Annotated in this window: 48 protein-coding genes and 2 tRNA genes (2 of these 50 only partly in view); 31 read left to right on the top strand and 19 right to left on the bottom strand. The window is 70.0% G+C overall.

The genetic code is table 11. The features are described 5' to 3' along the window. The 4 genes in view from QRX50_RS08275 to QRX50_RS08260 are tightly spaced (at most 41 nt apart) and all read left to right on the top strand, a layout consistent with a single transcriptional unit that may run on beyond the window. A protein-coding gene (locus tag QRX50_RS08275) for a TNT domain-containing protein (protein WP_434533248.1) crosses the window boundary here: on the top strand, nucleotides 1-222 show its 3' end. 864 nt of this gene lie to the left of the window's left edge; the window shows 222 of its 1,086 coding nt (coding positions 865-1,086); its start codon lies beyond the left edge, outside the window; it ends in the stop codon at nucleotides 220-222. Then, the gene (locus QRX50_RS08270; RefSeq protein WP_285971367.1) at nucleotides 223-2,469 is read left to right on the top strand and encodes an ADP-ribosylglycohydrolase family protein; all 2,247 of its coding nucleotides are present in this window, start codon (nucleotides 223-225) and stop codon (nucleotides 2,467-2,469) included. 28 nt (nucleotides 2,470-2,497) lie between these two features. Beyond that, complete coding sequence (locus tag QRX50_RS08265; protein WP_285971366.1) at nucleotides 2,498-3,571, top strand: ADP-ribosylglycohydrolase family protein; 1,074 nt, start codon at nucleotides 2,498-2,500, stop codon at nucleotides 3,569-3,571. A gap of 41 nt (nucleotides 3,572-3,612) precedes the next feature. After that, on the top strand, nucleotides 3,613-5,505 hold the full coding sequence (locus QRX50_RS08260) for a glycohydrolase toxin TNT-related protein (protein WP_285971365.1): 1,893 nt from the start codon (nucleotides 3,613-3,615) through the stop codon (nucleotides 5,503-5,505). A 73-nt stretch (nucleotides 5,506-5,578) separates the two neighbouring features. Here the strand turns inward: QRX50_RS08260 and QRX50_RS08255 are convergent, their stop codons facing one another. The 4 genes from QRX50_RS08255 to QRX50_RS08240 form a co-directional block, all read right to left on the bottom strand. Continuing rightward, on the bottom strand, nucleotides 5,579-6,109 hold the full coding sequence (locus QRX50_RS08255; protein WP_285971364.1) for a DUF4232 domain-containing protein: 531 nt from the start codon (nucleotides 6,107-6,109) through the stop codon (nucleotides 5,579-5,581). Between the two features lie 175 nt (nucleotides 6,110-6,284). Then, on the bottom strand, nucleotides 6,285-7,124 hold the full coding sequence (locus tag QRX50_RS08250; protein WP_285971363.1) for a small ribosomal subunit Rsm22 family protein: 840 nt from the start codon (nucleotides 7,122-7,124) through the stop codon (nucleotides 6,285-6,287). A 22-nt stretch (nucleotides 7,125-7,146) separates the two neighbouring features. After that, a complete protein-coding gene (locus QRX50_RS08245) occupies nucleotides 7,147-8,487 on the bottom strand; it encodes a sensor histidine kinase (RefSeq protein ID WP_285971362.1) in 1,341 nt (446 codons plus the stop codon). A 197-nt stretch (nucleotides 8,488-8,684) separates the two neighbouring features. Further along, nucleotides 8,685-10,088, bottom strand: a complete 1,404-nt coding sequence (locus QRX50_RS08240; RefSeq protein ID WP_434533328.1) for a CCA tRNA nucleotidyltransferase — start codon at nucleotides 10,086-10,088, stop codon at nucleotides 8,685-8,687. Between the two features lie 155 nt (nucleotides 10,089-10,243). On the opposite strand from QRX50_RS08240, the gene QRX50_RS08235 reads away from it, so the two are divergent. Both QRX50_RS08235 and QRX50_RS08230 read left to right on the top strand, forming a co-directional pair. Further along, a complete protein-coding gene (locus tag QRX50_RS08235) occupies nucleotides 10,244-10,750 on the top strand; it encodes an NUDIX hydrolase (RefSeq protein ID WP_285971360.1) in 507 nt (168 codons plus the stop codon). A gap of 14 nt (nucleotides 10,751-10,764) precedes the next feature. After that, nucleotides 10,765-12,930 (top strand): DUF6049 family protein, encoded by a 2,166-nt coding sequence (locus tag QRX50_RS08230; protein ID WP_285971359.1) that lies wholly within the window; start codon nucleotides 10,765-10,767, stop codon nucleotides 12,928-12,930. Nucleotides 12,931-13,045: 115 nt separating this feature from the next. Here QRX50_RS08230 and QRX50_RS08225 read toward each other — a convergent pair whose 3' ends face one another. After that, nucleotides 13,046-13,321: a hypothetical protein gene (locus QRX50_RS08225; protein WP_285971358.1), complete on the bottom strand. Its 276-nt coding sequence runs from the start codon at nucleotides 13,319-13,321 to the stop codon at nucleotides 13,046-13,048. 333 nt (nucleotides 13,322-13,654) lie between these two features. Here QRX50_RS08225 and murJ point away from each other — a divergent pair, with 333 nt between their 5' ends. The 8 genes from murJ (at nucleotide 13,655) to QRX50_RS08185 (ending at nucleotide 24,683) form a co-directional block, all read left to right on the top strand. After that, complete coding sequence (gene murJ, locus QRX50_RS08220) at nucleotides 13,655-15,469, top strand: murein biosynthesis integral membrane protein MurJ (RefSeq protein ID WP_434533327.1); 1,815 nt, start codon at nucleotides 13,655-13,657, stop codon at nucleotides 15,467-15,469. An 82-nt stretch (nucleotides 15,470-15,551) separates the two neighbouring features. Further along, a complete protein-coding gene (locus QRX50_RS08215) occupies nucleotides 15,552-17,150 on the top strand; it encodes a protein kinase family protein (protein WP_285971356.1) in 1,599 nt (532 codons plus the stop codon). 31 nt (nucleotides 17,151-17,181) lie between these two features. Continuing rightward, nucleotides 17,182-17,844 (top strand): RNA polymerase sigma factor SigM, encoded by a 663-nt coding sequence (gene sigM / locus QRX50_RS08210; RefSeq protein WP_220245388.1) that lies wholly within the window; start codon nucleotides 17,182-17,184, stop codon nucleotides 17,842-17,844. After that, complete coding sequence (locus tag QRX50_RS08205; protein ID WP_285971355.1) at nucleotides 17,841-18,629, top strand: RsmA family anti-sigma factor; 789 nt, start codon at nucleotides 17,841-17,843, stop codon at nucleotides 18,627-18,629. The genes sigM and QRX50_RS08205 overlap by 4 nt, the downstream gene beginning before the upstream one ends. A 104-nt stretch (nucleotides 18,630-18,733) precedes the next feature. Then, nucleotides 18,734-19,726, top strand: coding sequence for a thioredoxin-disulfide reductase (gene trxB / locus QRX50_RS08200; RefSeq protein WP_285971354.1), 993 nt, complete (start codon nucleotides 18,734-18,736; stop codon nucleotides 19,724-19,726). Between the two features lie 29 nt (nucleotides 19,727-19,755). Then, nucleotides 19,756-20,082 carry a thioredoxin gene (gene trxA, locus QRX50_RS08195; RefSeq protein ID WP_285971353.1) on the top strand — a complete coding sequence of 109 codons (327 nt, stop codon included), beginning with the start codon at nucleotides 19,756-19,758 and terminating at the stop codon, nucleotides 20,080-20,082. Between the two features lie 282 nt (nucleotides 20,083-20,364). Then, nucleotides 20,365-21,513, top strand: a complete 1,149-nt coding sequence (locus QRX50_RS08190) for an N-acetylmuramoyl-L-alanine amidase (RefSeq protein WP_285971352.1) — start codon at nucleotides 20,365-20,367, stop codon at nucleotides 21,511-21,513. A gap of 2,621 nt (nucleotides 21,514-24,134) precedes the next feature. Beyond that, the gene (locus tag QRX50_RS08185) at nucleotides 24,135-24,683 is read left to right on the top strand and encodes an SRPBCC domain-containing protein (RefSeq protein ID WP_285971351.1); all 549 of its coding nucleotides are present in this window, start codon (nucleotides 24,135-24,137) and stop codon (nucleotides 24,681-24,683) included. Here QRX50_RS08185 and QRX50_RS08180 read toward each other — a convergent pair whose 3' ends face one another. After that, on the bottom strand, nucleotides 24,684-25,328 hold the full coding sequence (locus QRX50_RS08180) for a GNAT family N-acetyltransferase (protein ID WP_220245393.1): 645 nt from the start codon (nucleotides 25,326-25,328) through the stop codon (nucleotides 24,684-24,686). 183 nt (nucleotides 25,329-25,511) lie between these two features. Between QRX50_RS08180 and QRX50_RS08175 the strand changes: the two genes are divergently transcribed. Together QRX50_RS08175 and QRX50_RS08170 are read left to right on the top strand one after the other, a co-directional pair. After that, complete coding sequence (locus QRX50_RS08175) at nucleotides 25,512-26,831, top strand: aminotransferase-like domain-containing protein (protein WP_285971350.1); 1,320 nt, start codon at nucleotides 25,512-25,514, stop codon at nucleotides 26,829-26,831. A gap of 31 nt (nucleotides 26,832-26,862) precedes the next feature. Continuing rightward, complete coding sequence (locus QRX50_RS08170; RefSeq protein ID WP_285971349.1) at nucleotides 26,863-27,807, top strand: D-alanine--D-alanine ligase family protein; 945 nt, start codon at nucleotides 26,863-26,865, stop codon at nucleotides 27,805-27,807. On the opposite strand, the gene QRX50_RS08165 is transcribed toward QRX50_RS08170, so the two are convergent. From QRX50_RS08165 to rpmH, 9 genes are all read right to left on the bottom strand, one after another. Beyond that, on the bottom strand, nucleotides 27,808-28,419 hold the full coding sequence (locus tag QRX50_RS08165; RefSeq protein WP_285971348.1) for a DinB family protein: 612 nt from the start codon (nucleotides 28,417-28,419) through the stop codon (nucleotides 27,808-27,810). A gap of 153 nt (nucleotides 28,420-28,572) precedes the next feature. Further along, entirely contained in the window at nucleotides 28,573-29,592 is a 1,020-nt protein-coding gene (locus QRX50_RS08160) for a ParB/RepB/Spo0J family partition protein (RefSeq protein WP_285971347.1), read from the bottom strand. Beyond that, a complete protein-coding gene (locus tag QRX50_RS08155; RefSeq protein ID WP_285971346.1) occupies nucleotides 29,589-30,515 on the bottom strand; it encodes a ParA family protein in 927 nt (308 codons plus the stop codon). Before QRX50_RS08155 ends, QRX50_RS08160 begins: the two co-directional genes overlap by 4 nt. An 87-nt stretch (nucleotides 30,516-30,602) precedes the next feature. Next, nucleotides 30,603-31,283 (bottom strand): 16S rRNA (guanine(527)-N(7))-methyltransferase RsmG, encoded by a 681-nt coding sequence (gene rsmG, locus QRX50_RS08150; RefSeq protein WP_285971345.1) that lies wholly within the window; start codon nucleotides 31,281-31,283, stop codon nucleotides 30,603-30,605. Nucleotides 31,284-34,262: 2,979 nt separating this feature from the next. Further along, nucleotides 34,263-34,838, bottom strand: a complete 576-nt coding sequence (locus QRX50_RS08145; protein WP_285974394.1) for a Jag family protein — start codon at nucleotides 34,836-34,838, stop codon at nucleotides 34,263-34,265. Between the two features lie 28 nt (nucleotides 34,839-34,866). After that, a complete protein-coding gene (gene yidC / locus QRX50_RS08140) occupies nucleotides 34,867-36,078 on the bottom strand; it encodes a membrane protein insertase YidC (RefSeq protein WP_285971344.1) in 1,212 nt (403 codons plus the stop codon). 4 nt (nucleotides 36,079-36,082) lie between these two features. Beyond that, nucleotides 36,083-36,415: a membrane protein insertion efficiency factor YidD gene (gene yidD, locus QRX50_RS08135; protein ID WP_285971343.1), complete on the bottom strand. Its 333-nt coding sequence runs from the start codon at nucleotides 36,413-36,415 to the stop codon at nucleotides 36,083-36,085. A gap of 5 nt (nucleotides 36,416-36,420) precedes the next feature. Continuing rightward, nucleotides 36,421-36,852, bottom strand: a complete 432-nt coding sequence (gene rnpA, locus QRX50_RS08130) for a ribonuclease P protein component (RefSeq protein WP_285971342.1) — start codon at nucleotides 36,850-36,852, stop codon at nucleotides 36,421-36,423. Between the two features lie 21 nt (nucleotides 36,853-36,873). After that, on the bottom strand, nucleotides 36,874-37,017 hold the full coding sequence (gene rpmH, locus QRX50_RS08125; protein WP_285971341.1) for a 50S ribosomal protein L34: 144 nt from the start codon (nucleotides 37,015-37,017) through the stop codon (nucleotides 36,874-36,876). Nucleotides 37,018-37,614: 597 nt separating this feature from the next. On the opposite strand from rpmH, the gene dnaA reads away from it, so the two are divergent. The 12 genes from dnaA to QRX50_RS08065 all read left to right on the top strand — a co-directional run bounded on the left by dnaA (nucleotide 37,615) and on the right by QRX50_RS08065 (nucleotide 51,847). Continuing rightward, entirely contained in the window at nucleotides 37,615-39,333 is a 1,719-nt protein-coding gene (gene dnaA / locus QRX50_RS08120; protein WP_285971340.1) for a chromosomal replication initiator protein DnaA, read from the top strand. A gap of 1,078 nt (nucleotides 39,334-40,411) precedes the next feature. Next, nucleotides 40,412-41,545 carry a DNA polymerase III subunit beta gene (dnaN, locus tag QRX50_RS08115; RefSeq protein ID WP_285971339.1) on the top strand — a complete coding sequence of 378 codons (1,134 nt, stop codon included), beginning with the start codon at nucleotides 40,412-40,414 and terminating at the stop codon, nucleotides 41,543-41,545. A gap of 47 nt (nucleotides 41,546-41,592) precedes the next feature. Next, nucleotides 41,593-42,483, top strand: a complete 891-nt coding sequence (gene gnd, locus QRX50_RS08110) for a phosphogluconate dehydrogenase (NAD(+)-dependent, decarboxylating) (protein ID WP_285971338.1) — start codon at nucleotides 41,593-41,595, stop codon at nucleotides 42,481-42,483. A 12-nt stretch (nucleotides 42,484-42,495) separates the two neighbouring features. Next, nucleotides 42,496-43,650, top strand: a complete 1,155-nt coding sequence (gene recF / locus QRX50_RS08105) for a DNA replication/repair protein RecF (RefSeq protein ID WP_285971337.1) — start codon at nucleotides 42,496-42,498, stop codon at nucleotides 43,648-43,650. Between the two features lie 208 nt (nucleotides 43,651-43,858). Then, nucleotides 43,859-44,392: a DciA family protein gene (locus tag QRX50_RS08100; RefSeq protein ID WP_285971336.1), complete on the top strand. Its 534-nt coding sequence runs from the start codon at nucleotides 43,859-43,861 to the stop codon at nucleotides 44,390-44,392. Nucleotides 44,393-44,589: 197 nt separating this feature from the next. Next, entirely contained in the window at nucleotides 44,590-46,557 is a 1,968-nt protein-coding gene (gene gyrB / locus QRX50_RS08095) for a DNA topoisomerase (ATP-hydrolyzing) subunit B (protein ID WP_285971335.1), read from the top strand. Nucleotides 46,558-46,605: 48 nt separating this feature from the next. Beyond that, on the top strand, nucleotides 46,606-49,227 hold the full coding sequence (gyrA, locus tag QRX50_RS08090; RefSeq protein ID WP_285971334.1) for a DNA gyrase subunit A: 2,622 nt from the start codon (nucleotides 46,606-46,608) through the stop codon (nucleotides 49,225-49,227). Nucleotides 49,228-49,262: 35 nt separating this feature from the next. Continuing rightward, a complete protein-coding gene (locus tag QRX50_RS08085) occupies nucleotides 49,263-49,931 on the top strand; it encodes a DUF3566 domain-containing protein (protein ID WP_285971333.1) in 669 nt (222 codons plus the stop codon). 50 nt (nucleotides 49,932-49,981) lie between these two features. Continuing rightward, nucleotides 49,982-50,055: transfer RNA gene (locus tag QRX50_RS08080), tRNA-Ile, on the top strand. 164 nt (nucleotides 50,056-50,219) lie between these two features. Beyond that, a complete protein-coding gene (locus QRX50_RS08075; RefSeq protein WP_285971332.1) occupies nucleotides 50,220-51,167 on the top strand; it encodes a hypothetical protein in 948 nt (315 codons plus the stop codon). 398 nt (nucleotides 51,168-51,565) lie between these two features. Beyond that, nucleotides 51,566-51,739, top strand: a complete 174-nt coding sequence (locus QRX50_RS08070; RefSeq protein WP_220245417.1) for a DLW-39 family protein — start codon at nucleotides 51,566-51,568, stop codon at nucleotides 51,737-51,739. Nucleotides 51,740-51,774: 35 nt separating this feature from the next. After that, nucleotides 51,775-51,847: transfer RNA gene (locus QRX50_RS08065), tRNA-Ala, on the top strand. A 100-nt stretch (nucleotides 51,848-51,947) separates the two neighbouring features. Here the strand turns inward: QRX50_RS08065 and QRX50_RS08060 are convergent. Continuing rightward, complete coding sequence (locus QRX50_RS08060; RefSeq protein WP_285971331.1) at nucleotides 51,948-52,931, bottom strand: methyltransferase; 984 nt, start codon at nucleotides 52,929-52,931, stop codon at nucleotides 51,948-51,950. Nucleotides 52,932-52,975: 44 nt separating this feature from the next. On the opposite strand from QRX50_RS08060, the gene QRX50_RS08055 reads away from it, so the two are divergent. Then, complete coding sequence (locus QRX50_RS08055; RefSeq protein WP_285971330.1) at nucleotides 52,976-53,638, top strand: RibD family protein; 663 nt, start codon at nucleotides 52,976-52,978, stop codon at nucleotides 53,636-53,638. Here QRX50_RS08055 and QRX50_RS08050 read toward each other — a convergent pair. Beyond that, nucleotides 53,617-55,026 carry an FAD-dependent monooxygenase gene (locus QRX50_RS08050; RefSeq protein ID WP_285971329.1) on the bottom strand — a complete coding sequence of 470 codons (1,410 nt, stop codon included), beginning with the start codon at nucleotides 55,024-55,026 and terminating at the stop codon, nucleotides 53,617-53,619. The two genes, QRX50_RS08055 and QRX50_RS08050, sit on opposite strands and share 22 nt — an antisense overlap. 73 nt (nucleotides 55,027-55,099) lie before the next feature. Between QRX50_RS08050 and QRX50_RS08045 the strand changes: the two genes are divergently transcribed. Continuing rightward, entirely contained in the window at nucleotides 55,100-55,732 is a 633-nt protein-coding gene (locus tag QRX50_RS08045) for a TetR/AcrR family transcriptional regulator (protein ID WP_285971328.1), read from the top strand. On the opposite strand, the gene QRX50_RS08040 is transcribed toward QRX50_RS08045, so the two are convergent. Together QRX50_RS08040 and QRX50_RS08035 are read right to left on the bottom strand one after the other, a co-directional pair. Beyond that, on the bottom strand, nucleotides 55,729-56,565 hold the full coding sequence (locus tag QRX50_RS08040; RefSeq protein WP_285971327.1) for a PHP domain-containing protein: 837 nt from the start codon (nucleotides 56,563-56,565) through the stop codon (nucleotides 55,729-55,731). The two genes, QRX50_RS08045 and QRX50_RS08040, sit on opposite strands and share 4 nt — an antisense overlap. Before the next feature lie 9 nt (nucleotides 56,566-56,574). Further along, nucleotides 56,575-57,459 carry a hypothetical protein gene (locus QRX50_RS08035; protein ID WP_285971326.1) on the bottom strand — a complete coding sequence of 295 codons (885 nt, stop codon included), beginning with the start codon at nucleotides 57,457-57,459 and terminating at the stop codon, nucleotides 56,575-56,577. 63 nt (nucleotides 57,460-57,522) lie between these two features. Between QRX50_RS08035 and QRX50_RS08030 the strand changes: the two genes are divergently transcribed. Beyond that, nucleotides 57,523-57,671, top strand: partial view of an aminoglycoside phosphotransferase family protein gene (locus QRX50_RS08030; protein WP_285971325.1) — the 5' end (the start) only. 670 nt of this gene lie beyond the right edge of the window; the window shows 149 of its 819 coding nt (coding positions 1-149); its start codon is at nucleotides 57,523-57,525; its stop codon lies beyond the right edge, outside the window.

The raw sequence follows: 57,671 nt of genomic DNA, 5'->3' as shown, positions 1-57,671 counted from the left end.
CCGGGCAACCTGGTCCATCACGGCGAGGTACGGTTCGCCACGACGTCACTGCCACTCGAACGGGAACGAGTGGCGCACACCTACCGCCTACGACGGTCACTCTACGTGGTCACCGGAGTCACAGTGCCCTGGGCGAACCTGCCGGGCGGAGCAGTGGCGTACGTGTTGCCCAAGCCGATCGCGGAGCACGAGTCCGACGGAAGCCTGGAGAGGATCGAGTAGGTGGAAGCGGCGGAAGCGATGGAGAAGGTCGTGAACTGGCTACGCGCTGTACACGGTCCCCAGATCGCCGGTCCTGGTGGGCTGCGGGTCGACCACGACCGCGTGCTGCGCATCCCCGAAGGCTGGTCGATCCCGTACAACACCACCGCTTACCTTGACGACGGGCGCCCGGACAAGGAACTGTTCCCCCCGCCGTCGGTAGTCGTGCGCGAGCCCGACGGCGAGCTGCGCCAGGCACCCCCGAACCCAGGAGGACTGAGCATCCCCGTGGCGTTCCCCGGCCAGGAGAGCTGGCGCGAAGTCGTCGACCCCGAGTACGTCAAGGCCGGGTTCGGCGAGCTCGGCGTGCCGTTGCAGGCCGTGGCCGGCTGGGTGAAGGTCGACAACGAAGGCCGCCAGACCGGCGACGAGCGCGAGAACCCCGAGTACAAGGCCGGGCCGATCCGCCGTGGTTACCCGAAGCCGGAGAACACGCTGGAGACACTGCTCGCGTTCGCCAGCGTCGGCTGGCTCACGCGCGAGCAGCTGCTCATCGGGCTGCTGCGCTGCGACGTCTTCGTGCCGCTCGACCCGGAGACCGGCGCCACGGACCGCTTCTACTTCTCCGAAGAGCGCAACGAGCTGCGTGTGTTCAGCGCGACGCGCCACTTCCCGCCGCGCGAGCACTCCTGGTGGCGCGTGGACCTCGCCACGCTGGCCGAGTTCGAGCACCCGCCGAACCTCGTGATCAACGGCGGCCCGGCGACGTTCGAGGACGTCTCCGGTGAGGACCTCACGGCCACCGCCAAACGCTTCCCGCGTCACGAGCCGCGCATCGACCGCCACGGTCGCGGCCCCGAGGCCGAAGAGGACCTTGAACGCCTCACCCGCGACACCGCCACGCGCATGGGCCTGCCCGAGCCGGTGGCCGTGCCGCTGGCGGCCGCCGAAAACGCGCGCCGCCACGGCTTCGAGCTCACCGCCGAGGAGTGCCAGCGCACGGTGCTGGGCCAGTCGTGGCTCAACCGCCTCGCGATGGCCGAGCCGCCGCGCAGCAAGCCGAACGACTGGCGCACCAACGGTCTCGTGCCGGGCTGGGACAACCTCGGCCGCGTGATTCCGCGCCTGGACACGTTCGGCAAGTACCCCGACCGCGACCTCGAGAACTTCCGCTACGGCTGGCAGCGCGTGGCCGGCGCGTACGTGGGCTTCGCGCTCGGCGAGGCGCTCGGCATGGCCGTGGACCGGATGCGGCTCGACGAGATCGTCACGCAGTTCGGGTCCGAGGGCGTGGCCGACCTGCCCATCGCGTTCGACCAAGCGGGCCGCATCGGTTCGCTGACGCAGCGGTTGCTGTTCTACACCGAGGCCGTGATCCGCAGCCCGCACCGCGAGCAGCCGGAGTCGCGTGACGTCGAGCAGCAGTTCCCGTCGGTGGTGCGTGGCGCGCTGATGCGCTGGCTGCACACGCAGGGCGCGCCGTACGACGACGCCGACGGCTGGCTCGTGAAGGTGCCCGACCTCCACGTCCGCCGGACCGCGGACGACGCCGAGCTCAACGCCTACCACGCGCTCGTCAGCGGATCTCCGCAGGCCGTGCCGCTGACCGGGCCGGCGTCGTTGATCGCCGCGCTGCCCGCCACGCTCATCGCCGCCGGCCCCGGCACGGGCTTCAGCGGTGGCGTGCGCCAGGCCGTGCGCGACCTCGTCGGCGTGACGCACCCGCACGAGGACGACCTGTCGGTGGCGACGTACCTGGCCTGGCTCTTCGAGCCGGTGCTCACGAAGGACGCGTTCAGCTACCCGGTGTGGAACCTCTCGCGCGAGATCCTGACCGAGCACAACACCACGTTCGTCAGCGGTCCCGAGTGGGCGCCGGTGAAGGCGATGGTCGCCGAGTCGGTGCCGTTCTTCGGCGAGCATGGGCTGCCGGACCTGCGGATGCCCGAGCTCATCGGCGACGGCCAGGGCACGCTTTCGGTGCTCGGCCGCGCGTTCGCCGCGTTGTCCGGGTTCGAGAACTACCCCGAGCAGGCCCTGCTGCGCGCGGTGAACCACTCCGGGCGCAGCGCGCTGACGGGGGCGATCACCGGCGCGCTGCTCGGCGCCCGCGTGGGCGTGCCGGGTCTGCCGCAGAAGTGGATCGAGCAACTGGAGCTGCGGCACCTCATCGAACAGGTCGTCACCGACGCGTTGTGGCACTTCGACCGCCGCTCCGCGCTGAGTTTCCTGGGCGAAGAGTGGGTGCAGCGCTACCCGCGGCACTGACGCCGCGGGGCTTCGAAAAGATGGGGTCATGGAGGCACAGCGGCTGAGGGGCTGCCTGCTCGCGGGCGCCATCGGCGACGCGCTCGGCGCGAAGACGGAGTTCGATTCGATCGAGCGGATCCGCGAGCTCACCGGGCCCGCCGGCATCACCGACTTCATCCCCGCGTACGGCGGCGAAGGGCGCTTCACCGACGACACGCAGATGACGCTCTTCACCCTCGAAGCGCTCATCCGAGCCCACGCGCAGCAGCGGCAGACGGGCAGCGCCGACGTCGTGCAGTCCGTGCAGCTGGCGTATCAGCGCTGGCTGCACACGCAGGGCGTGCCGTGGGAGCGGGCACGCGGCCCGCACTCCGCGCTCGCGGCGGCAGATGGCGAGCTCGTGACGCACGCCGCCCTGTTCAGTCGTCGCGCGCCGGGCCTCACGTGCTTCGGGGAGCTGGAAGCGTACGGACGCTCGGGTGTTCGTGGCAGCGTCTCGCGGCCGGTGAACAACTCGAAGGGCTGCGGCGGCGTGATGCGGGTGGCACCCGTCGCGCTGTGGTCCGCCGACCCGGCCGAGGTGTTCCGGCTCGCGGCCGAGTTCGCCGCACTGACCCACGGTCACCCGAGCGGGTATTTGTCGGCGGGCACCTTCGCGGTGATCGTGCAGCGGCTGCTCGCCGGTTCGCCGCTGCTCGACGCCGTCGCGACCGCACGCGCCGAGCTGGCGCGCCACCCGGGTCACGAGGAGCAGGAAGCCGCGCTGGCGCAGGCCCTCGCGATGTCCGGCCCGCCGACGCCGGAGCGGTTGGCCGAGCTGGGTGCGGGCAACGTCGGCGAGACGGCGCTGTCGATGTCGGTGTATGTCGCCCTGACCACCGAAGATCCGGACTCCGCGCTGCTCGCGGCCGTGAACCACAGCGGCGACAGCGATTCCACGGGTTCGGTCTGCGGCAACCTCGTCGGCGCGATGTACGGCGAAGCGGCGCTGCGCGTCAGCTGGCTGGAGCGGCTCGAACTGCGCGACGTGATCATCAGGCTGGCGGACGACGCGCTCGCCGAGTTCGGTCCCGACTCACCGAGTGACGAGGGTTGGTTCACGCGTTACCCGGTCGACTAAGTTCTTTCCCGGTCACCGGGGGAATTGGGGAGGAACCTGACGTGCGCTACCGGGTAGAGGCGGGAGACCGCCCGGACGGCCTGTACGCGACGCTGGACGACCGCACATTCGCGGCCGAGCGTTCGACCACCGACGGCACGCTGCTGCTGTCCGTCCCGCCGGACGAAGAGGCGCCCGACGGGTTCGACCGCGAGCACGAAGGCCGCCCGGCGCGCGTGGTGCTGGCCACCGAGGTGCCGGCGACGTTCACGCTGCGCACGTACTGCGAGTACGACGACGAGCTGTTCGAGGTCGCGCCCGGCAACGGCAGGGAGCTGACGCTGCGCTGGACGCAGCACGACCCCGTGCGCGCCGCGCAGCTCGGCCTCACCGACTTCTCGACGACGGCCGAGGCCAAGCGCGTCACCGGCCTCTGGCAGCTGCGCCGCGACCAGGGCGAACCGCGCCCGGACCTCGACGCCGACCACGGCGCCCTGCTGCGCGCGATCGGCCGCACGCTGCGCGCCGTACCCGGCGGCTGGACCCGCGTCGCCGCACAGTTCCGGCAGGTCGGGGACTACGCGGAGCTGGAGGTCCGCGCGGTCGGCGACGAGAACGGGCCGGTGTCCGTGTCGCTGCCCGCGCCGCCGAAGCTGAGCGCGCTGTTCGCGCGGCTGCGCGCGGCGATGTACTCACCCGACACCGGCACGTGGTTCCAGGGCACCTTCACCCTGGACACGGAAGCCCAGTTCGACTTCGACTTCGACTCCGAGCACGAACCCACCTGGCGCGTCCCCCCGAACGACGGCGGCCGCCCCGCGCCCGAGTCGTACGCCGTGGAGCTCGCGCAGTACCCGCGCCCGTCCGAGGAGCTGCCCGACTGGCTGGCCGCGAAAGCCCGGCAGCCCCTCGACGTCACCTTCCGCCACGCCCGCGTGGTCGACGCGCACAACGAGAACGAGCGCCCGGTCGTCAACCGGCCCCCGGTGCCACCGGACCAGCTGCGCGGCGTGCTCGACTACCTGTTCCGCGCGCCCCTCGTGCTGCACCGCCCGCAGCCGCAGCACGACATCTTCGCCCCGGGCGCGCCGCCCGACGTGCCGCACGCCTTCCACACCGACGGCACCTGGGTGTGGCCCGCGGCCGTGCCGCACTACCTGCGCAAGTACGGCGTGCCACCCGAGCCCGACCTGCTCGACCACATCCGGGTCGCGGGCTTCCGTCCGCCGCTGGTGCGCGAGGGCGTCCGCGCGACGGCCGAAGCCGAGATCCTCGGTACCGCGCGCCCGACGCGCTCGGAAACCGAACTCCCCGACGACAGCCGCCTCGCGCGCGCCCTCCGCGGCGAAGACCTCGGCCTCGACCTGCACGCCGCCGAGACGCTGAGCTTGCTGCACCAGCGCCTGGTCGAACACGGCGTGCCCGCGAGCGCGTACCGGATCGGCGCCAACGAGGTGCCGGTCGCCGACGTGTGGACCCTGCGCCGCGCCGAGAACGGCTGGGAGGTCTCCCGCCCGCCGGCCGTCGCGCCCGTGGCCTTCGCCGGCCTGGCCGACGCCGCCCGCTTCCTGCTCGGCACGCTGCTCATGCTGCCGCCGCGCGCCGCAGACGAATCCGACCAGCCCGCCGACTGGCCGATCCTGCCGCTCCGCGGCGAACCGCCCTTGAGCTTCTTCCGCGGCAAACGCGTTGTCGTCCTCCCCGCCGGGACCACGGTCCTGCGCTTCGGCACCGACGCCGGCAATCTCGTCCACGCGTCTGGCACGCGCTTCGCCTCGACGTCGCTGTCTCCGGAACGCGAACGCGAGCGGCACGAGTACCGGGTGCAGCGGACGTTGCGGGTGCTCACCGGCATCACGGCGCCATGGGGTCCGCAACCGGGCGGGGCGACGGCTTACTTGCTGCCGCGGCCGATCGCGCAGCACGTGGAGGCGGGGGCGCTATCCCGCGTGTGAACCACGCGCGGTGACGAGAGCGGCGCGAGGTTCCACGTGGAGCCTCGCGCCGGACGTCCTCGACTGAGCCCGGTCAGCTGGCGGAAACCTCGGTGACCTCGGCGGTCGTGCCCTTCAGTGGCGCGCCGGCAGGCCACGCGGCAGTGATGCTGTCCCCGTTCGGCCCGGTCGGCAGGTTCAGGTTCACCACGTTCGGCTGGAAGGTCGCGGGCGCCTGCGACGGCTGCAGGATCCGCGATTCGGCCGGGTGACCGGCGCGCAGGTTGACCGGCTGCGCGGGCGCACCCGAGGTGTCGTCCGGCGTCACGACCGTGCCGCTGCCGTCGCTCTCGCTGTGGCCGCTGCCCTTCGTGAAGGTCACCGCGCTCGGCGCGCCCTCGAGGCGGCAGTTGGTGGTCGGGCTCGCGGCGGCGTAGTGGACGACGAACGCCTCTTGCCCCGCGGCCCGCGTCGGGTCCGGCGTCACGGAGACGGTCACGTCGCCCGCTCCGCACGGCGTGTCCGACGGCATCGCGCTGGCCGCGCCGCCGGTGAGCAGCAGTGCGGCGGCGGCAACTCCGCCGGCCACGGTGATCGAGGCGATGGTCTTGAGCGAGGTCTTCATGACATCTCCTTCAGGTCCGGTGAGTTGTTGGCCAACTTCGTTCTCTCACCGGTAAAGATGCCCAGCACTGCCGTCTCGATGCTCCGCAGTGGGATCACCCTCGTCGATGCAACCTCCGGCGGCGTCGCACGTCAGGCCCGGCTCGACCGCGCTGCAGCACGTGGATGCGGGGGCGCTATCCCGCGTGTGAACCACTCGCGGTGATGAGCACGGCGGGGGACCACCAGTAGCCCGCGAGCGGCTCGATCGTCACCTCGGTGAAGCCCGCGATTTCAAGCTGGGCGACCCACGCGAGGGCCGGCTGCTCCCAGTTCGTGCGCTCCGCACCCGCGGCGACGCCGAGCAGCACGGGCATCAGGAAGCCTTGCGCCACCAGGGAAGCCTGGTCGCCGTACTCGGCGACACCGCGTTCGTAGCGGGTCACCAGCGACTGCAGGAACTCTGTTGAGCTCTCGTCGAGCACAGGGATGTCGAACTCGGCGAGCACCAGCGTTTCCGTGCGTGGCCGGAGTTCCCGCAACACCGCCGCCCGCACCGGGGGTGTCATGGACTGCATCGCGAACGTCGACTGCGCAAGGTTCCACGTGGAACCGTTCGCTCCGAGGAACGTCTTCGCGGTCGCCTCGAACCGGTTCGCCCTGGGCACATCGACGTCGGCCAGCAAGGCCGCCGACGGCTCCACCAGGTCGATCCGCCCCGGCTGGAACGAGGATTGCGCCAGCGCCGGGACCACGGCCAGGCCGTCGCCACAACCCAAGTCCAGCAACGATTCCGGCCGCAGCGTCGCGTACTTCGCGGCCAGCGCAGCGCTCAGCCGCTCGTACAACGAGACGTTGCCACCGCCGCGGATGAACGCGGTGAACGCCGCGGGCTGGTCGTACACCGGCCCCGAGCCGTCGGTCGCGAGGTACGCGGAAAGCTCGGCGCCCAACGGAGAATCAGCCTGTGAAGCGAGCTCAAGAGCCCGCGAACCGTCTCCGGCACGGTAGGCGGCGAGCGCATCGGCAAGGATCACGCGCTCTTGTGTAGCAGGCCGATCAGAACGGCACCCACAACGTCACCCGCGTGCCGCTGCCCGGCGTCGACTCCACCAGGGCCGTGCCGCCGACCTCGCCGAGACGCGCGTTGATCGACTGGCTGATGCCGAACCCCGCGGGCCGCGCGTCAGGACTGAAGCCCTGCCCGTGGTCGCGCGTGATCACCGCGATGCCGCCGTCGCGTTCCTCCACGCGCACCACGACCTTGTCCGTGCCCGAGTGCTTCATCGTGTTGCGCAGCGACTCGCGCACGGCGTCGCGCAGCGCGATCTGGCGCACTTCCGACAGCGTGTCCTCGTCGAGCTCCGCGATCACGAGCTGCGCGCGCAGGCCGTCGCGCGCCATTTCCGCCGCCAGCGCCGCGAGCTTCTCGCCCAGAGGCCGCGACGCTTCTTCCTCCCGCTGCGCGGCCGCGGTCTCGATCGTCTGGCGCAGCTCCATCGCCTGCGCGCGGGCCAGCCGCTGCACCTCCACGAGCCGATCGCCCGACTCGCCGGTGCCGCCGAGCGAGATGGCCTCCAGCGTCTGCAGCACGGTGTCGTGCAGCATCCGGTGCTGCTGCGCGCGTTCCGCGAGCCGGCCGTTGCGGATGCCGTACGCCAGCGCGAGCCGCGTGCCGAGACCGAGCAGGATCAGCGCACCGATGCCCGTGAACAGCACCCCGAACATCGTCGGGTAGAGCGACCAGGCCTGCGCGAAGTTCGCCGAACCGCTGTTGAGGAAATCGGACAGCAGCCGCGCGGGCAGGCTCAGCGCCGCCAGCGCCAGCCCCGACGGGATGCCGATGGCCAGCGTCAGCAGCGCGATGTCGCCCAGCAGGTGCTTGTCGGCCACCCCGAGTGCGTCGTGGAACACCGCGGTCGGCTCGGCCAGGCCGATGACCAGCTGGAACCCCACCGTGACGATCAGGTCGGCCACCAGCAGCCGCGCCGCGAGGTCGGGCCGGAACGGCGACTTGCGCAGCATCCAGAAGATCCCGAACGCGCTCATCGCCATCGAGCACAACGCCACCAGCGCCACGGGCACCACCCCGGTCGAGCCGTGCGCCGACACGAACGCGCCGAACGCGCCCGGCACCGCGACGATCCGGTAGGCCAGCGGCACCAGCACCACATAGCGGGCGGCCCGCAGCAGCAGCCCGTCGTTGTACCTGGCGTCGACCGCGCCAGCCATGCGCGAGATCCGCTTGAACGCCCGCAGCGGCGTGGGGTCGGCGATCTCGTCGGTGAGCCCGGTCGTCGCCGTCGCGAGCGCGGGCGTGCCGCGCTTCAACAGGGTGACGAGGAAGCTCGACGTGCGGGGCGGCCGGCCGTCCTTGTCCTCAGTTGCCTGCGCCGTCATCGATCTCCCCGGTTCGGGGCGCGCTCCCTCCGGCAGCGCCCGGAGCAGCGAGTATTCCCGCTCGCCGGGCCGCGTTCCAGAGGCCAAAGGGGGATCTTGGCGGATTCGCGATCACGAATTCGACTCGTGTTCGCTCGGAAGACCTCACGCCGACCTCAGGGCGCCCCAGGGTGATCACCCGTGCCCGCAGCGCGAGATCACTCCGCGGGTGCGATGCCCTCCGACTCAGCCCACTTCTTCAGCTCGGCGACGGCCTCGTCGTGATCGAGCGGACCGCGGTCCAGCCGCAGCTCCTTGAGGAACTTCCACGCCTTGCCGACCTGCGGACCCGGCTTGAGGCCGAGCAGCCGCATGATCTCGTTGCCGTCTAGGTCGGGGCGGACCCGGTTGAGGTCCTCCTGCTCCTTCAACGTCGCGATGCGCTGCTCGAGATCGTCGTAGGTCGCCTGCAGCGCGGCCGCCTTCTTGCGGTTGCGCGTGGTCGAGTCGGCGCGCACGAGCTTGTGCAGCCGCGTCAGCAGGTCGCCGGCGTCGGTGACGTAGCGGCGCACGGCCGAATCCGTCCACTCGCCGTTGGCGTAGCCGTGGAAGCGCAGGTGCAGGAACACGAGCTGCGAGACCTGCTCCACGATCTCCTTCGAGAACTTGAGCGCACGCAAACGCTTGCGCGCCATCCGCGCGCCCACGACCTCGTGATGGTGGAAGCTCACGCCGCCGCCCGGCAGGAACTCGCGCGTCTCCGGCTTGCCGACGTCGTGCAGCAGCGCGGCCAGCCGCAACACCAGGTCGGGCTCCGACGCCGGCTCGTGCGCGGTCTCCAGCTCGATCGCCTGCGCCAGCACGGTCAGCGAATGCTGGTAGACGTCCTTGTGCTGGTGGTGCTCGTCGATCGCCAGGCGCATGCCGGGCAGCTCGGGCAGCACGTGGTCGGCCAGGCCCGTGTCCACGAGCAGCTCCAGGCCGGGCCGCGGGTCGGCGGCGAGCATCAGCTTCGACAGCTCGGCCTGCACGCGCTCGGCCGTGATCCGCTCGATCTCGCTCGCCATCGACGTCATCGCCTCGACCACGCGCGGCGCGGCGGTGAAACCGAGCTGTGAGGAGAAGCGGGCGGCGCGCAGCATGCGCAACGGGTCGTCGGCGAACGACTCCTGCGGCGTCGCCGGGGTGTCGAGCACCTTCAGCCGCAGCGCGTCGATGCCGTCGTGGGGGTCGATGAACGTCTTCGTGACCAGGTCGATCGCCATCGCGTTGACCGTGAAGTCGCGGCGCAACAGGTCGCCCTCGATGGAGTCGCCGAAGGTGACCTCGGGGTTGCGCCCGACGCGGTCGTAGCTGTCGGCGCGGAACGTGGTGATCTCGAGCGTGGTGCCCTTCTTGGTGACCCCGACCGTGCCGAACGCGATGCCGACGTCCCACACGGCGTCGCCCCAGTCGCTCACGATCTGCAGCACGCGGTCCGGCCTCGCGTCGGTGGTGAAGTCGAGGTCGCTCGAGAGCCGGCCGAGCAGCGCGTCGCGCACGCTGCCACCGACCAGGTAGAGACTGTGGCCGGCTCGCGCGAACCGCTCCGCCAGCTCGTCGGCCAGTGGGGACACTCGCATCAGTTCCGTCACCGCGTTCTGCTGGGCGACCAGGTTGTTCACTTCATCCCACCATTAGCTGACAACGGGAAGTGACGTCCACTACTACGGACGCCGTCGGACACGGACACGGAGAGCCAGCGTACCTGGGCAACCGTTTGCTCTAGCATCGCAGCATGCCTGGATCTGCCGGCCGCGCCGGAGCGCCGAAGCCGCGCCGCCGGCGCAGGCGGCAGAGGGGCAGGCGCCTGACCACGGTCGACGAGACATCGGCCGGCGGACTGGTCGTCGACGCCGGGCGGGAACACGCGGTGCTGATCGGCCGCCTCGACCGACACGGCAGACTGCTCTGGTCGTTGCCGAAGGGCCACATCGAGGACGGTGAGACGGTGGAGCAGACAGCGGTGCGCGAGGTGAAGGAAGAGACGGGCATCTCCGCGCAGGTCCTGCGCCCGCTGGGCACCATCGACTACTGGTTCGTGGCCGAACGACGCCGCGTGCACAAGACCGTGCACCACTTCCTGCTCGAGTCGACGGGTGGTGAGCTCTCCGACGAGGACGTCGAGGTCACCGAAGTCGCGTGGGTGCCGCTGGCCGAGCTGGAGACGACGCTGGCCTACGCGGACGAGCGCAAACTGGTCCGCAAGGCCAAAGAACTTTTCGCGCACGACGAGCGCGCCTGAGAGGGAGCACCCGAGTGAAGCGGCCCGCCGCCTTCTTCCTGTCCCTGCTGATCTTCGCAGCGGCCGCCCTCCTCGGCGCGCCCGCGCAGGCCCAGGACGCCGCCAGCCCCGAGCCCCCACGCCTGCGGCTCGAGCTCGACCAGCTCAACCCGCGCGTGATCACCACGTCCGCGAAGACGCTGACCGTGTCCGGCACCGTGACCAACATCGGCGACCGCCGCATCTCCCGCCCGCAGGTGCGGCTGCAGGTCGGCGAACGCCTGGCCGGTGACCGCGAGCTGAAGGGCGTGCTGGCCGGCGAGCCGATCCAGGACAGCCCGCTCACCGACTTCACCACGCTCACCGAGTCGCTGGAGCCGGGGCAGACCGCGAAACTCGACGTCAGCGTGCCGCTCACCGGCAAGAGCGCGCTCCAGCTCAGCCGGCCCGGCGTGTACCCGATGCTGGTCAACGTCAACGGCACGCCGGAGTTCGGCGGCCCCGCGCGGCTCGCGGCCGTGAGCCTGCTCATGCCGGTGCTGTCCGCGCCGGGGAAGTCGACGCCGCCGCCGGGCAAGCACGCCGACGTCAGCGTGCTGTGGCCCATCACCGACAGCTCGCCGCACGTGCTGTCGTCCCCCTACGGCGGCCAGCTCACGCTCACCGACGACACCCTCGCGGCCGAGCTGAGCCCCAACGGCCGGCTGCACTCCCTCGTCGCGGCCGCTCGCGCGGCCCAGTCCGACCCGAACGTCGGCGACTCTTTGTGCTTCGCCGTCGACCCCGACCTGCTGCGCACGGTCGACACGATGAGCCACGGCTACGTCGTCGCCGGCGCGCCCGGCAAGGGCTCGCAGCTGGCGCAGGACTGGCTGGTGCAGCTGCGCGCGCTCGTCAACGGCCACTGCGTGATCGCCCTGCCCTTCGCCGACGCCGACCTCACCACGCTGGGCAAGGTCCGCTCCGCCACCGGCGCGCCCGACACCGGTCTGCTGAGCACGGCGCTCAGCGGCGAGGCGACGATCCGCGACCTGCTGAACACGCAGCCGCGCCAGGGCGTGCTCTGGCCCGCCGGCACACCCGACGACCAGGCGCTCACCGCGATGTCGGCGGCCGGCGTGCACACCGTGCTCACCGACAGCTCGAAACTGCACGCCGACGCGCCCGTCACCGGCCCGGTCTCGCTGCCCGGCGGCCTGCGCGCCCAGCCGATCGACAGTGTCATCGCGAGCGCCATGGCGAATTCCGCACCCAACCCGCAGACCCCGACCACCGTCGGCGCCGCGACGCAGCCCGCGATCGCGAGCCAGAACGGCCTCGCCGCCATTGCGTTCGAAGCCGGCCTCGGCCGCACCGGCACCGAACCGGACACCCGCCTGCTCGTCGCGCCGCCGCGGCGCTGGGACGTGCCGGTGAGCGAGCTCACCGGGTTCCTGCAGCACGTGGGCCAGCTCCTCGGCCCCGGCGGCGTCGCCGACGGCGCCCCGCTGGCCGACCTGCTCGACCAGAGCAATTCGGGCACGGCGTCGTTCGCGACCGGCACCGACGACCAGCCGCTGTCGGGGGGCGGGGACGTCGCCGACGCGCTGACGGACCGAAACGGACAGACCGCCGGCCTGCTCTCGGCCATGCGGATCGACACCATCCACCCGGTGCCGCCCGAGGACATCGTCGCGCCGGTGCGCAACGCCCTCGTGCGCGGCGCGTCCACGGCCTACCGCGCGCCCTCGGGCAGCACGGCCGGCGCGAACGCCGACGCCGAGCTCGCCGCGATCCGCGACCAGGTAACCGTGGAACAGCCGAAGCAGACGATCGCGCTGGCGTCCGGTTCGTCACCGCTGCCTGTGTTCGTGAGCAACGGTCTCCCAGTGGGCATCACCGCGCAGATCGCGCTGAAGAACGAGGTCGGCATTCGCCCCGAGCAGGTGCAGAACTGGTTCATCCCGGCCAAGGGCGGCCAGAACGAGCTGCTGCAGATCGAGGCCCTGCGCGCCGGCCGCCTCAGCGTCGATGTGTCCTTGACCACCCCGGCGGGCACGCAGCTCGGCACCACGGCGCGCTTCGAGCTGACCTCGACGGAGTACGGCCCGATCACGATCATCATCACCGTCGTCGCTGGTTGCGCGCTGCTCCTCCTGGCGTCGCGGCGGATCTACCGGCGAGTCAAGGGAGGCCGGGCCGCCGGGGCCGAATCGCGCTGAGTCCTCGGGGGACCGGGTGCCGGAGGCCGTTCCCGATTACCCTGGGTCGACCGCTGCCACAATGGCAGGGACCCTGGCACCGAGGATTGGGCGCGCGTTGGACAGAGAGCCGGGCTTACCACCCGAGCGTGCGAGTCGTCCTCGGCGCGACGGCGCGCCTCCTCGTCGCGGCGAACGCACCGAGCAGCCGCGCCGCGCCGCGCGCGAAGGCCGGCGCCAGCCGCCGCCCCAGGGCGAGGTGCCGCCCGAACGTCGCCAGCAGCCACCGCCGGCCAACGGCCGCACGCGCCACCTGCCGGTCCCCGCCGACGAGCGCCACCCGGCGCCCGACGAGCGCGCAGACCGGCCGAAGCGCCGCGTACCCCCGCCGCCGCAGGGACAGCCGCAGCAAGGACAGCCGCGTCAGGCGTCCCGCGCGCAGGCGACCCCGCCGCCGCCCACGCGACGGCAGCCCGTGCCGCCGCCCCCGCCGTCGGGTCGGCCGCCTCTGCCGCAGCCGTCCGGACCACCCGTGCCCGCCGGGCCACCTCAGTCCGGACCACCGCCCTCCGGACCGATGCCGGCGGGACCACCGCCGTCCGCACCACCACTGCCGCAGCCTTCGGGTCCGCCTTCCGGACCGCAGCCGTTGCCGCCTCCGGCTTCGGGTCCCGTTTCCGGGCCCCAGCCGCTGCCCCCGGCTCCCGCGCCGCACCGCGGCCGCGGCCCGCGTCCGGGCACGCCGATCCGGCCGTGGCAGGAAGAAGCGCTGCGCGACCCCGAAGCCACGCGCTTCATCCCGCGCACCGCCGGCGTCCCCATGGCGGCTTCGCGCTGGCCCGTGGCCGACCCCGACTCGATGCGCCCGTACGACGCGCTGGCCACCCAGGTCATGCCGCGGATCGGCGACGCGCCACTGGTCCGGCCCACCGAACCGGGGTCCACCGGCGAGCAGCCGGCCACCCCCGCGAAGGCGCCGTCGATCGCGAAGGCCAGCGGCCGGATGGCGATCGCGTCGCTGATCTCCCGCATCACCGGCTTCCTGTGGAAGCTGCTGCTGGCAGCGGCGATCGGCACGGGCATCGCCAACGACTCGTTCAACGTCGCCAACACGATGCCGAACATCATCTTCGAGCTGCTCATCGGCGGTGTGCTCACGAGTGTCGTGGTGCCGCTGCTGGTGCGCTCGCAAGACGATCCGGACCACGGAGCGGCGTACGCCCAGCGACTGCTGACCGTGGGCCTGACCCTGCTCCTCGTGGGCACGCTCGTCGCGGTGATCGCGGCGCCGGCCTTCACGTCGCTCTACGTCGATTCGTCCGGCCAGGCCAGCTCCGGCCTGACCACGGCGTTCGCCTACCTGCTGCTACCCGAGATCTTCTTCTACGGCGTGTTCGCGCTGCTCTCGGCGATGCTGAACGCGAAGCAGATCTTCGGCCCGACGGCGTGGGCGCCGGTGATCAACAACCTGGTCGTCATCTTCACGATCCTGGTCGTGTGGGTGATGCCCGGCTCGATCGACACGGACCACCCGTCGATCACCGACCCCAAGGTGCTCACCCTGGGCCTCGGCGTGACGGGCGGCATCATCGCGCAGGCGATCATCCTCATCCCGCCGCTGCTGCGCTCGGGCTTCCGGCCGAAGTGGCGCTGGGGCGTCGACAAGCGGATGAAGGAGTTCGGCGGCCTGGCGCTGTGGGTCATCGGGTACGTCGGAGTGAGCCAGATCGGCTACACGATCACCACCCGCGTGCTCACCAACGGCGCGCCCGGCGGCGTCACGGCTTACACGAACGCGTGGTTGCTGTTCCAGCTGCCCTACGGCGTCATCGGCGTCTCGCTGCTCACGGCGATCATGCCGCGGATGAGCCGCGCGGCCGCCGACGGCGACAACAAGAAGCTGATCGGCGACCTCTCGTACGCGTCGCGCATCTCGACCGTCACCCTCCTGCCGATCTCCGCGGTGATGACGATCGTCGGCTCGTCGATCGGTATCGCTCTGTTCACCTTCGGCAAGGGTTCGCTCGAAGGGGCCACGCGGCTCGGCGAAGCGCTGGCGGTCTCGTCGTTCGCGCTCCTGCCGTACGCGCTGGTCATGCTCCAGATGCGCGTGTTCTACGCAATGAAGGACGCGCGGACACCGACCTTGATCATGATCGTGATGACGCTGGTGAAGGTGCCGTTGCTCTACCTGTGCCCGGTCGTCCTGTCGCCCAACAACGTGGTGCTGGGCGTGATGATGGTCAACGCGCTCACGTACGTGGTCGGCGCGGTGCTCGGCCAGGTGTGGCTGTGGGTCACGCTGGGCAACCTGCGCAGCAAGCGCATCATCGGGGTGATCCTCTTCACCGTCGTCGCGTGCGTGCTCGGCGTCGCCGCCGCGTACCTGGCGGGCCTGATCGTGCCCGATTCCCTCGGCCCGACTTTGCAGGCCTGGATCAAGCTCTTCCTGCAGGGGATCGTGGGCATCGGCGTCTCGTTCGGCGTGCTCATGGCCCTGAAGGTGGAGGAGCTGAGGCCGGCCACGTCCAGGATCACCCGATTGATCAAGCGCGGGTAACGATTGATTCACGACTGACGACGCTTCCTCCAGACCTGATCCGGGTACCCTCGGTGCGGGAGCGCGACGCGGGAGAGAAGCGGTGGACACGAGACGGAGCGAACAGGCAGGGGAGGCCAACCGTGCGGGCATTCGTGCCCAGGGCGGTTCGCTGGCCCCGGGCCGGGTCGTCGGCGACGGCCGGTACCGCCTGCTCGCGCAGTTCGGGGTGGACGAACGAGCCGCCGCGCACCTGTGGCGGGCACGCGATGGGCAGCTCAAGCGCGATGTCGCGCTGACGCTGCTGGTCGGTGATCCGGCGGATCCGGAGGCCGCGAGGCTGGCCCGGCGAACGCTGGAGCGCGCGGCGCACGCGTCGAAGTTCGGCCACGGCGGGGTCGCGCGGGTGCTCGACGTGCTCAGCCTCGGCAGTGGCGTGACCTCGAACGAGGGACTTCTGGGCGTTGTCGTCGCGGAGTGGACCAAGGGCAGCGACCTGGTGGACCTGGTCGCACAACGGCCCGTGGCGCCGGCCGCGGCCGCGCGCATGGTGCAGGCGCTCGCCGAAGCGGTGGAGCACGCGCACCAGAACGGCCTGGTCCTCGGTCTGGACCACCCCCAGCGGCTGCGCCTGACACCCAACGGCGCGTTGAAGCTGGCGTTCCCCGGGCCGCTGCCGGACGCGACGCTGCGCGACGACGTCAAGGCCCTCGGCGCCGTCCTTTACCTCCTGCTCACCGGACGCTGGGCGCTGCCGGGCGGGCCGCCCGCGATCCCTGCGGCGCCGCTGACCCCGCAGGGCCACGTCGTGCCGCCGCGGACGCTGGTCCCGGCCGTGCCGCCCGAGCTGTCCTCGCTGGCCGTGCGCACGATCGAGGACGGCGGCAACGGCGGTATCCGCACGAGCTCGGCCATCCTGCGCGTGCTCGACCAGGCCGCCGAGGCCGAGGAGCGCACGCAGCTGATCAAGGCCGTCGGCGACAACGCCACGAGCGAGGCCGACGGCACGATCTGGACCACGAAGAAGCCGGTGAAGGACGTCGCGCGGCGGCGGAAGCTGGCGTTCGGCGTGACCGTGCTGGTGGTCGCCACCGTGCTGATCCTGGCGTGGGGCGGGTTGATGCTGATCAACCTGTTCCAGGGCGACTCCAAGGCGAGCGGCCCGACGATCAACGTCGCGGCGCCCACGTCGAGTGCCGCGCCGCCGGCCGCGAACTCGGCGGCGCCCCCGCCGTCGTCGCCGGCCGCGCCGAAGCTCGGCCAGGCCGTGGAACCGAAGACGGCCACGATCTACAACCCCAAGGGCTCGGGCGACAACTCCAGCCGGGTGAAGAACACGGTCGACGGCGACCCGGGCACGGTCTGGCGCACCGACCAGTACCAGCAGCAGCTGCCCGCGCTGAAGCCCGGCGTCGGGTTCGTGGTGCAGTTCGACGACCCGGTGAAGCTCGCGCAGGTGAAGATCGCGGCCGACAGCCCCGGCACGAAGATCGAGATCCGCTCGGCCGACAGCAAGAACCCGAAGCTGGACGACACCAAGGTGGTCGGCACCGGTGACCTCAACGGCACCGACACGACGATCAACCTCCAGACACCGACGGAGAGCCAGTACTTCGTCGTGTGGATCACCCAGCTGGGCGACGACAGCGAGGGTGGCTTCATCAGCGAGATCGGAGACGTGAGCTTCCTGCCTGCGGGGTGATCGACATCTCCCACTCAGTAGGCTCTGCCGGGTGACGGCTGCAGCTCCCACGGACGCGGACCTCATCGCGGCGCACGCCGCCGGGGACCCCCATGCGTTCAGCGAACTCGTCCGGCGGCACCGGGATCGGCTGTGGGCCGTCGCCCTGCGGACGCTGCGTGACCCGGAGGAGGCCGCGGACGCGTTGCAGGAGGCGTTCATCTCGGCCTTCCGCGCGGCGGGCAACTTCCGCGCGGAGTCGCAGGTGACCACGTGGCTGCACCGCATCGTCGTCAACGCGTGCCTCGACCGCATCCGCCGCAAACAGGCGCGGCCCACCGTTCCCCTGCCCGAGGCAGGCTTCAACGAGCCGGCCTCGCCGCGCGACTCGATGTCCGAGAAGGAGACGAGCCTGCTCGTGCGCGAGGCGCTGGAGCAACTGCCCGAGGAGCAGCGCGCGCCGATCCTGCTCGTCGACGTCGAGGGCTACTCCGTGGCCGAGACCGCGAAGATGCTCGGCATCGCCGAAGGCACGGTCAAAAGCCGTTGCGCGCGAGGAAGGGGCAAACTCGCGAAGGTTCTGGGGCACCTGCGGAACCCGGATGCGAATGCGAACGTCCCAACTCACGAAAGCAAACGCAGGAGCGCCACTTCGGACGGGTCCCGGAGTGCCGGGCGAGCCGACCGCTCGCCGGGGAACGGGGAGGCACGATGACGGACGAGAGTCGGGGGGTCGGCGGGACCGTCGGTCCGCCTTGGTCTGTCGACGTGCTGGCCGACCTCCACGCCGGCGTGCTGGACGAACACGAGGCGGCGCAGCTGTGGCCGCGGGTCCAGGCGGACCCCGAAGCGCGCGCGATCATCGAAGCCCTCGAGGCGACCACGGCCGACCTGGCCGCGCTGGCGGACGAGCCGGCGCCACCGATGCCGGCCGAGTTCACCGCGCGGATCGACCAGGCGCTGGCCGCGGAGGCCGCGTCCCGGCAGGCCGCCTCCTTTCCGGCGAGCGCTGAAGCACCGGCTGAGCCCGGCGTGGCGCCCGTGGTGGACCTGGCGGCAGCACGGCGGCGGCGGAACAAGCGGCTCGGCTGGGGCGCGGGGACCCTGACGGCGGCCGCGGCGGCGATCGTGGCCCTTGCCGTGACGGTGCCTGGCACGTCGACCGAAAGCGGCACCGCGGGGGTGGCGGCTCCGGCTCCGGCTCCGTCCGTGGGCAGCGACGGCAGCGGTGCGGAAGCGCTGCTGGGTGGAGCCATGGGCGTCCGCGATTTCGGCCCGCTTCAGGACGAGCAGCGCCTCGACGCATGCGTCAGTGCGGCCGGCCTGGACCCGGATGTGCGCCCGGAAGGCATCCGTCCGGTGACCGTCGACGGCAAGCCCGGCGTGCTCGTCATCTACACGACGGGTCAGCTCGCGCAGTTCCGTCTCGTGGCCTTCGGGGCCGACTGCGGCCCGGGTCACGCCGACAAGCTGTTCGACAAGGTCGTCGGCAAGAAATAACCGCTGGTCGGGACGGCTGAGTAGCGGCCGTCACCGTCGGGAACACCGCCACCTACCATCGTGTTGAGACCAGTGCACAGGTCACTACGAGCGGAGGTTCACGGGTGGCTGCCGAGGAAATCAGGAACCTGATCATCGTCGGGTCGGGTCCCGCCGGTTACACGGCCGCGGTTTACGCGGCGCGCGCGCAACTCGAACCGCTGGTGTTCGAGGGCACGCAGTTCGGTGGTGCGCTGATGACGACCACGGAGGTCGAGAACTTCCCCGGCTTCCGCGACGGCATCCAGGGCCCGGACCTGATGGAAGAGATGCGCAAGCAGGCCGAGCGCTTCGGCGCCGAGCTGCGGGCGGAGGACGTCGAGTCGCTGGAGCTGACGGGCGACGTCAAATACGTGGTCGCGAACGGCAAGCGGTACGCCGCGCGCGCGGTCATCCTCGCGATGGGCGCTGCGGCGCGCTACCTGAACGTGCCCGGTGAGCAGGACCTGCTCGGCCGCGGTGTGTCGGCCTGTGCGACGTGTGACGGCTTCTTCTTCCGCGACCACGACATCGCCGTGGCCGGCGGTGGTGACTCCGCGATGGAGGAGGCGACCTTCCTGACGAAGTTCGCCAAGTCCGTCACGATCGTGCACCGCCGCGACGAGTTCCGCGCCTCCAAGATCATGCTCGAGCGCGCCCGCGCGAACGACAAGATCAAGTGGCAGCTGAACTCCCAGATCACCGGGGTGGAAGGCGACGGCAAGGTCCAGGGCCTGAAGGTCACGGACACCAAGTCCGGCGACGAGAAAACGCTGGACGTCACCGGTTTCTTCGTCGCGATCGGCCACGACCCGCGCAGCGCTCTCGTGCGCGGCCAGGTCGACGTCGACGAGGACGGCTACGTGGTGACGCAGGGACGCACGACTTACACGAACGTGCCGGGTGTCTTCGCGGCCGGTGACCTCGTGGACCGCACCTACCGGCAGGCCATTACGGCGGCGGGTTCCGGGTGCAGCGCGGCCATCGACGCGGAACGATGGCTGGCGGAGCACGGCGACGAGAACGCCCACGAGGCGTCCGAGCTGGTCGGCGGCGGCTACGGCGCCGGCCACCACTGACTTTCCGAGACCGACCTGAAGGAGAAACCATGGGCAACAACACCGTCAAGGTGACCGACAAGTCGTTCGTGGACGACGTCCTGACCAGCGAGAAGCCGGTCTTGGTCGACTTCTGGGCGACCTGGTGCGGCCCTTGTAAGATGGTCGCTCCGGTACTCGAGGAGATCGCGGCCGAGAACGGCGAGAAGCTGACCGTCGCGAAGCTCGACATCGACGAGAACCCGAACACGGCGCGTGACTACCAGGTGATGTCCATCCCGACCCTGATCCTGTTCCAGGGTGGCAAGCCGGTGAAGCAGATCGTCGGCGCGAAGCCGAAGGCGGCTCTGCTGGCCGACCTGAAGGACATCCTCTGATCGAGCGGGCGCTGTCCAGCTGCTGAGAACCCGGGCCTGCGGGAATCGCCTCGCGGGCCCGGGTTCTCGCACGTTCGGGCGAAGTGTCCGTGGCCATGATCACGCAGGCGCACGCGCGTGTCCGCCCTGCGGCGGCTTGCGCTCTCCCGGGGCACACCGACCGGGCCTGCGCGCTCACCGACAGTTCACAGGGCACAATAGGTGCCCTGGGCTTACCACCCACACAGGTTTTCTGTTCTCGCATCGAGCCGGTTTCGGTGCCCTAGGAAGAGCGAGGAGTGCATGCGGGTACTCCGCCGCGGTGACGCCGGTCCGGACGTCGCCGAGATCAGGTCGATCCTTGCCGGGATGGACCTGCTCCCGCCGGTGGCGGGGACCGAGCAGTACGGCACCTTCGACGCCGCCGTCGAGCACGCCGTGCGGGCCTTCCAGCAGCGCCGTGGGCTGATCACCGACGGGGTGGTCGGCCCCGCGACGTTCCAGGCGATGAAGGGCGCGAGCTTCCACCTGGGGAGCCGTCCGCTGCAGTTCATGCTGTCCGCACCCGTGCAGGGCGACGACGTCTTCGCGCTGCAGGAGCGCCTCACCGAACTCGGCTTCGACGCCGGCCGCCCCGACGGCTACTTCGGCCCCCAGACCGAACGCGCCCTGCGCACCTTCCAGCGCGACATGCGCCTGGAGTCCGACGGCATCTGCGGCCCGGCCACCATCCGCGAGCTGCACCGCCTTTCGTCGCCCCGCGCCCGCGGCGGCCGCCCCGTGTTCCTGCGCGAACAGGAGCAGGTCCGCCAGGCCGGCCCCCGCCTGCGCGGCAAGCGCATCGTCATCGACCCCGGCCACGGCGGCGAAGACCTCGGCGTGATCGCCGGCGGCCTCCGCGAAGCCGACATCGCCTGGGACCTCGCACGGCGCCTCGAAGGCCGCATGCAGGCCACCGGCATGGAAGCCCTGATTTCGAGGGGTCCCAACCACAGCCCCACGGACTTCGAACGCGCCCGCTTCGCCAACGACGCCGGCGCCGACCTGTTCCTGTCGCTCCACAGCGACAGCAACCCCAGCCCCCGCGCCCAGGGCATCGCCAGCTTCCACTTCGGCACCGGCAACGGCACCACGTCCACCGTCGGCGAACTCCTCGCCGGCTTCATCCAGCGCGAGGTCGTGGCCCGCACCGGTCTGCGGGACTGCCGCACCCACTACAAAACCTGGGAAATCTTCACCCGCACGCGCTGTCCCGCCGTCCGCGTCGAGATCGGCTACCTCACCAACCCGGACGACAGCCGCAAACTCGGCGACCCCGCCTTCCGCGACATCGTCGCCGAGGGCATCCTCATCGCCGTCAAACGCCTCTACCTCCTCGGCGAAGGCGACCAACCCACGGGCACCTTCACCTTCGCGGACGTCCTGGCGCACGAACTGGCCAAGGCCGAGTAGCTGCCTCTTCACGACTGAGCCGGGCCCCTCCGTTCCGAGGCCCGGCTCTCGTCTTTTCGCTGCTGTTTCGCTGGTGACCACCACGGCTCTCGCCACCGCCTTCCGCCGGCTGGCAGCCATCCGCCGGGCCACCACCTTCCACCGGCTGGCAGCCATCCGCCGGGCCACCACCTTCCACCGGCTGGCAGCCATCCGCCGGGCCACCACCTTCCACCGGCTGGCAGCCATCCGCCGGGCCACCGCCCTCCACCGGCTGGCAGCCATCCGCCGGGCCACCGCTCACGGTCACTGCCCTCCACCACCCGGCTCCCACCGCCACCGTCTCTCGCTCCACAGCTCGTGGCTCACCGCCACCGCCCTCCACCGCCTGGCGCCTACCCGCCCCGCCGCGCTCACGCCACCGTCTCTCGGCCCACAGCTCGTGGCTCCCCGCCGGCTCGGTCGCCACCCCACCGCCCCCGAGACCCGATCTCATTCCCCTTGCCTTGGGCCCCGACCATTGGCCCCCAAGGTCATTGCACGGATCCCGCTCGCCGTGCTCAGCCGTCAGTTCTCCGGCACCTGCCCACTGCCCCTGCCAGCCCGGAACGTCGGTCGCGGGTTGTCGGGAGACTTCGCAGCCTCCGGCTGCAGATCGGCAGCCGAGCATCACCGCCGCCTCTGCCCACGAGCGAGTCACCACGGGCCTGGCCCTCCGGCGTGCGCCAGCACCCAACCGCCGGTCTCAACCCTCTGATCACCGGTTCCAGCGGCCCGCGCCGACGCCCGGGGCGGGCTTCGTACGTCCGTGCCCGACGCTCCCGGCACGTCCTGGCCACCCGCCGCCAGGCCTCGGCCACCGAGCTTCAGCCTCCGGGCCGAACTCCGATCACCCACCCACTCATCGCGGCCGCCCGCGGCCCGCCACAAACCACCGAATTCCGAGCCACCGGGCCAGGTTCTGGCCACCGGCCGTTGACCGCTGCCCGGTCAACGGCCACCAGACCCAGCTCTCCAGAATCACCACGCGCCACGCCCTCCGATGACAGACCCCCATCGCTTTCCACAGCCCAAGCCGCCGAGCTCTCGCCGCCGTCCACGGGCGTCGGCCGCGATCGCCGCAGGCTGGACAGCAGTCACCGTGCAATCCCACCCGTCTCTGGAATCAGGTCGCTGCCCGGCCGGCGCTGTGTGCTGCTCCGCAGCGCTGCGTGCCGCCGCCAAGGACTACCCACTCGCATCCGCGCGGGCGCAAACCCTGCCACCGGACCAGTCCCTGCTCAGCCGCTGGTGCGCTGGGGCTGATTCTGTGCACCAGCCCTGAGCGTCCTTGCTACTGAGCAGTGCGCCAAACGCGGGCCCGTCCGCTGGCCGGGCCGCAGGTCCCGTCCTCGATGGCAGTCTCTGCTGGACGGCGCGCACAGACGCGGGCCGGGTCGTGTCCACTGGCCGGTGAGCTTCGATCGACATCGCCGGTCGGTATCCGCCAAGCCGAACCGCCGGTCGGTAGCCAGAAGCCGCTGTCCGTCGGTCGCTATCCACCGCATGCTGAGACCAGGCCGCGAGATCAGCCTCCCCGCATTAGTAGCCGCACGATTGCCGGCTCGTTGCTCGCTGGTCGCCAGCTCGGACCGTCGCAATCGATGGCTCCAGCTCAGCCGCTGGGGTTTGGCGGCCAGGATGCGTCGGCGCTGTTCGGGAGTCCTGGATTGGTGCCGGCGTTCAGCAACCCTTGCGTCGGTGCTGCCGTTGGCGGGCTGGTTGATGCCTCCGGCCGTAGGCCTTCGAGCTGTAAGTCGTCCGAGGCCGGTCATCAGGGAGCGACGGCAGGTCGTCGGCTCCTGGCGCCGCTCCGCTGCCTCTCCAGGCAATGGTGCGCGGCCCAACCGCAGCCCATCGCCGACCCCGAGCGCTACCCATCACACCCAACCCGGCCGGACCCCACCACCACCACTGCGGCTCGACCCCCGTGCCTCGACCTTCGTGCGGCTCGACCGCCGTGTGGCTCGACCCCGTGTCTCTCGACACCCAGGCCGCCACATCCGGCGGTCGACTGTGGCACCTTCGGCGGTGTCTCGACCTTCGTGCCCCTCGACACCCCAGCCGCCCGGCCCGGCGCCCGACCGTGGCACCTTCGGTGGACTTACCCACAACCACTCTGGGTAGTCACCCAGATCCCCACAACCAGCCGCACCCACCGCGTGACCCACCGCTTACCGCTGGCTCCCTGTGCACAACCCCGCCCCGGAACTAACCCCAAGCGATGCACGGGCCAACCCAGGTGGAGTAGTCCACCGCCAACCCCACAACCGGAGCCACGCAACCGCTTCGACCGCTCCAGCCGACCGCCACAACCCATTGCGCCCGCTCCGCCAGGGACACACCACACCTTGGGGCAGCCCCCGCCCTCCTCGGGGGGCGTCCCCAGATCCAGTCTACTCATCCACAGGTTTTCCACGGCGTCTATCAGGGATCTGTGGATAACTCGGGGTTTCTTCCACAGTTGTGCACAGCTGGGAAAATCGGGTATTTCGGGCTGGGTAAGACCGTGGTAAGTGGGCGTCGCGAAGATCTTTCGGGGGGTGTGTCGAAGGGGTGGGGTCGGTGGCGACGTTCCTTGTGACGAGACCAGGAGGGCTGTCATGGGTGGCACGAAGTTGACCTCGGACGATGCGGTGCGTACGGCAACCGGGCGAGGGTTCGGCGAGTGGGGTGAGGTGCTCGACGCGTGGGGAGCGCGTGGTCAGGGCCACGGGGAGATCGTCGGCCGGCTCGTCGAGGACTATCAGTTGGGCAATTGGTGGGCACAGACAGTGACCGTCGAGTACGAGCGGTCCCGGGGGTTGCGGCCGCGCAACGGGGGTCGGGACGGGCTGTTCACGGTGAGTGCGAGCCGGACGATCGAGGCGAGTGTCGACGACGTGTACAAAGCCGTGGCCGAGCCGGCCGCGAGGGAAGAGTGGCTCGACGGCGATCGGCTCGCGCTCAGAACGTCGCAACGGAACAAGTCGGCGCGGTTCGATTGGGGAGACGGAGCCACGCGGGTCAACATCGGATTTGTCGACAAAGGCACAAAGACCCGGATCGCCTTGGTGCACGAGCGGATCGTCGACGAAGAGACAGCCGACAACTTCAAGGCCTACTGGCGCGACAGCCTCACCAAGCTCAAGACGAAGCTTGAGAGCAGCTGATCAAGCCCGTCCGAGACTCGGCTCCGCCGTCGTGATGGTCACCTGGCCGAGCAGCCGTTCCAAAGCCGCCTCGACGTCTTCCTTCCAGGTGATCGCCGAGCGCAGCTCCAGCCGAAGCCGCGGCCACTTCGAGTGCGGCCGCACCGTCTTGAAGCCGACGCTCTGCAGGAAAGCCGCCGGCAGCACGCACGTGTGCTGGCCCATCGGGTCGAGTTCGTCGGGCACGGCGTCGCCGAACGCCTCGATGGCGCGGACGCCGCGTTTGGTCAGATCCTTCGCCACGGCCTGCACGAGCATCCGGCCGAGGCCGCCGCCGCGGAACTCCGGCAGGACCTGGAACGCGGTGAGCAGCACGGCGTCAGCGCTGGGCGGCGACGTGGGGAAGGCCAGGGAGCGCGGCACGGCGTTCGGCGGCGCGTAGAGCACGAAGCCGACCGGCAGCGTGTCGCTGTAGACGATGCGGCCGCAGGAACCCCACTCCAGCAGCACGCTGGAGACCCACGCTTCCTTCTCGACCTCGGTGGAGCCGAACTCCTCCGCCTGGGCCTTGAGGTGCGGCGCGAGCTCCCAGTAGACGCACCGGCGGCAGCTTTTGGGCAGGTCTTCTAGGTTGTCGAGTGTGACGCCCACCACGCGACGCGACACCTGGAACCTCCCCGAATCCCTCACGACCGGCATCCGTTCCCCGCAAGAGCGCAGGAACGACCGGAAGAGCCACTCGAAGAATAGGACGATGTGATGAGCGCCGGAAGAGCGGGGACCAGGAAGAGGCCCTGGTTACACTCGATGGATCTACCCGCAGGTACCACCGAGCCCTCAGGTGTGTCGATGACCGAGAACCGCCCCGTCAAGCCGCAAGCCGGCCGCCACAATCTCGACCCTCACCTCGACCGGTACGCAGCGCGCACCGCCGGGATGACCGCTTCGGAGATCCGGGCCCTCTTTGCGGTGGCGAGCCGGCCCGAGGTCGTGTCGCTGGCCGGCGGCATGCCGAACCTCGCCGCGCTGCCGCTGGACACGCTGTCGGCGCAGGTGGCGGAGATCATCGTCGACGAGGGTCTCGTGGCGCTGCAGTACGGGTCGGCCCACGGCATCCCCACGCTGCGCGACCAGATCTGCGAAATCATGGCTCTCGAGGGCATCAAGGCGCACCCGGACGACGTCGTCGTCACCGTCGGTTCGCAGATGGGCCTCGACATGGTCACCCGGCTCTTCTGCGACCCCGGTGACATCGTGATCGCCGAAGGCCCTTCGTACGTCGGCGCGCTCGGCTCGTTCGCGGCGTATCAGGCGAAGGTCGTGCACGTCGCGATGGACGACCAGGGCCTCGTGCCCGACGGGCTTCGCGAGGCGCTGCGGCAGGCCGAGAAGACGGGCCGGCGCGTCAAGTTCCTTTACACCATCCCGAATTTCCACAACCCCGCCGGCGTCACGCTCGCCGTCGAGCGCCGCGCGGAGATCGTGGAGATCTGCCGCGAGCACGGTGTGCTGATCGTCGAGGACAACCCATACGGGCTCCTCGGCTTCGACGGCCAGACCTACCCGGCGCTGCGCTCGATCGACCCCGAGAACGTGGTGTACCTCGGCTCGTTCTCGAAGACGTTCGCCTCCGGCCTGCGCGTCGGCTGGGTGCTCGCGCCGCACGCCGTGCGCGAAAAGCTTGTGCTGGCAGCGGAATCCGCGACGCTGTGCCCGCCCACGTTCAACCAGATGATCGTCTCGCGCTACCTCGCGACGCACGATTGGAAGGGCCAGATCAAGAAGTTCCGCGAGAACTACCGCGAGCGCCGCGACGCGATGATCTCGGCGCTGAACCAGTACCTGCCGCCCGGGTGCTCGTGGACGATGCCCGAAGGCGGCTTCTACGTGTGGGTGACCGTGCCGGAAGGTGTTGACACCAAAGCGATGTTGCCGCGCGCCGTCACCGCGCGCGTGGCGTACGCGTCGGGCACCGGCTTCTACGCCGACGGTTACGGCTCGCGCCAGATGCGCCTGTCGTACTGCTACCCGACGCCCGAACGGATCCGCGAAGGCGTGCGCCGGCTCGCGGCGGTGCTGGAGTCCGAAATGGACCTCAGCCGCACCTTCGGTAGCGTGAAGGCACGCACCATCTCGGGGTCGGAAACCCCGTCGCCGGACACTGTCTGACCGGTCCGCAGCAAACTAAGGAGTTCCCACGGTGGTCGACCGTACCGTTGCCGTGCTCGCAGGCGGGCTTTCCCACGAACGCGACGTCTCCCTCCGTTCGGGCCGCCGGCTTTCGGCCGCGCTGCGCTCCGAGGGGCTCACCGTGGAGGAGTGGGACACCGACGCCGGGCTGCTCGAGCGCTTGCGTACGCAGCGACCTGACGCGGTCGTCGTCGCGCTGCACGGCGGTGAGGGCGAGAACGGCTCCGTGCAGACAGTGCTGGAAATGCTCGGCGTGCCCTTCGTCGGCACGAGCTCGCAGGGCTGCCGTCGCGCGTGGGACAAGCCGACCGCGAAGGCGTTCGTGCAGCAGGCCGGCTTCTCGACGCCGGACTGGATTGTGTTGCCCCACAGCACTTTCCGTGAGCTCGGCGCGCAGTCGGTGCTCGACGCGATGGTGGAGCGCCTCGGCCTGCCGATGATTCTCAAGCCGGACCAGGGCGGCTCGGCGCTCGGCACGCAGGTCGTGCGCGAGGCGTCGGAACTGCCCGCGGCGATGGTCGGCTGCTTCGCATACGGCGACACCGTGCTGGCGGAACGCTTCGTCGACGGGGTCGAGGTGGCGGTGACGGTCGTCGAGGGTGAGCACGGCGCCGAGGCGCTGCCGGCCGTCGAGATCGTGCCGGAGAGCGGCGTCTACGACTACACCGCCCGCTACACGGCCGGCCTCACTGACTTCTTCACGCCCGCGCGCATTTCCGAGGAGGCGGCGAAGGCCGTCGGCGAGCTGGCCGTCGCGGCGCACCGCTGGCTCGGCCTGCGCGACATCTCGCGCACCGACGCCGTGATCACCGCGGACGGCACGGTGCATTTCCTCGAGGTGAACCTGTCGCCGGGTCTCACCGAGACGTCGACTGTGCCGATGGCCGTTGAGGCGGCGGGAAAGTCGCTCGGGTCGGTGTTCGCGGACCTTGTGGCTCGGGCCGTCGCGCGCTGATCACCGCGCTCGGTAGAGGTCTCGCAGCAGCGCGATCTCGGCGCCGTGGTGCAGCACTTCCTGGTTGACCCACCAGACGATCTCGAGGAACGGCTCGTCCGGATCGCTGCCGTGGGGATAGGTACACACGCCCACGATGTCGAGCGCTGCGTCGTCGACGTTCAGCAAAGCCTGCCGCCACACAGCTGCGCCTCTTTGGAACGCGGCGATTGCGGTTACGGCGTCGCCGGTGTCGACGTAGTCGTCGCGGGTCAGCGTGTGGCTGCCGGACGTGTGGTCGGCGCGCAGCAACAGCATTTCGCTCAGGTGGCTGAGCCGCCACGCGATCGTCGTGACGGGCGGCGGCCACGGGTGGGGGTGGGGCGCCAAGTCGCGGCCCCATTCACCGCGGCCGGCGAGGAACGTCGCGCGCGGCCCCGGCTCGTCGGAGCGCCGCCGCACCGACCAACAGCCCGGCACCGGCTCCCACTGGAACTCGTCGTCGGTCATCGGATCGACGGAGACGGGGGTGCCGTCGCCGCTGTCGACCGCCGGGCCGCCGAGCCGATCGATGAGTCGCTCGCACGCGAAGTCGAACTGACTCAGCAACGGCGTCAAGCGCGGAGGAATCACGGGACGCTCCTTCGGGAGAGCTGATTGCGCCAACTCTCCCGGATTCCGCGCCGCGCGACGCCAATTTTTCCCGCGCCCGCGGCGACCACTCAGAGTGCCGGTCACCGTCCCGGTGAGCAATCATCACCGTGACGAAACGACCCTGGGTGATCCCTAGTCGGTTTCCTCTGTCTGATTCGCCGTTTTTTCGCTCGAGTTCGCGTCGATGATCGAGACGATGCGTTCGAGATCGTCGACCGAGCCGAACTCGAGGACGATGCGTCCCTTGCGGCGGCCGAGGTCGACCTTCACGCGGGTGTCGAAGCGATCGGAGAGACGGTTGGCCAGCTCCTGCAAACCCGGTGCCTGAATCGGCTTGCGGGGAGCGGGCTTCGGCTTCGCTGGCTTTTCGCTCTTCTTCAGCGTGACGGCTTCCTCGGTGGCGCGCACCGACATGCCCTCCGCGACGATCCGGGCCGCCAGCTCTTCCTGGCTTTCCGGATCTTCGAGCGAGAGCAACGCGCGCGCGTGCCCGGCCGAAAGCACACCCGCGGCCACGCGACGCTGCACGGCCAGCGGCAGCTTGAGGAGGCGGATCGTGTTGGTGATGACGGGGCGGCTGCGGCCGATGCGGCTGGCGAGCTCTTCGTGCGTCACCGCGAACTCGTCGAGCAGCTGCTGGTATGCGGCCGCCTCTTCGAGCGGGTTCAGCTGGACGCGATGGATGTTCTCCAGCAACGCGTCGCGGAGCATGGACTCGTCGGCGGTCTGCCGGACGATCGCGGGGATCGCCTCGAGCTCCGCCTGCTGCGACGCCCGCAGGCGCCGCTCGCCCATGACGAGCTCGTACTCGCCGTCGCCCAGCTCGCGGACGACGATGGGCTGCATGAGCCCGAACTCGCGGATGGAGTGTTCGAGTTCGGCGAGCGCTTCTTCGTCGAAGACCTGGCGGGGCTGCTTCGGGTTCGGCTTGACGGCGCTGACCGGGATCTCCCGGTAGACCGCGCCGGCGACCTCGCCGCTGACGGGCGTCGCCGCGCCGTTGGCCGCGAACCAGCCCTTCTCCTCACGCGCCGCCTTGTCCGCGGCCGTGCCACCTTCGACGGGGGAGGGCGCCGGGCCGGCCGCGGTGGCCGGCCCGGTCGGGATCAGGGCCGCGAGCCCCCGCCCCAGCCCTCCTCTGCGCTCAGTCATGCGGTACTGCTCCTTCCTTCGGTCGCGCCACGCTCCGCGATCTCCTTTGCGGCGTCGAGGTAGCTCATGGCGCCACGTGAACCGGGGTCGTAGGAGAGCACGGTCTGACCGTAGCCGGGCGCCTCCGAGACCTTCACACTGCGCGGGATGACGGTCTTCAGGACAGTGTCGCCGAAGTGGTTGCGGACCTCGTTGGTGACCTGGTCGGCGAGCTTGGTGCGACCGTCGTACATCGTCAGCAGGATCGTGGAGACGCGGAGCTCACGGTTGAGGTGCTGCTGCACGAGCTCGATGTTGCTCAGCAGCTGCCCGAGGCCTTCCAGCGCGTAGTACTCGCACTGGATCGGGATGAGCACTTCCTGCGCGGCCACCATCGCGTTGACGGTGAGGAGGCCGAGCGACGGCGGGCAGTCGATGAAGACGTAGTCGACGCCGATCTGGTCGAGGATCTCGGACGAGAGCGCCTCCTTGAGCCGCGTCTCGCGGTTCGCCATGGAGACGAGCTCGATCTCCGCGCCCGCGAGGTCGATCGTCGCGGGCACGCAGAACAGGTTCGACGACTGCTCGCTCACGGCCGCCGCTTCGGCAATCGTCACTTCGCCGATGAGCACCTCGTAGATCGACGGCGTGCCGGAGCGGTGATCAATGTCGAGCGCTGTGCTGGCGTTGCCCTGGGGGTCGAGGTCGATCACCAGAGTCTTGAGCCCGTGCACGGCGAGCGCGGCAGCGAGGTTGACGGCGCTCGTCGTCTTTCCGACGCCGCCCTTCTGGTTGGCGACCGTCAGCACCCGCCGGCGGATCGGGCGGGGGAGCGTGCCCTCCTTCGGGTGCAGGACGCTCGCGGCGCGGACGGCTTCTTCGGCGATCGGCGTCCAGCCCAAGTCGTGGCCGGTGCTCGCAGGGTCGGACGGTCGGGGACTCACCGGTCTCGACACCTCCTCTTGATAGACGACTCGTTGGCGTTCGGACCGCGGTGTTTCACGTGGAACGTCGCGGCCGCACTTGTACGCTTAGCTCCGCCTGCCACGTGGCCGGGGCGGCTTCGGTGGCAGGCGGCGGATCATCACGACCGTGCTGGGGACCTCGAGCACTGCCTTCCCACACTCGGCGAGTTCTGGATCGGCACCGCCGGCCTTCCGCACAGCCACGCGGTCCCGCTCGATTTCCTCTCCCGCGCTGGCCCCCTTGAGCGCAACCAGACGACCGTCGGGGCGAACCAGCGGAAGACACCAGCCCGCGAGGCGAGCGAGAGGAGCAACAGCGCGAGCGGTGACGACGTCTGCGCCACCCAGCTGCTCACGCACAGACCGCTCCTCGGCGCGTCCACGCACGATGGTGATCGGGAGTTCCAGCTTCTCGGCGACCTCAGCCAGCCAGTCAACCCGGCGGGCCATGGGTTCGAGGAGAACGATAGCGAGGTCCGGTCGAGCGATCGCCAGCGGCACGCCCGGAAGCCCGGCCCCCGACCCGACGTCCACGACGCGCGCCCCGTCGGGAACCTGCTCCCCGATCACAGCCGAGTTCAGCACGTGGCGCTCCCACAACCGCTCCACCTCACGCGGCCCGATCAGCCCCCGCTCGACCCCGTGGGTAGCCAGCAACTCCACATACCCAGCCGCCTGGTCGACTCGCTCCCCGAACACCTCCGCCGCCGCAGTCCGCACCATCGCGGTGGCGCCGTCCAAGCTCACGAAACCCACTCCTCGGTCCGCGCGTTTCACGTGAAACGCGCTCGTTGATTGTCCCCGATGCCGAGCCCAAATCGTGCCGACAGACCGCAACTGTGGACAACTCCACTCGGGGAGCCAAGTGTCCACAGCCGCGTTCCACGTGAAACCACGCCGGTAGGTGGATCTCGAGGGGCACCGTTTCACGTGAAACGCCACGGTTGTAATTCGCTCCGCCTGCGCGGCTCGGGGGAGCGGCCAAAGGATAGGTCAGCGAGGACGACCGGGCAGACACGTCAGCAAGCGCGATGACCGCCCAGCCGGACCGTGAACAGGTCGCCAGGCGAGCGCGGTAGCCGAGTCGGGGCCCGGCAGGAAGGACTGCGGTCAGGCGAGCACCCGTTCGACCGAACCGGCAAGCCGGAGACACCGAAGCCGATCCGAGCCAAACGACCGCTGGTTGCTCGTCTCGGCAAGCCAGCCGCCCCGGCTCAAATCCACGGGCCGAACCGTGGTGTGGCACGAGGTTGCGACGGTGCGGATTCGCGGCGGACGAGTGGTCGCGACCTCGAATCCAGAGCAGGTCCGTCGGGCTGAACGGCGGCTCCCGAATGAGCTCGGCGCCCGCGCCGCCCGGAGCAGGGCGCTGGAGCCAGTCCGAGCGCGGCAGTAGAAGAACGCGGCGGCTGCGCGGCGCCTTCGGGTGGGGGTTCAGTCGGATGAGTCGGCGGAACCCGGGAAGCTCCGCACCCTGTGGGTGGATGGTTTCGGGTGTCGTGGGTGCGGCGTCGTGGCGGGAGGTGCGCCGGGGTTGAGCCGCTATCCCGGGGGTGCGAGCGAGTCGCCCCCGGCGGATTGGGTGGGCGCCGGAGCATGGTCGTGTCCGAGTTGGCCGTCGGTTGGTGTGGGGTTCCGGCCCGAGTCCGGAAGCCGGGGAGTAGCTGAAGGGTCGGCGCCGAGTGAGCCTTGTTGTTCGGCAGCCTGAGTGGGCGCCGGTGTAGGTAATCGGGGCTGGATGGCGGGGAGCGCGAGTCGCGGTCATGCCGGGGCCGCAGAGCGAGGGCGGGGCGGGTACGGAGTCGTGGCCGTGCGAGGGCGCCGCGTTGTCGGATCGCGGGTACCAGTCCGATGCTCCTGCGCCGCGATGCTCGGAGCGCGAGGTTCGGACCAAGGTCGCAGGGCTACAACCGCAGGAGCGGGTGCGGGCCAATGCGGCGGGCCGGCAAGTGTGGGGGCCGATCCAAGCCCGCAGTCTCGAGACGGCAACGCGATCAGCACGAGAGCGGACCTCGCCCACGGAGGCAGGACGTTGAACGCGGCAGCGGGTTCAAGCCGCGGAGGCAACGCGATGAGCGCGGCGACAGGTCCAGCCACAGCGGCAAGACGATGCGCGCCGCCGCGGGTTCACAAACCACGGCGGCGAGACGGTCAGGACGACAGCCAGCTCAGGTCACGGCGGCGAGGCAATGAGCACGGCAGCGAGTTCCAAGTCACGGAGGCAAGACGATGCGCGCGGGAGCCGACCAACCCACGGAGGCAACGCCGGAACGAAGCCGAGGCACAGCGGCGCGGCGGCAGCGTGCGGGCACACGAAAGCGCGGAAGTGGGCCGGGGCAGGGCGGCAAGCCGAGGCGACTCGAGAGCTAGTCCGCGGCACGGTGGCGCAGCGGCAGGCCAGCAGCAGCGTGCCGGGCAAGGCGGCGAGGGGAGGGCGTGGAGAGCCAGCCGCAAGCGAATCGGTGTGGGAGCCGAGCCAGGGCACAGCGGCGAGGCGGCAGGCGCGGCAGCAGCGTGCGGGACACCGGCCGGGCAAGCGCGGAAGTGGACCGGGCAGGGCGGCAAGCCGACGTGCGTGGAGAGCTGGTCCGCGGCGCCGTGGCGCAGCGGCAGACCAGCAGCAGCGTGCCGGGCACGACGGCAAGCGCGGACGCGAAGCCGGGGCACGGCCGCAACCGGATCGACGGGGGAGCGGTGCTGGGGCGCAACGGCGAGGCGACGGGCAGGCCGCAGCGTGCGGGACTCAGCGGCAAGCGCAGAAGCAGCCGGAGCGGGCAGGCAAGGGAACAACGTGGGGGCGAAGCCGGGGCCACAGCAGCGAGGCGGCACACGCGGCACCACGGCACGGGGCAAGGCGGCAATCGCGGAGGCGGAGCTGGGGCGGGCCGGCAAGGGAATCGGTGCAGGAGTGGAGCCCGGGCGCGACAGCGAGGCGGCACACGCGGCAGCAGCGCGCGAGCACGGCGGCAACCGCGGAAGCGGAGCCAGGCAGAGCCAGCCGCAAGCGGATCGGTGTGGGAGCCGAGCCAGGGCACAGCGGCGAGGCGGCACACGCGGCAGCAGCGCGCGAGCACGGCGGCAACCGCGGAAGCGGAGCCAGGCAGAGCCAGCCGCAAGCGGATCGGTGTGGGAGCCGAGCCAGGGCACAGCGGCGAGGCGGCACACGCGGCAGCAGCGCACGAGGAACGGCGGCAACCGCGGAAGCGGAGCCAGGCAGGGCCGCAAGCGGATTGGCCCGCAGAGCGGATTGGGGCAGCAGTGAAGCGGCAGGCGCGGCAGCAGCGTGCGAGACACCGGCGGGCAAAGCGGAGCCGGGCAAGGCCCGCAAGCGAATAGGTCCGGAGAGCGGATTGGGGCAGCAGTGAAGCCGCAGGCGCGGCAGCAGCGCGCGGGACACCGGCCGGCAAGCGCGAAAGCGGCGCCGGCCGAGCCGCAAGGGGACGGGCGTGGAGAGCGAGTCTGCGGCAACGGTGGTGAGGTCGCCCAGAGCAGGAGGCGAGCCAGGGCGAGGGCCGGCGGTCGGCGGGCCAAGGCGGCGGTCGGCGACGCAGCACCGCTACAGCAACGAGAAGGTGGAGACAAAAGAAGCGGCCCGCCGGATGTCCGGCGGGCCGCTTCTGCTCAGTGCTCCGTACTACTTCAGTAATGCGTCTTCAGTGATGCGTCGAGATCACCCGTACCAAACCGCGACAGCCGCGACAGCCGGGGCGGTGAGGGCCAGGAGGCTCAGCCCTCCGGGAAGATCACCACGCGGCGCTTCGGGTCTTCGCCCTCGCTTTCGCTTGTGACGCCGTCCACGGTGGCCACCGCGTCGTGCACAACTTTGCGTTCGAAGGGGCTCATGGGCTGCAGGCGGACGCGCTCGCCGCTCTGGAGGACGGACTCGGCGGTGGAGCGGCCGAGTTCGCGGAGCTCTTCGCGGCGGTCGGCGCGCCAGCCGGCGATGTCGAGCATGAGGCGGCTGCGGGAGCCCGTCTCCTGCTGGACGGCGAGGCGGGTGAGTTCCTGCAGGGCCTCGAGCACGGTGCCGCGGGGGCCGACGAGCTTTTCGAGGTCCTCACCGCCGTCAATGCTGATGATGGCGCGGCCGGCTTCGACGTCGAGGTCGATGTCGCCGTCGTAGTCGAGCAGGTCGAGCAGGCGCTCGAGGTAGTCGCCGGCGATGTCGCCTTCCTGCACGAGCAGGTCGTCGCCGCCCTGCTTCTCGTCGGCGGCCTCGGCGGGGGCACCCTCGGTGGGTGCGGCCGAGGCCGTGGTCTCTTCGTCCTGATCGGCGTCGATCGTGTCGACCGTCTCCGACATCATTCGTCTCCTCTCCGAACCGGGAGCGTCAGCGACGCTTCCGGCCCGACTTCCTGGTCGAGTCCTTGAGGAGCCCGGAAACCCCGGTTCCGTTCTCCTTCTTCGATCCGTTCTGGGCCGGCTGCTGCGCCGGCTTCGACGGGGTCGCCTTGGTGTCCGGCTCGGACGGCTCCGACGGCTCGGACGACTTGGCCTGCGAGGCAGCCTCGGACGCAGCGGTCTTCTTGCTCTCCACGCCACCCGAGGAAGACGGGGACTTCGTCTGCGCGAAACCGTGCGCCGAACCCGCCTTGGCCACCTTGCCCTGCTGCTGACCGTTGCCGGACGGGTTGTTCTTCTTCTGCTGCACAGGCTTCTGCCCGACCTTCGGAGCCGCCGGCTTCTGCCCGGGCTTCGGCCCGAGCGACGCCCGCTTCTCCGCGGCTTCCGCCTTGCGCGCGGCCTCTTCCTTGTCGATGCGCGTGTACACGAGCCGCTGCTGCATCAGCGTCCAGCCGTTGTTCGCCAGCCAGTAGAAGAGCAGGCCGAGCGGGAACAGGGCACCGAACACGAGCACGCCGAGCGGGAAGATGTACATCGTCAGCTTGTTCATGATCGCGGTCTGCGAGGTGGCCGACGCGGCGTTCTGCCGAGCCACCGAGTGCCGCGCGGTGAGGTGCGTGGCGATCGACGCGACGATCATCAGGGGCAGCGCTACCGGCAGCACGCTCCAGTGGAACCCGGGCGCCGCGATGTTGCCGCTGACCACACCGACGCCGTTGTAGACCGCCTCGCCCAGGTTGACACCGAAGAGCTTCGCGCTGACGTACGACTGGACGTCGTGCTGGTTGAAGAAGTAGTTCTCGGTCTTCACGCCGCCACCCGCCGGCGGGATCGTGAAGGCGCGCAGCACGTGGTTCAGACCGATGAACACCGGGATCTGAAGAACCATCGGAAGGCAGCTGCCCAGCGGGTTGACACCGTGCTCGCGCTGGAGCTTCTGCATCTCCTGCGCCTGGCGCTGCTTGTCGTTCGCGTACTTCTTCTGGAGCTTCTTCATCTCCGGCGCGAAGTCTTGCATCTTCTTCATCGACCGGACCTGGTTCACGAACGGCTTGAACATGATGCCGCGGACCGTGAACGTCAGGAAGATGATCGCCAGGATCCACGAGATCGCCGTTGCTTCACCGAAGACGAACCCGAAGGCCTTGTGCCAACACCACAAGATGAAGGACACGGGGTAGTAGATGAAATCGAGCACTGAGCTACTCCTCGATCGGTGTTTCAGGCATGCGGTGGCGCCAGGAGAACTCCTCGGGCACCGGGTCGCGACCGGGTGGGGTCCACGGGCCGCAGCGCAGCAACCGGCGCAGCGCGAGGTAGGAGCCGCGGCCGGCACCGTGCCGGGTCAGGGCTTCGACTGCGTACGCGCTGCAGCTCGGGTAGAAACGGCAGGCCGGCGGTAGAAAAGGCGAGATCGCCTTGCGATAGAACTTGATGGGGAGGAGCAGCACCCACGCCACCGGCCCGGGGCGGCGCGGGGCCGTCTCCCCGGTGACGTCGGTGCCGCCCTGGGTGTGCTCGGGAGTGGCTTGCATTGCCGTTACACCGCTGATCCGTGGTCGGGGGCCGCGTCCTGCTGACGCGGTTGCCGGGGAGCACCTTCCCCGGCGGTGCGGCGGGACGAGGTGAGTCCGAGCCGGCGCAGCGCCGCGTCGAGATCGGCGCCGAGCTCCGCGCTCGAAGCGGACGCCGCCGGAGGTAATGCCCGTACGACCAACGAGCTGCCCGGGGGCAGTGTTCCGAGCCGGGCCGAAACAAGATGCCGAAGTTGCCTGGTCACCCGGTGGCGCACCACCGAGTTGCCGACGGCCTTGCTCACCACAAAACCCGCCCTGGCCGCATCGGGTGCGGCCGCGGACGGGTCCGTGGTCAACGCGTGGACGACGAGGCGGCGCCTGCCTGCCCGGGAGCCCCGGCGGAGAACGACCCGGAAGTCTTCACTCCGCCGTAGACGTGCGGCTGCGGGCAGCACGGCGCGCCTCGACGAGCCGGATCAGGCGGACAGCGCGGCGCGGCCCTTGCGACGACGAGCCCCCAAGATGGCCCGGCCCGCACGGGTCCGCATGCGGAGGCGGAAACCGTGGGTCCGCGCGCGTCGGCGGTTGTTCGGCTGGAAGGTGCGCTTACCCTTGCTCACTGCTACTCCTGTGTCTCGGCCGTCGGGCGACGGATTTTCGGCCGTCTACCGGCATGTCGTGCGGTCGCACGGCAGTCTCTGGTGTCTCCTACCAACGTGTGGCCTCGTCACGACGAGCGACGACATACGTGGGCACGCGAAACGCACCCGTCGCTTACGGGAGACCTTACGAGGGTACGCACCCCGGTCGGGAGCCGTGTAGGCACCCCCTCCGCCACGCTCGGCGACCGGGCCGTGACCTCGCCATCCCCCACGCCGGGGCACCGAATGGCAACACGCCGTACACCGTGAAATGCTTGCGCGCAACGGTGCCTTGTGGCAGCGGGCGAGGCTTGTTAGCGTGCCTCTTCCGGGTCTCCGGTCGCGAGGCGAGCGGCGGTATCGCCACCGGGGTGTGGAGGCGCCCACGGCGAACGTCGAGCCCGCAGGTGGCGTGGCTGCGGGCAGCCGTACATTAGTGCACAGCTGTGGACAACTATGTGGATATTCGCTGTGCCCGCGCGCAGGTCGGTCCAAGATGCGTCCAGGGGAGTGTTTCGCGGGCGTGCTTGAGGTGATTTCGCCGTTCACGCCGACGAGGGGAGGGGAGCCAGACAGGTGTCCGAGCACCAGCACAATCTGGGCGTCATCTGGGAGCAGGTGGTACGGGAGCTGTCCGACGGCACCCTCTCGCCGCAGCAACGAGCCTGGATGCGGGTGACGAGGCCCATCGGCCTGCTCGACGGCACCGCCCTGCTGGCTGCCCCCAGTGACTTCGCGAAGGAAGCGATCGAACGCGCGCTGCGAGGCGCGATCACCGACGCCCTCTCCCGCCGGCTCGGCCGCGCCGTGTCGCTCGCCGTGAAGGTCGACAGCGCCGAGGCCATCGCGCCCGCGCCGCGCTATGTGCCCTCACCCCCGCGGGTGGAAAACGGGCACCCCGACAACGGCCGCGTCGACAACGGTCACCTGGAACCCGGTCACCTCGACCCCACGCACATGGAGAACGGCCGGCCCGACAACGGGCGCCTCGAGCACGGCCGCCTCGACAACGGTTCCGGCGCGCAGCAGCGCCCGCCGATCGACGGCGCCTCCATGGCTGCCGCGCGCGCCGCCCGGCCCGAGCCACCGCGCCAGCGCCCGGTGCCGCAGCCGGCCCCGCTTGAGGAGTCCGACGACCCGAACGAAGAAGTGGACGAGGAAGGCGAAGCGCTCGCCGCCGTCCACGAGATCTGGCCGACGTTCTCCGGCCAGCCGATCGCCGGGCAGCCCTACACCGCGCCCGCGCAGCCGCAGACGTCGAAGACGAAGCTCAACGAGAAGTACACGTTCGACACGTTCGTGATCGGCGCGTCCAACCGGTTCGCCCACGCGGCCGCGGTGGCCGTGGCCGAGGCGCCGGCCCGCGCGTACAACCCGCTGTTCATCTGGGGTGAGTCCGGGCTCGGCAAGACGCACCTGCTGCACGCCGTGGGCCACTACGCGCAACGGCTGTTCCCCGGCATGCGCGTGCGCTACGTGTCGACCGAAGAGTTCACCAACGACTTCATCAACTCGCTGCGCGACGACCGCAAGGTCGCCTTCCAGCGCCGCTACCGCGACATCGACATCCTGCTCGTCGACGACATCCAGTTCCTGGAAGGAAAAGAAGGTACGCAGGAAGAGTTCTTCCACACCTTCAACACCCTCCACAACGCGAACAAGCAGATCGTCGTCAGCTCCGACCGTCCGCCCAAGCGCCTCGAAACGCTGGAGGACCGGCTGCGGACGCGGTTCGAGTGGGGCCTGATCACCGACATCCAGCCGCCCGAGCTCGAAACCCGCATCGCCATCCTGCGCAAGAAGGCCGCGCAGGACCGGCTGGCGGTGCCGGGTGAGGTGCTGGAGTTCATCGCCTCGCGCGTGGAGGCGAACATCCGCGAGCTCGAGGGCGCGCTGATCCGCGTGACCGCGTTCGCGTCGCTCAACCAGCAGGCCGTGGACGTCGGGCTCGCCGAGATCGTGCTGCGCGACCTGATCCCCGACTCGCACGCGCCGGAGATCACCGCGCCGACGATCATGGGCGTCACCGCGGAGTTCTTCGACGTCACGCTCGACGACCTCTGCGGGCCCGGCAAGACGAAGGCGCTCGCCACGGCGCGCCAGATCGCGATGTACCTGTGCCGCGAGCTCACCGACATGTCGCTGCCGAAGATCGGGCAGACGTTCGGCGGCCGCGACCACACGACCGTGATGCACGCGGACAAGAAGATCCGCAAGGAGATGGCCGAGCGCCGGCGCATCTACGACCAGGTGCAGGAGCTCACGTCGCGGATCAAGCAGCGGGCTCGGCAGTAGCTTCGGAGCTTCACCAGGGAGGGCGTCGCCTACGGGCGGCGCCCTCCTTTTATCTGGGCGATGCCAGGACGCGGCCAGGACGGCGCTCAGCGAGGCTCACCGCCCGCGCGGAGGTCCGGTCTGTCGGCCGGTGCCGAGGCCCGCGATCCGTCCACAGAGACCCGTCCACACCACACCCCGCGCGCTCGCCCCATCACCCACCTCGAGCCCGATTTCCTCTACCACACAACACCTTCCACAACGCCCCGGGTCCAACGTGGACGAAGCACCCGTACACACGCGAAGCAGCGAAGCAAGCGGCTGTGCCGTCGCCCACGTACGCACGCGTACGCAGCCATCCCCAAACCCATTGATACACAAGGAGTTTTCCCCACCCTGTGCGCAGTTTGTGCACAACTCCAGCGGATCCAGGAGCTGCACCAACGCCGAAACCGTCCACATCCCGCCCACACGGAATCCACAGGCTTTCCACAGGGCTGTCCACGGGGATTCCACAGGTTGCCCACACGTGATCCACATCGGGAGCCCGTCACTCTCCAGGGCGATTCGAGCCCGTTTCCGCACCCACAGAGCCTGGGTACAACTCCCCTCACACCTGGGGACAACCATGGGGACAACCGGTCCGAGATGTGGATGGATCGCGGCCCGGACGAAACCATCCACGGGTCGCCCGAACTATCCACCGATCCACCACCAGGACTCTCCACACGCCGACGCGCCCGCCGACCTGCGCGAACGAGCTCTGTCCACACAACCCACAGCCCCTATTACTGCTACTGCTCTTAGATCTTTTGAAAGAAAGAACAAAACAAAAACAGGCGATGGACGAAGTTGGGGACAAGCCGTCGAACCTGTCTCCTTGTCGACAAAGTCAAGGGGAGGCCGAGGTGACGGGACCCCCGGCGACGGCCTAACGTGGATGCCTGCACCTGGTCCGTTCCTGTGCGCCGATCCCGGCACGCCGAAACGGACCGGCCCGGTGGGGACTCGGTCGCGGCGTACTCGGCGCAGTACTCGTGAACCGCCAGCTACCGACCCTTCACGAGCCGACGGGCTCGGCTGTCGAAAGGATGCGCGCATGAAGATCCGCGTCGAGCGCGACGGGCTTGCCGACGCCGTCGCCTGGGTGGCCAGGAGCCTCCCGTCCCGGCCTCCGGTGCCGGTGCTGGGTGGTGTGCTGCTCGACGCGGGTGCGGACGGGGAGTCCGACGCGCTGACGGTGTCCGGCTTCGACTACGAGGTCTCCGCCACGGTGGGCGTCCCCGCGACGATCGCCGACGGTGGCCGCCTCCTGGTCTCCGGCCGTCTCCTCGCCGACATCACCAAGGCGCTGCCCGCGCAGCCGGTGGAGATCTCCGTCGACGGCGCCCGCGCCACCATCACGTGCGGCAGCGCGCGCTTCTCCCTGCCGACCATGCCCGTCGAGGACTACCCGCAGCTGCCGTCCCAGCCCGCCTTCGCGGGTGAGCTCACCGGCGACACGTTCGGCCAGGCCGTGACCCAGGTCGTCACCGCCGCCGGCAAGGACGACACGCTCCCGATGCTCACCGGCATGCGCCTGGAGATCTCGGGCGAGACCCTCACGCTCGTGGCCACCGACCGCTTCCGCCTCGCCATGCGCGAGTTCACGTGGAAGCCGGCCGAGGGCCTGCCCGACGCCGCGGTCCTCGTGCCCGCGCGCACGCTCGCCGAGGCCGCGAAGACGCTCGGCGGCGCCGGCAGCACCGTGCGCCTCGCGCTCGCCAGCGGCGAAGGCCTCCTCGGCCTCTCGGGCAACGGCCGCTACACCACCACCCGTCTCCTCGACGCGGAGTTCCCGCCCTACCGGCAGCTGCTGCCGGCGACCCACACGTCGCGTGCCGTGATCGAGGTGTCGGCGCTCGCCGAGTCGATCAAGCGCGTGTCGCTGGTCGCCGAACGCGGCACGCAGGTGCGGCTGGAGTTCGCCGACGGGTCGCTGCGGCTTTCCGCCGGCGGCGACGACGAGGGCAGCGCCGAAGAAGAGCTGCAGGTCGACTACGAAGGCGAACCGGTCACCATCGCCTTCAACCCCGGCTACCTCGTCGACGGGCTCGGCGCGCTGCACAGCGACCGCGCGGAGCTCACCTTCACCACCCCCAACCGGCCGGCGCTCATCAAGCCCGCCGACGCCGAGGGCAACGTCGTCCCCGGTTATCTCTACCTGCTGATGCCGGTCCGCCTCCCGGGCTGACCGGCGCGTCACAACCGCGGATTTTCGTTCCTACCTAAGGGGATTTCATGGTTCAGCTCGGTCTCGTGGGCCTGGGCAAGATGGGCTTCAACATGCGCGAGCGGCTGCGTGCCGCCGGGCACGAGGTCGTGGGCTTCGACCGCAACCCGGCCGTCACCGACTCCGAGTCGCTCGCAGACCTGGTGTCCAAACTGGACGCGCCGCGCATCGTCTGGATCATGGTCCCCGCCGGCGACCCGACGCGGCAGACCGTGGTGGAGCTCAGCCAGTCGCTGTCCGAGGGCGACCTCGTGATCGACGGCGGCAACTCGAAGTTCACCGACGACAAGCTGAACGCGGATCTGCTGGCGGCCAAGGGCATCGGCTACCTCGACTGCGGTGTCTCCGGTGGTGTGTGGGGCAAGGACAACGGCTACGGCCTCATGGTCGGCGGCGCCGGTTCCGACGTCGCCCGTGCGATGCCGATCTTCGACACGCTGCGTCCGGAAGGCCCGCGTGAAGAAGGCTTCTCGCACGCCGGCGAGGTCGGCGCGGGCCACTACGCGAAGATGATCCACAACGGCATCGAGTACGGCATCATGCAGGCCTACGCCGAGGGCTTCGAGCTGCTCGAGGCCGCGCACGTGGTCAAGGACGTGCCCGCCGTGATCAAGGGGTGGCAGCGTGGCACGGTCGTGCGCTCCTGGCTGCTCGACCTGCTGGTGCGCGCGCTGGAGGAGGACCCGGAGCTCGACGACCTCGAGGGTTACGTCGAAGACTCGGGCGAGGGCCGCTGGACGCTGGAGGAAGCCGTGAACAACGCGGTGCCGGCGCCGGTGCTCTCGGCCGCGCTGTTCGCCCGGTTCTCCTCGCGGCAGAAGGACTCCGCCGCGATGCGCGCCGTCGCCGCGCTGCGCAACCAGTTCGGTGGCCACGCAGTGAAGAAGGCCGGGAGCTAGCCTCCCCCGCTCGTGTATCTGCGACATCTCCAGGTCACCGACTTCCGGTCCTGGCCGCAAGCCGACCTCGCCCTTGAGCCGGGGCCGGTCGTGCTCGTCGGCCAGAACGGCCGGGGGAAGACGAACCTGCTCGAGGCGATCGGCTACGTCGCGACCCTGGGTTCCCACCGGGTCGCGACGGACGCCCCGCTGATCCGGCACGGGTGCGAGCGCGCGCTCGTGCGCGTCGCCGTGGTCAACGACGACCGCGAGCTCACCGTCGAGCTCGAGATCACGGCGGGACGAGCCAACCGCGCCCGCGTGAACCGGGGCGCGGTCGGCAAGCCGCGCGACGTGCTCGGGATCCTGCGCACGGTGCTGTTCTCCCCGGAGGACCTGGCGCTCGTGCGCGGAGACCCGAGCGAGCGTCGCCGGTTCATGGACGAGCTCCTCGTGCTGCGCGCACCTCGGTACGCGGGCGTGCGCGCGGACTACGAGAAGGTGCTGAAGCAGCGCAACGCCCTGCTCAAGACCGCTGGCAAGCGCCGCACCGGTAAGGAGGACCCGTACGCGCTTTCGACGCTGGAAGTCTGGGATGACCACCTGTCGGTGGCCGGTGCCCAGCTGCTGGCGGCGCGGCTGAACCTCATCGCCGACCTCGGGCCGTACGCGGCGGAGGCGTACATGGGCGTCGCGCCGGACTCGCGGCCGGCGTCGATCACCTACAAGTCGTCGCTCGGCGAAGCGCTGCCGCCGGGCTACGGCGTGGCCGGCGGCGAGCGAGCGGACGCGGAAGTGCTGCGCGAGCTGCTGCTCAAGGCACTGGCCGACGTCCGGCGCAACGAGCTGGAGCGTGGCATCAGCCTCGTCGGCCCGCACCGCGACGAGCTGGAGCTGATCCTGGGCGAGGCGCCGGCGAAGGGGTACGCGAGCCACGGCGAGTCGTGGTCGTTCGCGCTGGCTCTTCGACTTGGCAGCTACGAGCTCCTGCGTGGCGAAGCGGGCGAACCGGTGCTGCTGCTGGATGATGTATTCGCCGAGCTCGACCGCAAACGGCGGGCGCGGCTCGCGGAGGTCGCCGCGGGTGCCGAGCAGGTGCTCATCACGGCGGCGGTGGACGAGGACGTGCCGTCGGAGCTGGCCGGGAGCCGGTTCGTGGTGGCGGATGGCGAGGTCAACCGTGCCTGAATCCTCGGCCCCAAGATCAAGTCGGCCACGGCGGGTGACCGCGGTCACAGAAGTTACCCACCGATCTGGGGACAAACCTGTGGACAGTGTGGATAAACCCGTGAATGGGTTATCGCCGCGCGTGACGAAACGGCCTGATGAGGGCCTTGACCGCACCCAAGCGGGGAATCACCCACGTGGGAACCCCGGTTCCGGCACCGAGCGTGACGTGTCCACTGGGCCGAACGGGAAGCCCTCCGGACGGGACCTGGCGCACGCCGCGCTCGAGGCCGCCAAGGCCAAGGCGAAGGAGCGCGGTGCTCCGCCGAACCTGCGCCGCGGCCGGATCACCGGCGGCGGGGGCCAGAACCCGCGCCGTCGTCGCTGGTCAGGGCCCGGCGCCGACGCACGCGACCCGCAGCCGCTCGGCCGGCTCGTCTCGCGACTGGTCTCCGACAGCGGCTGGCAGGACACGATGACCAACGCGCGCGTGTTCGGGCAGTGGGCCCGGCTCGTGGGCGAGGACGTCGCCGAACACGCCCAGCCGGTGGCGCTCAAGGACGGCGAGCTGACCGTCCGCGCGAGCTCCACGGCGTGGGCCACGCAGCTGCGGCTGCTGCAGAGCAAGCTCATCGCGAAGATCGCCGCGGGGGTCGGCAACGGCGTCGTGAAGCGCATGCGGATCCAGGGCCCGACGGCGCCGAGCTGGCGGAAGGGACCGCGGGTCGTGCCGGGCCGCGGGCCGCGTGACACGTACGGCTGACTCCGGTTGCGCGTCGGCGGGTGAGTTCCCCGAGAACCGCTTGACAACCCGCGAGCTACGACATGACTCGCCTTCGAGCGATTTCGCGGCTCTGTGACGCAGTGAGGGGTGTCCTTGCCGCATGTCAGCACGCGCGGGCAAGTACACTGGAGGAGTAGCGAGCGTCTGCTCGGGCGAGACGAGGAGAAACAACGCCGGTGACCGAGAACAAGAGCGAGTACAACGCGTCGTCCATCACCGTGCTCGAAGGCCTCGAAGCGGTACGCAAGCGCCCCGGTATGTACATCGGTTCCACCGGTGAGCGCGGTCTCCACCACCTGGTTCAGGAGGTGGTGGACAACTCCGTGGACGAGGCGATGGCCGGCCACGCGACCAAGGTCGAGGTTACTCTCCTCGCCGACGGTGGCGTCCGGGTCGTCGACGACGGCCGCGGTATCCCGGTGGACATGCACCCCAAGGAGCAGAAGCCGACCCTCGAGGTCGTGCTCACCATCCTGCACGCGGGCGGCAAGTTCGACAGCGACTCCTACGCGGTGTCCGGCGGCCTGCACGGCGTCGGCGTCTCGGTGGTGAACGCGCTGTCGACGAAGCTGCTCGCGGAGATCAAGGTCGGCGGCCGCAGCTGGCGCCAGGAGTACACGAACCAGATCCCCGGCCCGCTGGAGGACCTCGGCCCGGCCGAGGGCACCGGCACCACGATCACCTTCTGGGCTGACTCGGGCATTTTCGAGACCACCACGTACAACTTCGAGACGATCTCACGTCGTCTGCAGGAGATGGCGTTCCTCAACAAGGGCCTCACCCTGTCGCTGCGCGACGAGCGCGTGGCCGACGAGGAGACCGAGGAAGACGCGGAGGGCAAGCAGGCCCGCGTCAAGGAGAAGGTCTACTGCTACCCCGGCGGGCTCGAGGACTTCGTCAGGCACATCAACGGCAGCAAGGACCCGATCCACGAGAGCGTGATCTCGTTCGACGCGAAGGGCCCCGGCCTCGAGGTCGAGGTCGCGATGCAGTGGAACAACGGGTTCACGCCGTCGGTGTACACGTTCGCCAACACGATCAACACCCACGAGGGCGGCACCCACGAAGAGGGCTTCCGCGCGGCGCTCACGCGCGTGGTCAACTCGTACGCGCGCGAGAAGAAGCTGCTCAAGGAGAAGGACGCGAACCTCACGGGTGACGACGTGCGCGAGGGTCTCGCCGCGATCGTGTCGATCAAGCTCTCCGAGCCGCAGTTCGAGGGCCAGACGAAGACGAAGCTGGGCAACAGCGAAGCCAAGACGTTCGTGCAGCAGCAGTCCAACGAGTGGCTCGCCGACTGGTTCGAGCGCAACCCCACCGAGGCGAAGACGATCATCAACAAGTCGATCTCCTCGGCGCAGGCGCGCATGGCCGCCCGCAAGGCGCGGGACCTGGTGCGCCGCAAGGGCGCGCTGGAGATCGGCGGCCTGCCGGGCAAGCTCAAGGACTGCCGCTCCAACGACCCGGGCGAGTGCGAGCTCTACATCGTGGAGGGCGACTCGGCCGGCGGCTCGGCCAAGGAAGGCCGCGACTCGATGTACCAGGCGATCTTGCCCATCCGGGGCAAGATCATCAATGTGGAGAAGGCGCGCATCGACCGCGTCCTCAAGAACACCGAGGTCCAGTCGCTGATCACGGCGCTGGGCACCGGCATCCACGACGACTTCGACCTCTCGAAGCTGCGCTACCACAAGATCGTGCTGATGGCCGACGCCGATGTCGACGGCCAGCACATCACCACGCTGCTGCTCACCCTGCTGTTCCGCTTCATGAGCCCGCTGATCGAGCACGGCCACGTGTTCCTTTCGCGGCCGCCGCTGTACAAGATCAAGTGGCCGCGCCAGGACGCGGAGTACGCGTACTCCGACAAGGAGCGCGACGCCGTGATCCAGGCGGGTGTCGAGGCCGGCCGCCGCCTGCCGAAGGACGACGCGATCCAGCGCTACAAGGGTCTCGGCGAGATGAACGCCGAGGAACTGTGGGAGACCACGATGGACCCGGCCAACCGCCTGCTGGGCCAGGTCACTCTCGACGACGCCGCGCAGGCCGACGACCTGTTCTCCGTTCTCATGGGCGAGGACGTGGAGGCCCGGCGCTCGTTCATCACGCGCAACGCCAAGGACGTGCGCTTCCTGGACGTGTAGCCGTCCGCCTCACCCCGACTGCCCAGACCTTTCCCCGAGAAGGAACCCATGACGGAAACCTTGCCGCCGGAACACGACCGCATCGAACCGGTCGACATCCAGCAGGAGATGCAGCGTTCCTACATCGACTACGCCATGAGCGTGATCGTGTCGCGGGCGCTGCCGGACGTGCGCGACGGTCTCAAGCCCGTGCACCGGCGGGTGCTCTACTCGATGTTCGACTCCGGTTTCCGCCCGGATCGCGGGCACAACAAGTGCTCGCGCGTCGTCGGCGACGTCATGGGCAACTACCACCCGCACGGTGACTCGGCGATCTACGACGCCCTCGTGCGGCTGGCCCAGCCGTGGGCGATGCGTTATCCGCTGATCGACGGGCAGGGCAACTTCGGTTCGCCGGGCAACGACCCCGCCGCCGCCATGCGGTACACGGAGGCGCGCCTCGCGCCGCTGGCGATGCAGATGCTGGCGGACATCGAAGAGGACACCGTCGACTTCCGCGACAACTACGACGGCCGCACGCAAGAGCCCAACGTGCTGCCGTCGCGGTTCCCGAACCTGCTGGTCAACGGCAGTTCGGGCATCGCGGTCGGCATGGCGACCAACATCCCGCCGCACAACCTGCGCGAGGTCGCCGAAGGCGTCGTGTGGGCGCTGGAGAACTACGAGGCGTCCGACGACGAGCTGCTGGCGGCGCTGCTCACGCGCATCAAGGGCCCGGACTTCCCGACGAAGGCGATGATCCTCGGCACCTCGGGCATCGAGGACGCGTACCGCACGGGCCGCGGTTCCGTGCGCATGCGTGCGGTGGTTGAGGTGGAGGAGGACGCGAAGGGGCGCACCACGCTCGTCGTGTCCGAGCTGCCGTACCAGGTGAACCCGGACAACCTCGTCGAGAACATCGCGCACCTCGTGCGCGACGGCAAGCTCACGGGCATCGCCGACATCGCCGACGAGTCCAACAGCCGCTCCGGCATGCGGATCGTGATCACGCTCAAGCGCGACGCCGTGGCGAAGGTGGTGCTGAACAACCTGTTCAAGCACACCCAGCTGCAGCAGAACTTCGGCGTGAACATGCTGGCGATCGTCGACGACGTGCCGCGCACGCTGCGGCTCGACCAGATGATCCGGCACTACGTGAAGCACCAGGTCGAGGTCATCGTCCGGCGGACCAGGTTCCGCCTGAGGAAGGCCGAGGAGCGCGCCCACATCTTGCGCGGTCTGGTCAAGGCGCTGGACCAGCTCGACGAGGTCATCGCCCTGATCCGGCGCTCGCCGTCGGCCGACGAGGCGCGTCCGGGCCTGATGGAGCTCCTCGACATCGACGAGATCCAGGCCACGGCGATCCTCGACATGCAGCTGCGCCGGCTGGCCGCCCTCGAGCGTCAGCGCATCATCGACACGTTGGCCGAGATCGAGCTGGAGATCGCGGACCTCAAGGACATCCTCGAGAAGCCCGAGCGCCAGCGTTCGATCATCCGTGACGAGCTCATGGAGATCGTCGACAAGTACGGCGACGACCGGCGCACGAAGATCATCCCGTTCGACGGCGAGGTGTCGGTCGAGGACCTGATCGCGGTCGAGGACGTGGTGGTCACCATCACGCGCACCGGTTACGCGAAGCGCACGAAGACCGACCTGTACCGCTCGCAGAAGCGCGGCGGCAAGGGCGTGCAGGGCGCCACGCTGAAGCAGGACGACATCGTGCAGCACTTCTTCGTCTGCTCCACGCACGACTGGATCCTGTTCTTCACGAACAAGGGCCGCGTCTACCGCACGAAGGCGTACGACCTGCCCGAGGCCAACCGCAACGCGCGCGGCCAGCACGTGGCCAACCTGATGGCGTTCCAGCCCGACGAGCAGATCGCCCAGGTCATCGAGATCCCGAACTACGAGGTGGCGCCGTACCTGGTGCTGGCCACGCAGAAGGGGCTCGTGAAGAAGACCAAGCTCACCGACTTCGACTCCAACCGCGCGGGCGGCCTCATCGCCGTCAACCTGCGGGAAGGCGACGAGCTGGTGGGCGCCGTGCTGGCGGCGGCGGAGGACGACCTGCTGCTCGTGTCGGCCGGCGGCCAGTCGATCCGTTTCCACGCCACCGACGAGGCGCTGCGCCCGATGGGCCGCGCGACGTCCGGCGTGCTCGGCATGCGTTTCAACGACGGCGACGAGCTGCTCGGCATCAGCGTGGTCAAGCCCGACAAGTTCCTGCTGGTCGCGACCGACGGCGCGTACGCCAAGCGCACGCCGATCGAGGACTACCCGGTGCAGGGCCGCGGCGGCAAGGGTGTGCTGACCATCCAGCACGACACGAAACGTGGGAGGCTGGTGGGTGCACTCATCGTCGACGAAGACGACGAGCTGTTCGCCATCACCTCGAGCGGTGGGGTCATCCGCACGCCGGCGCGCGACGTGCGCAAGGCCGGTCGCCAGACCAAGGGCGTGCGGCTGATGAATCTGGCGGACGGTACGACTCTTCTCGCGGTCGCACGCAACGCGGACGAGGGGTCGGACGTCGCCAATGGTGGCGAGGACTCCGCGGAGCCCACGGACGCTCCGGATGCTTCGGAAGCTTCGGTGGACGAGGCTGTGGAGACCCCCGCCGTCGACGGCGAGGTGACCACCGCGCCCGACGAGAGCACGGAAGAAGACGGCACGGCGCCGGAGCAGTGAGCGGCGCCCCACGCACGGGTAAGGACTGACTCTTCGTGACACCATCCGAGAAGGCAGACGGCACGTCGTCGAGCCCACCCTGGCAGCGCACCGCCAAGGACGGCGGCGGCGATTCGGAGGCCACGGTCTCGACCGGAATCGCCACCGACGATGTGGTCTACTCGGATCATGAGCAGGACGGACCGCGCGTGAGCGAGACCGACTACCCCGCGGTGAGCGGCACGGCCGCGCCCCGGCTCTTCGGAGCCGAGGGCGCGCCCCCCGCCCCGGCCGCCGACGTGCCCCCGGCCGGCCACACCCGCCCCACCCCGAGCGCCCTGCGCCGCCCGGGCCGCGGCCCGCGCCGCGCCTCGCTGCAGATCAAGCGCTTCGACCCGTGGTCGGTGCTGAAGCTGTCGCTCGTCCTGGGCGTCGCGATGTTCTTCGTGTGGCTGGTCGCCGTCGGCGTGCTCTACACGGTCCTCGACGGCATGGGCGTCTGGGACAAGCTGAACGGCACCTACTCGTCCCTGGTCGGCGGCGAAGGCGCCAACGCGTCCACCGAGCCCCTCATCAGCGCCGGCCGCGTGTTCGGCATCGCCGCCATCCTGGGCGCGATCAACATCGTGCTCGTTTCCGCGCTGGCCACCGTGAGCGCGTTCATCTACAACGTGTCGGCCGACCTGGCGGGCGGCCTCGAAGTCACGCTGTCGGAAAGGGAGTAACCCGGTTGCAGGGCCCCCTCGGGGGTCCTGTAAGGTTTCCTTCGTTCGACGGGCCCATAGCTCAGGTGGTTAGAGCGCTTCGCTGATAACGAAGAGGTCCCAGGTTCAAGTCCTGGTGGGCCCACCCAGTTCGCCCAGTCATGTCTGCGGAAGGCGCAGACGGTGACTGGGCGGTGTTGTATCTGGGGGCCGAGCCCCCAGACCCCACGGTGCGATCGGTGACCGACCCAGCGTGGGTGCGTTGGGAAGTGGCGACACAACTTCGCGGGTCTGCTTTAAGTTCGCGAGGTGGATGTTGCGGAGCTCTTGGGCCAGATCGCGGTCGATGGTGACTACAACCCGTTTTCCTTGCGTAACTTGGGGCCCGAGGGGATCTCAATGGTCCGTGGGGCGCTGTCGTCGCCGTCGCTGAGGGAGGCGGCGCTGGCCGTGCTCGCCACGTTGCGCGAACCGTTCGATTTCGCGTTGGTGCCGCAGGAGAAGCCGCTGCCGATGGACGCGTGCGAGTTCTGGTACGCCGTGCCAACCGGTGACCAGGAGGCGGTGCTGGATGTGTTCGGGCTGTCGTCGCCGGTACCGGTGACTATGCGCATGGGGCGTCTGGCGTGGCGGTACGGAGGTCACCGCTGGTGGCTGGACCACGGCCGATGCTCTGTGATCTACGTCAGTTCGGTGCTGGACGGCTGGACCTTGGTGTTCGGCGAGCCTTCGGAGGATTTCCACACCCGAGGCACGCTTGCCGACGGCGTCGAGGATCCCTACGGCGTCAAGCAAATGCGGGCCAATGAGGCCGCCACGCGGATCGTGCGAAGGGATAGGTGCGCCGCTCTGAGCCGGCGGTTCGGCGCAGCGCACCTGTATCTCAGGAGCCACGGCGACTCGACGACGTCGCGGCTCATCGCGGAGGACGGGGCAGCGGTCCGCTGGTACGACGTGGAGGTGCCGGAGGAGCAGATCGGCCCGCCGCACCCGGGCGAGGCGGGCTTCCGGCTGCCGCACGAGGAAAACCCGTGGCCAGACGGCTCCTTCGACGACATTATCCAGGCGCACGTGGGAAAGGAGTTGGCACTCAGGTTCCGCGATCGGTACCGCCGGCTTCGAGCCGAGTACAACGTGCCCGAAAACTGCAATGCCTACGACGTCGCGGCACAGCTGTCCGTCCGGCCCGGCGACATCGGCCCATCCACGGTCGTCAAGGGCCACGGCGTCCTCGCGCGCACCGGCTGCCCGGGATAGCGGCTTGCACCTGGCCGAGTCGGTCTGCGTGTGAGATGTCGCCGGACGCAAGTCAGCCCTGCCGGGAAGAGAAGGCCGGCAGGGCTGACATGTCTGCGATCGGCGCGCGCACGGTCGCCTCTCGGCGAAAGGCACGACGCGGCTCCAGCCGAACGGTATTCCGCGAAGGCAAAGGTGTGAGCCCGGGGGACACGTTGGGCGCACCGACCGATTTGTTCAACGGCACACCCGCGGGAGGTATTCCGTTCGGCTTGTGACGCGGGTCGCCGGTGGTTCCACGTGGAACGAAGCCGTGGTTCCGCTGCTGGTACCACCGGCCCTGGAACCGCCGGATCCGGCGCACAGCGCGTGCAGTAGCATCGTGGGGTACGGAAGCAAGCTGGAAAAGGGGGCTTCAGATGAAGAAGCTGTTGGCACTCGCAGTCGTCGCGGGCGGCGTTCTGTTCGTCGTCAAGCGCAACAAGGCTGCCAAGGCCGAGGCGGACCTCTGGCGCCAGGCGACCGCCCCCACGGGCCCGGTCTCCGCGAACGGCAGCACCCCGGCCAAGGCCGCGGACGCTTCCCGCAACTGACTCACCGCGCGGGTGACCCACGGGCACCCGCGCGCGGGGCTGTAGCTCAATTGGTAGAGCACCGCCTTTGCAAGGCGGGGGTCAGGGGTTCGATTCCCCTCAGCTCCACGTCACTCGGGGCGAGTTGTGTTGGCGGAATGCGCCAACCGGCTCGCTCTGCCGTGTTTTCTGGGGTGCAACCCCCATGCGCCCACGGTGGTCACCTTGGTCAGTGAACCCCGAATCGGCGGAGTTCGAGCAGACAGCGCTGTGAGGTCAGGTCTGTGACGGTGTCCAGCGTCAAGCCGTGGGCCGAGGCGAGCGTGCGGAACTCGTCGAGGCGGCGTTCGCGGCCGCCGAAGATGGTGAGCATGGCGAGGGCGCTTTCGGTGTTCGCCTGGCGGCCGGTGACGGGTTCGACGACGAGGATGCGGCCCGTCGAGCCGGCGGCTTCGGTGCAGCGCTCGAGGATTCGGTGGGCGTGGGTGTCGTCCCAGTCGTGGAGGATGTCGACGAGCAGGTAGGCGTCGGCGCCGGGTGGGAGTGGGTCGAAGAAGCTGCCGGCGGTGACCTGGGCGTCCAGGCCGTGGGCGGCGAAGGTGCGGCGGGCGTCGGCGGCGGTCGGGGCCAGGTCGAGCAGGTGGCCGCGCAGTGTGGGGTTCGCGGTGAGGATGGCGGCGAGGACGTCGCCCCGGCCGCCGCCGACGTCGACGATCGTCGAGAACCGCGACCAGTCGTAGCCGGCGACGATCTGCGGGATTTGCTCGCGGATGCGGAAAGTCATCTGGCGGTCGAAGGATTCCCGCAGCCGCTCGTCCTCGGCGAGATCGGCCCAGAAGTCCTGGCCGTAGCGGCGCGGGTAGGCGGCTTCGCCGGTGGTGATGCTGTGGGCGAGTTCGACGAACGCCAGCTCGGCCCGCCCGCCGGTGGTGTTGAGATTCAGGAGTGTTTCGGTGAAGTCGTCGCACAGGTTTTCGCCGTACGCGGTGGTGCGGTGGCCGGCGGCGGTGTGTTCGAGGACGTCGAGCGTCGTGAGGTGGTCGAGCAGTAGACCGAGCGCGACAGGGTCCACCTCCAGCTCGGCCGCGAGGTCGGCGGCCGGCGCGGGGAAACGCAGGCGCGCGGGCAGGCCCAGGGTCACGGCGACGCGCAGCGCCATCGGCGTCGCGAGTCCGGCAAGGCGGCGCAGGGAGTTCGTATCGTCGTGGCTCACGAAGGTCTACTGTGCCGGGCCGGTCAACCGAAAAAGGAGAGCCGATGCGTCCCCACGTTCTGCTGAGCGTCGCGACGAGTGTCGACGGGGCGATCGACGACACGACCCCCGACCGGCTGCTGCTGTCCAACGCCGAGGACTTCGACCGCGTCGACCAGGTGCGCGCGGAGTCCGACGCGATCCTGATCGGCGCGGGCACGATCCGCGCCGACAACCCGCGGCTGCTGGTCAACAGTGAGGAACGCCGGGCCGAGCGCGTGCGCGCCGGCAAACCCGCGTACCCGTTGAAAGTGACCGTGACGGCGTCGGGTGACGTCGATCCGGAGTGGAAGTTTTGGCACCACGGCGGCGAAAAGCTCGTCTACACCACCGAAACCGGCGCCCGGATCGCCCGCGAACGGCTCGGTCGGCTCGCCGAGGTCGTCGCGCTCGGACCACAAGTCCACTTCGGCGCGCTGCTCGACGATCTCGGTGACCGTGGCATCCGGCGGTTGATGGTCGAGGGCGGCGGCCAGATCCATACCGCGTTCCTCTCGCAGCTCCTGGCCGACGAGATCCACCTCGCCATCGCGCCGCTCGTCGTCGGCGCCGCCGCCGCGCCGCGGTTCCTGCTGCCCGCGTTGTACCCGGGCGGGCGGATGAAACTGCTGGATACGCGGGCGATCGGCGACGTCGTGCTGATCCGCTACGCGCCCAAGGCCGGCTGAAAGGTCGCGAGCAGAGCGTCTTCGAGCGGGGTGTCGCCGCGCCAGGCGACGGCGGCGTCGGGGCGGAGCAGCACGGCCGGCAGCGCGGTGTCTGCCTTGGCGCGCACCAGGTTCACGCGCTCGGCCCAGCCGGCGGGCAGCTCGACGCCGCCGGTGAAATCGAGCAGGACGGCGCGCCCGTTGCGCAGGAGCTCGGCCACGCGGGTCGGGCCGTCGGCGGTCACGAGGTCCAGGTCGGGCAGCCGAGCGGGATCGTCCAAACCGGACATCATCCCGGCGAGATAGCGGTTGGTTTCGGGCAGGCGCATGAGATCGGTGAAGATCTCGCTCAGCGCAAGCAGGTCCGGGTCTGGGTTCGGCACGGCGAGAACGCGTTGTGCCGACGTGTGGTGCAGCACGCGGGCGGCCTTCGGGTGGCGCTCGGTCTGGTAGGTGTCGAGGAGGCTGTCCGCGGCTCCTCGCAGCGTCGCGGCGAGCTTCCAGCCGAGGTTGAAAGCGTCCTGCACGCCGAGGTTGAGTCCCTGCCCGCCGAGCGGCCCATGGATGTGGGCGGCGTCGCCGGCGAAGAAAACGCGGCCGTGACGGTAGTTTTCGAGCTGGCGCGTGGCGTCGCTGAAGCGCGAGATCGTGAGGACCTCGGCCAGTGTGGTGGGTTCGCCGTAGATCGCGGTGAGCGCCTGCTGCACGGCTTCCGCGCTCATCGACGGCTCGGCCTCGTCGAGTTTGCCGTAGGTGAAGCGGTAGTGGTCGCCGCCGGTCGGCACGAGCATGCCCCAGTGGTCGGCGGTGGTCCTCGTCATCGTGCTCATGTGGCCGGCCTGCGCGGGCACCAGGTCGGAGACGGCCGACAGTCGCACGTCGGTGAGCACGGCGCGATACGTGCCGGGCCGGCCGGGGAACGGCAGGTCCAGCAGCTTGCGCACGGTGCTGTGCGCGCCGTCGCAGGCGACGACGTACCGGGCGCGCAGGTCCCGATCGGTAGTCACGGTGACGCCGGTGTCGTCGGCACGAATTGCGGTGACGTGCTGGCCCCGCAGCACGTGCGCGCCACCAGCGGTCGCCGCCGCCTCCAGCACCTCCTCGACCTTCCACTGTGGAATGCCAAGCGGGTGGGGATGCCTGGTCTGCCAAGGGGTGCAGTCGAGTGGCACCGGCAGCCCGGCGAAGTGCCCGCCGACGGCGGCGCGCTCGAACTGCCGCTCGCGGATCGCGGTGAGCAGGCCTCGCGCGTCGAGCAGCTCGGCGGTGCGCGGCTGGATCGTGCCGCCCTTCGTCTGCTCGACGCGTTCGGTCAGCTTTTCCAGCACCACGACCTCGGCGCCGCCGAGGGCGAGCTCGTGGGCCAGCGTCAACCCGGCCGGGCCCGCTCCGACCACTATCACATCCATGAAGTGCTCCTCAGTGCAGAAGTAGACTGAGTGCAATATAGCCCCGAGTGCACCACCGCGGTAGCCTGTTTTCGTGGACGAGCAGACCGGCCTGCGGGAGCGAAAGAAGCAGCGCACGCGCGAGGCGATCTCGAACGCCGCCCTCGAGCTGTTCTTCGAGCACGGCTTCGACCAGGTGTCGATCTCGCAGGTCGCGGAGGCCGCGGAGGTGTCGCGGCGGACGTTGTTCGCCTACTTCCAGGGCAAGGACGACCTCGTCCTGCACCGCATCGCCGACCACGAACACGAGAGCGCACGCGTGGTCCGCGCGCACCGCGCCGCGCCGCTTCCCGCGCTGCGCGAGCATTTCCTCGACGGCCTGCGCCGCCACGACCCGATCACCGGGCTCTGCGACCTGCCGCAGGTGCTGGCTTTGTACAGGCTGATCATGGGCACGCCGACCCTGTTGCCGAGCCTGTTGCGGTTCCGGGAAAGCGGGGAACTGGCGCTGGCGGCCGAGCTCGGCGACTCACCGGACCTGCCGCCGCTGACCGCGCGCCTGGCGGCCGCGCAGATCGCGTCCGTGCAGTGGCGGCTGTCGATGGAGAACCACCACCGCATGGCGAACGGCGTCTCCGCGACCCACGCGTACCCCGAGGCGGTCGCGGCGGCCGAACTGGGCTTCGACCTGCTGATGAACGGCCTCGGGACGCTCGGCAAGAGCTAGCCGCGGCGGATCCACAGGTCGTGCGGAGTGCGGCCAGGTTGGAACCCGCACGAAGTCGCCAACGCGGCGGCCTCGGCGAACGCGTGGCCGACGAGTTCGGGCGCGTGGGCGTCGCTGCCGAAGGAGAGGATCCGGCCACCTTCGGCGGCCCACCACAGGAGAACGTCGTGTGGCAGGGGGACTTTCGTGTTGAGCTCCAGGGCGCGCCCACTGCCGGCCAACGCGCGCAGAACCGTGCGGAACTCCTCCTCGAAGTCCGCGGCCACGAAGGGTTTCGACGAAGGCCAGGTGCGCAGCGCGTAGTCGATGTGGGCCAGGACCTCGAAATCGGCCGTCGACTCCACCAGGCCCAGCACCTCGCCCAGGTACGCGCGCAGCGTCGCGTCGGTCGGGCGGTCCGCGATCACGCTCAGCTCGTAGTGATGGGACCCTTCGGGCAGCGAGTGCACCGACCCCAGCACCCGCTCGAAGCGGTGCGCCGCCAGCAACGCGTCCGCCTCCGGCCGGTGCCAGTGCGGCTCACTCAGCTCCACCCCCGACAGGATCCGCAGATCCGGGAACCGCTCGCGGCACTCCTGCACGCACGCGAGGTAACCCTCGACGTCGAGGGCAGGCGGCGCCAGCACGCCGTCCGTCCGCAGCCGCACGCGGAAGTGGTCGGGCAGGTGCGGCCGGATCGGCTCCGGGATGAGCCACGGCGTGAGGTCGGCGTGCTCCGTGAACGCCAGCGACGGCAGCCCGAGCGCGAGCGCGCGCTGGCACGACTGGACCATCGACCCGGTGACGGTGTCCCACGACCACTCGGTGTGGACGTGGCTGTCCTGCGGCAGCACGCCCCCACACTACGAGTTGGCTCGCAGCACCGAAATCGCGCGAACGGTGGCGTAGCCGCGCCATTCGAGCGACGCCGCCGGGGAGAAGCTGCCGAAGTCGACCGTCCAGCCGCCGTCTTCGAGCTGCTGGGACTCGAGGCGCTCGAGCTCGGCGGCGATCGCGGCGGGGTCGAGCACCTTGCGCGACGGGCCCGGGATCGGCGAGAAGTCCAGTGGCCGCAGGACCTCGTCCTCGCCGCCGCCGGCGACGTGGAGGATGCCGTCGGGCGGCAGGAACTTGCCGAGGTGGTCGAGGAGCTCGTCGGCCTCCGGGCGGGTCGCGTGCGCGGCGTCGAGGAACCGGATGGCGAACGACAGCTCGATCGCGTGCGGCTGCTCCTCCACGCGGGAGATGGCGTCCAGGCAGGTCGACACCGCGGCCGTGAGCCACGGGTGTTCCGCCACGGCCTTGTCGTGGGCCGCGACGCGCAACGCCGTCGACGCGACGAAAGCCGTGCTCTGGAGGGAGAACTTCGTCGGGTCGGCGTCCGTCCAAAATGGAGCGTTCCCGGCGCGGTCCGCGACGGGGAACGCGAACGGCAACCCGCCACCCGGCAGCGACACGGACTCCAGCCAGTCACACAGCTCCAGCGACAGCGGCGTGGTCTTCGGCGCGATGTCCTCGAACACCTCGAACGCGTGCAGCGCCCCACCCGGCTGGCTCTCCGGCGCACGCAGATCGGGCTCCAGGCCCCAGCCGTAGCCGCCGTCGGCGTTGCGGTACGCCGCGACGGCCGAGAGCACAGCCTCCGCATCACCTTCACCTTCACCGAACAGCAGCTCGAACCGGCGGCGGTCGAGCACCCGCCCGTGCGTGGCGAGGAAGGACGCGGCAGCAGCGAGGTTCACAGTCATACGATCACCGTCGCACGCTCCCGCGCGCGCGTCTTGAACAGTTCGGACACCGGGGGACCGCTCATGACCGAAGAGCTGATCCGCGCCCTCCTGCGCGACCAGCACCCTGACCTCGCCGCCTTCCCGCTGCGCCACGCCGCCACCGGCTGGGACAACCAGCTCTGGCGCCTGGGCGGCGACCTCGCCGTCCGCCTCCCGTACGCGACGGAGCG

Source organism: Amycolatopsis sp. 2-15, from assembly GCF_030285625.1.
GTDB classification, from domain to species: domain Bacteria; phylum Actinomycetota; class Actinomycetes; order Mycobacteriales; family Pseudonocardiaceae; genus Amycolatopsis; species Amycolatopsis carbonis.
The sequence above is the reverse complement of the archived record's forward strand: the minus strand, read 5'-3'. Positions and strand labels throughout refer to the sequence as shown.

Excerpts from the sequence above, each read along its gene's own strand:
- QRX50_RS08265 (WP_285971366.1), top strand. The coding sequence starts at position 2,498 with ATGGAGGCACAGCGGCTGAGGGGCTGCCTGCTCGCGGGCGCCATCGGC.
- QRX50_RS08255 (WP_285971364.1), bottom strand. The coding sequence starts at position 6,109 with ATGAAGACCTCGCTCAAGACCATCGCCTCGATCACCGTGGCCGGCGGA.
- QRX50_RS08245 (WP_285971362.1), bottom strand. The coding sequence starts at position 8,487 with ATGACGGCGCAGGCAACTGAGGACAAGGACGGCCGGCCGCCCCGCACG.
- QRX50_RS08240 (WP_434533328.1), bottom strand. The coding sequence starts at position 10,088 with ATGCGAGTGTCCCCACTGGCCGACGAGCTGGCGGAGCGGTTCGCGCGA.
- QRX50_RS08235 (WP_285971360.1), top strand. The coding sequence starts at position 10,244 with ATGCCTGGATCTGCCGGCCGCGCCGGAGCGCCGAAGCCGCGCCGCCGG.
- QRX50_RS08205 (WP_285971355.1), top strand. The coding sequence starts at position 17,841 with ATGACGGACGAGAGTCGGGGGGTCGGCGGGACCGTCGGTCCGCCTTGG.
- trxA (WP_285971353.1), top strand. The coding sequence starts at position 19,756 with ATGGGCAACAACACCGTCAAGGTGACCGACAAGTCGTTCGTGGACGAC.
- QRX50_RS08190 (WP_285971352.1), top strand. The coding sequence starts at position 20,365 with ATGCGGGTACTCCGCCGCGGTGACGCCGGTCCGGACGTCGCCGAGATC.
- QRX50_RS08185 (WP_285971351.1), top strand. The coding sequence starts at position 24,135 with ATGGGTGGCACGAAGTTGACCTCGGACGATGCGGTGCGTACGGCAACC.
- QRX50_RS08175 (WP_285971350.1), top strand. The coding sequence starts at position 25,512 with ATGACCGAGAACCGCCCCGTCAAGCCGCAAGCCGGCCGCCACAATCTC.
- QRX50_RS08160 (WP_285971347.1), bottom strand. The coding sequence starts at position 29,592 with ATGACTGAGCGCAGAGGAGGGCTGGGGCGGGGGCTCGCGGCCCTGATC.
- QRX50_RS08145 (WP_285974394.1), bottom strand. The coding sequence starts at position 34,838 with ATGTCGGAGACGGTCGACACGATCGACGCCGATCAGGACGAAGAGACC.
- yidD (WP_285971343.1), bottom strand. The coding sequence starts at position 36,415 with ATGCAAGCCACTCCCGAGCACACCCAGGGCGGCACCGACGTCACCGGG.
- dnaN (WP_285971339.1), top strand. The coding sequence starts at position 40,412 with ATGAAGATCCGCGTCGAGCGCGACGGGCTTGCCGACGCCGTCGCCTGG.
- gnd (WP_285971338.1), top strand. The coding sequence starts at position 41,593 with ATGGTTCAGCTCGGTCTCGTGGGCCTGGGCAAGATGGGCTTCAACATG.
- gyrA (WP_285971334.1), top strand. The coding sequence starts at position 46,606 with ATGACGGAAACCTTGCCGCCGGAACACGACCGCATCGAACCGGTCGAC.
- QRX50_RS08070 (WP_220245417.1), top strand. The coding sequence starts at position 51,566 with ATGAAGAAGCTGTTGGCACTCGCAGTCGTCGCGGGCGGCGTTCTGTTC.
- QRX50_RS08055 (WP_285971330.1), top strand. The coding sequence starts at position 52,976 with ATGCGTCCCCACGTTCTGCTGAGCGTCGCGACGAGTGTCGACGGGGCG.
- QRX50_RS08050 (WP_285971329.1), bottom strand. The coding sequence starts at position 55,026 with ATGGATGTGATAGTGGTCGGAGCGGGCCCGGCCGGGTTGACGCTGGCC.
- QRX50_RS08035 (WP_285971326.1), bottom strand. The coding sequence starts at position 57,459 with ATGACTGTGAACCTCGCTGCTGCCGCGTCCTTCCTCGCCACGCACGGG.